General features: G+C 66.7%; 50 protein-coding genes, 2 tRNA genes and 1 pseudogene (1 of these 53 cut by a window edge). 7 read left to right on the plus strand and 46 right to left on the minus strand.

Annotated elements, in window-relative coordinates:
* Window positions 1–410: pseudogene (locus tag HHL15_RS21325) on the minus strand (formyltetrahydrofolate deformylase); the annotation flags it as partial.
* A gap of 147 nt (window positions 411–557) precedes the next feature.
* On the opposite strand from HHL15_RS21325, the gene HHL15_RS21330 reads away from it, so the two are divergent.
* Window positions 558–1,160 (plus strand): helix-turn-helix domain-containing protein, encoded by a 603-nt coding sequence (locus HHL15_RS21330; RefSeq protein ID WP_169147840.1) that lies wholly within the window; start codon window positions 558–560, stop codon window positions 1,158–1,160.
* Window positions 1,161–1,178: 18 nt separating this feature from the next.
* Here HHL15_RS21330 and HHL15_RS21335 read toward each other — a convergent pair whose 3' ends face one another.
* Genes HHL15_RS21335 through HHL15_RS21345 form a run of 3 tightly spaced genes read right to left on the minus strand, consistent with a single transcriptional unit; the run spans window position 1,179 to window position 4,805 of the window.
* A complete protein-coding gene (locus tag HHL15_RS21335) occupies window positions 1,179–2,978 on the minus strand; it encodes a methyl-accepting chemotaxis protein (RefSeq protein ID WP_169147841.1) in 1,800 nt (599 codons plus the stop codon).
* Window positions 2,979–2,992: 14 nt separating this feature from the next.
* Window positions 2,993–4,456 carry an ammonium transporter gene (locus HHL15_RS21340; protein ID WP_169147842.1) on the minus strand — a complete coding sequence of 488 codons (1,464 nt, stop codon included), beginning with the start codon at window positions 4,454–4,456 and terminating at the stop codon, window positions 2,993–2,995.
* 10 nt (window positions 4,457–4,466) lie between these two features.
* Entirely contained in the window at window positions 4,467–4,805 is a 339-nt protein-coding gene (locus HHL15_RS21345; protein WP_169147843.1) for a P-II family nitrogen regulator, read from the minus strand.
* A 432-nt stretch (window positions 4,806–5,237) separates the two neighbouring features.
* Between HHL15_RS21345 and HHL15_RS21350 the strand changes: the two genes are divergently transcribed.
* Both HHL15_RS21350 and HHL15_RS21355 read left to right on the plus strand, forming a co-directional pair.
* Window positions 5,238–5,313: transfer RNA gene (locus HHL15_RS21350), tRNA-Gly, on the plus strand.
* A 48-nt stretch (window positions 5,314–5,361) separates the two neighbouring features.
* Window positions 5,362–5,436: transfer RNA gene (locus tag HHL15_RS21355), tRNA-Thr, on the plus strand.
* A gap of 85 nt (window positions 5,437–5,521) precedes the next feature.
* Here the strand turns inward: HHL15_RS21355 and HHL15_RS26815 are convergent.
* The 4 genes from HHL15_RS26815 to HHL15_RS21375 are packed head-to-tail and all read right to left on the minus strand — an operon-like array spanning window position 5,522 to window position 9,707.
* Window positions 5,522–6,763 (minus strand): hypothetical protein, encoded by a 1,242-nt coding sequence (locus tag HHL15_RS26815; RefSeq protein WP_169147844.1) that lies wholly within the window; start codon window positions 6,761–6,763, stop codon window positions 5,522–5,524.
* Window positions 6,764–6,789: 26 nt separating this feature from the next.
* The gene (locus tag HHL15_RS21365; protein ID WP_206198903.1) at window positions 6,790–7,578 is read right to left on the minus strand and encodes an outer membrane lipoprotein-sorting protein; all 789 of its coding nucleotides are present in this window, start codon (window positions 7,576–7,578) and stop codon (window positions 6,790–6,792) included.
* Window positions 7,579–7,581: 3 nt separating this feature from the next.
* The gene (locus HHL15_RS21370) at window positions 7,582–8,967 is read right to left on the minus strand and encodes an ABC transporter permease (RefSeq protein ID WP_169147845.1); all 1,386 of its coding nucleotides are present in this window, start codon (window positions 8,965–8,967) and stop codon (window positions 7,582–7,584) included.
* Window positions 8,964–9,707 (minus strand): ABC transporter ATP-binding protein, encoded by a 744-nt coding sequence (locus tag HHL15_RS21375; protein ID WP_169147846.1) that lies wholly within the window; start codon window positions 9,705–9,707, stop codon window positions 8,964–8,966. Before HHL15_RS21375 ends, HHL15_RS21370 begins: the two co-directional genes overlap by 4 nt.
* A gap of 140 nt (window positions 9,708–9,847) precedes the next feature.
* Between HHL15_RS21375 and HHL15_RS21380 the strand changes: the two genes are divergently transcribed.
* The gene (locus HHL15_RS21380; protein ID WP_169147847.1) at window positions 9,848–10,777 is read left to right on the plus strand and encodes a helix-turn-helix domain-containing protein; all 930 of its coding nucleotides are present in this window, start codon (window positions 9,848–9,850) and stop codon (window positions 10,775–10,777) included.
* 77 nt (window positions 10,778–10,854) lie between these two features.
* Here HHL15_RS21380 and HHL15_RS21385 read toward each other — a convergent pair whose 3' ends face one another.
* From HHL15_RS21385 to HHL15_RS21415, 7 genes are all read right to left on the minus strand, one after another.
* Window positions 10,855–13,176: an acetate/propionate family kinase gene (locus tag HHL15_RS21385; RefSeq protein ID WP_169147848.1), complete on the minus strand. Its 2,322-nt coding sequence runs from the start codon at window positions 13,174–13,176 to the stop codon at window positions 10,855–10,857.
* Window positions 13,177–13,376: 200 nt separating this feature from the next.
* Window positions 13,377–13,568: a zf-HC2 domain-containing protein gene (locus HHL15_RS21390; RefSeq protein ID WP_169147849.1), complete on the minus strand. Its 192-nt coding sequence runs from the start codon at window positions 13,566–13,568 to the stop codon at window positions 13,377–13,379.
* The gene (locus tag HHL15_RS21395; protein WP_169147850.1) at window positions 13,562–14,149 is read right to left on the minus strand and encodes a sigma-70 family RNA polymerase sigma factor; all 588 of its coding nucleotides are present in this window, start codon (window positions 14,147–14,149) and stop codon (window positions 13,562–13,564) included. Before HHL15_RS21395 ends, HHL15_RS21390 begins: the two co-directional genes overlap by 7 nt.
* Window positions 14,146–14,691: an HvfX family Cu-binding RiPP maturation protein gene (locus HHL15_RS21400; protein ID WP_169147851.1), complete on the minus strand. Its 546-nt coding sequence runs from the start codon at window positions 14,689–14,691 to the stop codon at window positions 14,146–14,148. Before HHL15_RS21400 ends, HHL15_RS21395 begins: the two co-directional genes overlap by 4 nt.
* Window positions 14,688–15,428, minus strand: coding sequence for an HvfC family RiPP maturation protein (locus HHL15_RS21405; protein WP_169147852.1), 741 nt, complete (start codon window positions 15,426–15,428; stop codon window positions 14,688–14,690). Before HHL15_RS21405 ends, HHL15_RS21400 begins: the two co-directional genes overlap by 4 nt.
* Window positions 15,425–16,270, minus strand: coding sequence for an HvfB family MNIO-type RiPP peptide maturase (locus HHL15_RS21410; RefSeq protein WP_169147853.1), 846 nt, complete (start codon window positions 16,268–16,270; stop codon window positions 15,425–15,427). Before HHL15_RS21410 ends, HHL15_RS21405 begins: the two co-directional genes overlap by 4 nt.
* Window positions 16,267–16,587 carry an HvfA family oxazolone/thioamide-modified RiPP metallophore gene (locus tag HHL15_RS21415; RefSeq protein ID WP_169147854.1) on the minus strand — a complete coding sequence of 107 codons (321 nt, stop codon included), beginning with the start codon at window positions 16,585–16,587 and terminating at the stop codon, window positions 16,267–16,269. Before HHL15_RS21415 ends, HHL15_RS21410 begins: the two co-directional genes overlap by 4 nt.
* Window positions 16,588–16,732: 145 nt before the next feature.
* On the opposite strand from HHL15_RS21415, the gene HHL15_RS21420 reads away from it, so the two are divergent.
* On the plus strand, window positions 16,733–17,374 hold the full coding sequence (locus HHL15_RS21420) for a YitT family protein (protein ID WP_235943571.1): 642 nt from the start codon (window positions 16,733–16,735) through the stop codon (window positions 17,372–17,374).
* A gap of 15 nt (window positions 17,375–17,389) precedes the next feature.
* Here HHL15_RS21420 and HHL15_RS21425 read toward each other — a convergent pair whose 3' ends face one another.
* The 26 genes from HHL15_RS21425 to HHL15_RS21550 form a co-directional block, all read right to left on the minus strand.
* The gene (locus HHL15_RS21425) at window positions 17,390–17,863 is read right to left on the minus strand and encodes a MarR family winged helix-turn-helix transcriptional regulator (RefSeq protein WP_169147855.1); all 474 of its coding nucleotides are present in this window, start codon (window positions 17,861–17,863) and stop codon (window positions 17,390–17,392) included.
* 103 nt (window positions 17,864–17,966) lie between these two features.
* Window positions 17,967–18,566, minus strand: coding sequence for a hemerythrin domain-containing protein (locus HHL15_RS21430; protein WP_169147856.1), 600 nt, complete (start codon window positions 18,564–18,566; stop codon window positions 17,967–17,969).
* 22 nt (window positions 18,567–18,588) lie between these two features.
* The gene (locus HHL15_RS21435; RefSeq protein ID WP_169147857.1) at window positions 18,589–19,347 is read right to left on the minus strand and encodes an ABC transporter ATP-binding protein; all 759 of its coding nucleotides are present in this window, start codon (window positions 19,345–19,347) and stop codon (window positions 18,589–18,591) included.
* On the minus strand, window positions 19,347–21,149 hold the full coding sequence (locus tag HHL15_RS21440; RefSeq protein ID WP_169147858.1) for a branched-chain amino acid ABC transporter ATP-binding protein/permease: 1,803 nt from the start codon (window positions 21,147–21,149) through the stop codon (window positions 19,347–19,349). Before HHL15_RS21440 ends, HHL15_RS21435 begins: the two co-directional genes overlap by 1 nt.
* On the minus strand, window positions 21,146–22,183 hold the full coding sequence (locus HHL15_RS21445; protein ID WP_169147859.1) for a branched-chain amino acid ABC transporter permease: 1,038 nt from the start codon (window positions 22,181–22,183) through the stop codon (window positions 21,146–21,148). The genes HHL15_RS21440 and HHL15_RS21445 overlap by 4 nt, the downstream gene beginning before the upstream one ends.
* A 106-nt stretch (window positions 22,184–22,289) precedes the next feature.
* Entirely contained in the window at window positions 22,290–23,435 is a 1,146-nt protein-coding gene (locus HHL15_RS21450; protein ID WP_169147860.1) for an ABC transporter substrate-binding protein, read from the minus strand.
* Between the two features lie 363 nt (window positions 23,436–23,798).
* Window positions 23,799–24,203 carry a tautomerase family protein gene (locus HHL15_RS21455; protein ID WP_169147861.1) on the minus strand — a complete coding sequence of 135 codons (405 nt, stop codon included), beginning with the start codon at window positions 24,201–24,203 and terminating at the stop codon, window positions 23,799–23,801.
* Between the two features lie 60 nt (window positions 24,204–24,263).
* Complete coding sequence (locus HHL15_RS21460; protein ID WP_206198905.1) at window positions 24,264–24,767, minus strand: flavin reductase; 504 nt, start codon at window positions 24,765–24,767, stop codon at window positions 24,264–24,266.
* 23 nt (window positions 24,768–24,790) lie between these two features.
* Window positions 24,791–25,753 carry a PDR/VanB family oxidoreductase gene (locus HHL15_RS21465; RefSeq protein WP_169147862.1) on the minus strand — a complete coding sequence of 321 codons (963 nt, stop codon included), beginning with the start codon at window positions 25,751–25,753 and terminating at the stop codon, window positions 24,791–24,793.
* A gap of 37 nt (window positions 25,754–25,790) precedes the next feature.
* Entirely contained in the window at window positions 25,791–26,531 is a 741-nt protein-coding gene (locus HHL15_RS21470) for an SDR family NAD(P)-dependent oxidoreductase (protein WP_169147863.1), read from the minus strand.
* A gap of 10 nt (window positions 26,532–26,541) precedes the next feature.
* A complete protein-coding gene (locus HHL15_RS21475; protein ID WP_169147864.1) occupies window positions 26,542–27,018 on the minus strand; it encodes an aromatic-ring-hydroxylating dioxygenase subunit beta in 477 nt (158 codons plus the stop codon).
* A gap of 16 nt (window positions 27,019–27,034) precedes the next feature.
* The gene (locus tag HHL15_RS21480) at window positions 27,035–28,300 is read right to left on the minus strand and encodes an aromatic ring-hydroxylating oxygenase subunit alpha (protein WP_169147865.1); all 1,266 of its coding nucleotides are present in this window, start codon (window positions 28,298–28,300) and stop codon (window positions 27,035–27,037) included.
* A gap of 62 nt (window positions 28,301–28,362) precedes the next feature.
* The gene (locus HHL15_RS21485; RefSeq protein WP_169147866.1) at window positions 28,363–28,884 is read right to left on the minus strand and encodes a nuclear transport factor 2 family protein; all 522 of its coding nucleotides are present in this window, start codon (window positions 28,882–28,884) and stop codon (window positions 28,363–28,365) included.
* Between the two features lie 18 nt (window positions 28,885–28,902).
* The gene (locus tag HHL15_RS21490; protein ID WP_169147867.1) at window positions 28,903–29,262 is read right to left on the minus strand and encodes an IacB protein; all 360 of its coding nucleotides are present in this window, start codon (window positions 29,260–29,262) and stop codon (window positions 28,903–28,905) included.
* A 26-nt stretch (window positions 29,263–29,288) separates the two neighbouring features.
* Entirely contained in the window at window positions 29,289–30,452 is a 1,164-nt protein-coding gene (locus tag HHL15_RS21495; RefSeq protein WP_169147868.1) for an acyl-CoA dehydrogenase family protein, read from the minus strand.
* A 25-nt stretch (window positions 30,453–30,477) separates the two neighbouring features.
* Complete coding sequence (locus HHL15_RS21500) at window positions 30,478–31,587, minus strand: amidase (RefSeq protein WP_169147869.1); 1,110 nt, start codon at window positions 31,585–31,587, stop codon at window positions 30,478–30,480.
* A gap of 436 nt (window positions 31,588–32,023) precedes the next feature.
* Window positions 32,024–33,334, minus strand: coding sequence for a DUF1329 domain-containing protein (locus HHL15_RS21505; RefSeq protein WP_169147870.1), 1,311 nt, complete (start codon window positions 33,332–33,334; stop codon window positions 32,024–32,026).
* 22 nt (window positions 33,335–33,356) lie between these two features.
* Window positions 33,357–34,907 (minus strand): DUF1302 family protein, encoded by a 1,551-nt coding sequence (locus tag HHL15_RS21510; RefSeq protein WP_169147871.1) that lies wholly within the window; start codon window positions 34,905–34,907, stop codon window positions 33,357–33,359.
* Between the two features lie 90 nt (window positions 34,908–34,997).
* Complete coding sequence (locus tag HHL15_RS21515; protein WP_169147872.1) at window positions 34,998–37,382, minus strand: efflux RND transporter permease subunit; 2,385 nt, start codon at window positions 37,380–37,382, stop codon at window positions 34,998–35,000.
* Between the two features lie 63 nt (window positions 37,383–37,445).
* Window positions 37,446–38,462, minus strand: coding sequence for a WD40/YVTN/BNR-like repeat-containing protein (locus HHL15_RS21520; RefSeq protein WP_169147873.1), 1,017 nt, complete (start codon window positions 38,460–38,462; stop codon window positions 37,446–37,448).
* A gap of 1,520 nt (window positions 38,463–39,982) precedes the next feature.
* Complete coding sequence (locus HHL15_RS21525) at window positions 39,983–40,756, minus strand: ZIP family metal transporter (protein WP_235943573.1); 774 nt, start codon at window positions 40,754–40,756, stop codon at window positions 39,983–39,985.
* 99 nt (window positions 40,757–40,855) lie between these two features.
* Window positions 40,856–41,719 (minus strand): hypothetical protein, encoded by an 864-nt coding sequence (locus tag HHL15_RS21530; RefSeq protein WP_169147874.1) that lies wholly within the window; start codon window positions 41,717–41,719, stop codon window positions 40,856–40,858.
* Complete coding sequence (locus HHL15_RS21535; RefSeq protein ID WP_169147875.1) at window positions 41,716–43,992, minus strand: hydantoinase B/oxoprolinase family protein; 2,277 nt, start codon at window positions 43,990–43,992, stop codon at window positions 41,716–41,718. Before HHL15_RS21535 ends, HHL15_RS21530 begins: the two co-directional genes overlap by 4 nt.
* A gap of 46 nt (window positions 43,993–44,038) precedes the next feature.
* Entirely contained in the window at window positions 44,039–46,174 is a 2,136-nt protein-coding gene (locus tag HHL15_RS21540) for a hydantoinase/oxoprolinase family protein (RefSeq protein ID WP_169147876.1), read from the minus strand.
* Between the two features lie 97 nt (window positions 46,175–46,271).
* Window positions 46,272–46,670: an acetone carboxylase subunit gamma gene (locus HHL15_RS21545; RefSeq protein WP_206198906.1), complete on the minus strand. Its 399-nt coding sequence runs from the start codon at window positions 46,668–46,670 to the stop codon at window positions 46,272–46,274.
* Window positions 46,671–46,675: 5 nt separating this feature from the next.
* Window positions 46,676–48,613 (minus strand): hydantoinase/oxoprolinase family protein, encoded by a 1,938-nt coding sequence (locus tag HHL15_RS21550; protein ID WP_169147877.1) that lies wholly within the window; start codon window positions 48,611–48,613, stop codon window positions 46,676–46,678.
* Here HHL15_RS21550 and HHL15_RS21555 point away from each other — a divergent pair.
* Entirely contained in the window at window positions 48,612–48,794 is a 183-nt protein-coding gene (locus tag HHL15_RS21555) for a hypothetical protein (protein WP_169147878.1), read from the plus strand. The genes HHL15_RS21550 and HHL15_RS21555 overlap by 2 nt on opposite strands.
* A 221-nt stretch (window positions 48,795–49,015) precedes the next feature.
* Here the strand turns inward: HHL15_RS21555 and HHL15_RS21560 are convergent, their stop codons facing one another.
* From HHL15_RS21560 to HHL15_RS21580, 5 genes are all read right to left on the minus strand, one after another.
* On the minus strand, window positions 49,016–51,040 hold the full coding sequence (locus HHL15_RS21560; RefSeq protein WP_206198907.1) for a sigma-54-dependent Fis family transcriptional regulator: 2,025 nt from the start codon (window positions 51,038–51,040) through the stop codon (window positions 49,016–49,018).
* 586 nt (window positions 51,041–51,626) lie between these two features.
* Window positions 51,627–52,262: a CoA transferase subunit B gene (locus HHL15_RS21565; protein WP_169147879.1), complete on the minus strand. Its 636-nt coding sequence runs from the start codon at window positions 52,260–52,262 to the stop codon at window positions 51,627–51,629.
* A 3-nt stretch (window positions 52,263–52,265) separates the two neighbouring features.
* Window positions 52,266–52,988, minus strand: coding sequence for a CoA transferase subunit A (locus HHL15_RS21570; RefSeq protein WP_456243186.1), 723 nt, complete (start codon window positions 52,986–52,988; stop codon window positions 52,266–52,268).
* Window positions 52,989–53,243: 255 nt separating this feature from the next.
* The gene (locus HHL15_RS21575) at window positions 53,244–54,773 is read right to left on the minus strand and encodes a class I adenylate-forming enzyme family protein (protein ID WP_169147880.1); all 1,530 of its coding nucleotides are present in this window, start codon (window positions 54,771–54,773) and stop codon (window positions 53,244–53,246) included.
* Complete coding sequence (locus HHL15_RS21580; RefSeq protein WP_169147881.1) at window positions 54,770–55,936, minus strand: acetyl-CoA acetyltransferase; 1,167 nt, start codon at window positions 55,934–55,936, stop codon at window positions 54,770–54,772. The genes HHL15_RS21575 and HHL15_RS21580 overlap by 4 nt, the downstream gene beginning before the upstream one ends.
* Before the next feature lie 349 nt (window positions 55,937–56,285).
* Here HHL15_RS21580 and HHL15_RS21585 point away from each other — a divergent pair, with 349 nt between their 5' ends.
* Window positions 56,286–56,383, plus strand: partial view of a CobW family GTP-binding protein gene (locus HHL15_RS21585; protein WP_169147882.1) — the 5' end (the start) only. 1,177 nt of this gene lie beyond the right edge of the window; only the first 98 of its 1,275 coding nucleotides appear in the window; the start codon lies at window positions 56,286–56,288; the stop codon falls past the right edge of the window.

A 56,383-nucleotide genomic window follows, 5' to 3' on the forward strand; every position in this document is an offset into this window, starting at 1 on the left:
CCGTGCCACTCCACCAGGCCCCGGAAGGTCTCGTGATTCGAGATCACGCACGGAATCTCGATGTTCAGCTCGTCCGCCTGCCAGCGCGCCAGCAGGTCGTACAGGCAGTGCTCCTGCTTGGACACCAGGATCACCACCCGCTTCTTGCGCGCGCTGTCCGAGATCCGCCAGTCCATCTGGAACTCCGCCGCAATCGGCGCGAACTTGTCGCGCAGCGTCTCGATACCGAAGGGCAGCGAGTCCGCCAGGATCTCCTGGCGCATGAAGAAGCGCTCCGCCTGCGCGTCGGCGTGGTGGTTCGCCTCGGTGATCCAGCCCTGGTGGCTGGCCAGGAAGCCGCTCACCGCGGCGACGATGCCGACCCGGTCCGGACAGGACAGTGAGAGGGTGTAACGACGGCTCGATGACATGTTCTCAACTCCGCTGGAAGTTCATATAACGAATCATTTTTTCGTATAGTGCATTTCTGATTTCCCCATGTCAACTATTTTTTCCTTGAGTGAAACATTCGGCGGTATGCAATAATTCCTCTGGAATTGATTGAGGGAGGACGACCGATGAGCGAGCACGAAGGCAGCGGCAGCCTGGAGCGATATCTGGGCAACACCATCCGCGACCTGCGCCAGAAGCACGGCCTGACCATCGCCGACGTGGCGAATCTGGCCGGGATCAGCCGGGGCATGCTGTCGAAGATCGAGAACGCCCAGACGGCTACCAGCCTCGACACCCTGTCGCGGCTCGCCGCGGCGCTGGGGGTTTCCATCGCGACCCTGTTCCGGGGCTACGACGTCCGGGACGGCAGCGCCCAGCTGGTGAAGAGCGGAGAAGGCATGGAGGTGGTGCGGCGTGGCACCAAGAAAGGCCACACCTATCACCTGCTGGCCTATGACCAGGGGCCGACCAAGGTCTTCGAACCCTTCCTGATCACCATCGATCACGAGTCCGAGACCTTCCCGATCTTCGAGCACCCGGGCACCGAGTTCATCTACATGCTGGAGGGGGAGATCGAGTACCGGCACGGCCAGAACACCTATGTGCTGACTCCGGGGGATGCGCTGACCTTCCGCGCCGACATTCCCCACGGCCCCGAGAAGCTGACGAAATGCCCGATCCGCTTCCTCAGCGTGCTGATGTACCCCAGCGGCGGCGAAGCCAGCTGAGGCCCTCCCAGCCGTGCCTCAGGCCGAGGCACGGGCCGCTCCGGTGCGGGCGGCGTCGGCCGCCAGCGCCTCCTCACCACGCAGGCGGCCGGGCTCGCTGCGGAAGCTGCCGCTGCCCTTGATCACCTCGAACTGCCAAGTGCGCTCGATATCTTCCCGCTCGCGGCTGCGGGCGAAGGTCGTGATGAAGCGGTTGATCGCCTGCAGGAGCCCGAGGGACGACGGGTCGTCGGCCACCCCCACTGCGTAGAACCAGGGCTGCGGCGACAGCGCCTGCGGCAGGATCTCGATGCGCCCACGCCAGGGGCTGTCCTTGCCGTAGCAGGCCCAGGCGAAGATCGGGTGATCCACCGCAAAGGCGTCCACCGTGCCGTCGGCCAGGGCATCGTGGATCACGCCCTGGTCCGAGTAGCCGATCAGGTTGGCCAGGCGCACCGTGCCCGGGCCACCCCGGGCATGTTTGCTCCAGCGCAGCCCGGCGGCTTCCAGCGCCGCGAAGGCCGCCGGATCGTTGATGCAGCCCAGCACCTTCCCTTCGAGGCTGGCCAGGCCGCTGATGCGTTCGTCGCCCTGGCGCCGGGCCAGGACGTAGTTGAGATAGGTATAGCTTTCCGAGAAGGCCACGCCCTTGTAGGCCGCGTTGGGCGGCAGGGCGCTCCACACCAGGTCGGCCTCGGCCTCGCCGGGACGCCGGCCGGCCTGCAGCAGCTCGGTGCATTGGTCCCAGGGGTGTTCGACGAACTCCACCTTGACCCCGATGGACCTGGCAAAGGCACGGGCGTAATCCACATCGAGGCCGCGCAGAGGCTCGCCCGGCTTCATGCGGAAGGACAAGCCCTTGAAGGCCGGCTCGATGGCCACCCGCAGGCAGCCCCGGGCACGGATGGCCGCCAGCCGGTCGAAGGCGCAGTCGGCCTGCAGCCCCTCCCGCTCCAGCAGCGGCGCCAGGGCCGGCAGGATGCCGTCCCGCGGCAGCCTCTCCAGGCGCCCCAGCTCACGGGCGAGGCGCTCGGCCCATTCCAGCTTGAGGCTCTGGCGTTCAAAGGTGCTCTGGTTGAGGGCGTGCATGGCCGCGATCACCCGACCATGCTCCTCCAGCGCGGCAAGTGCGCCACGCAGGCCATCAAAAGTCTCGCCGATGCGGGCGAAGGCCTCGCCGGTCTCCCGGTTGGCCGCCTCCACGCTGGCTGAACTGGCATTGCGGAAGCCTTCCAGACGAGTCTGGAAGTCACTGAAATCGAGCAGCCGGGAGGCGCTCTTGGCATTTGCCACGGTATCGCCGGCAAGGGCCCGGATACTGTCGGCGACCACCGCGAAGGCCCGCCCCTGCTCTCCCGCGCTGGCCGCCTGGATGGCGGCATTGAGGGCCAGCAGATCCAGGTCGCGGCCGATCTTCTCGAGCACCCGCACCACCTGCCCGATGCGCCCGACCTTGTCGGCCAGAGCAGCCTCAAGCTCCGCCAGCCCCATGCCGACCCCCTGCCCGGCTTCCGACAGGGTGGCCACGGCCCGGTCGCGCAGCGCCAGGGCCTGTTCGCTGCCCTGGTTCATGGCAGCCTGGCCGCGGGCGGTTTCACCGGTCATGGCCTGGATGCGGGCGGCCACTTCACCCTGATGGGCGGCGTGGGCCGACTCGGCATTGAGGCCATGGCGGACCAGGTGGCCGATGCGGCGCCCCCAGGCCGCCAGGGCATGCCCTGGCGAAGGCGCTTCCTGCACGGTCGGCACAGAACCGGCCAGGTCATCCCCGACCGCATCTCCGGCGGCCACGAAGTCACCCCCGCGGGGGCCCAGGATTCCCTTCATCCAGAGCATCATGGCCGCCGCTCCGCTCAGTGGTGGTAGGCCGTTTCGCCGTGGGCGGCGAGATCCAGCCCTTCGCGCTCGTCTTCCTCATTGACGCGCAGGCCGATGGTCAGGTCGATCAGCTTGAAGGCCACGTAGGACACCACGCCCGACCACACCACGGCGGTGCCGACACCCCAGGCCTGAGCGACCATCTGGGCGCTCATGTCGAAGGCGCCCGGCGCGTTGGCGACGTAGTCCCAGATGCCGGCGCCGCCCAGCTCGGGCGAGGCGAAGACACCGGTGAGCAGCGCACCAAGGATGCCGCCGACGCCATGCACGCCGAACACGTCGAGGCTGTCATCCACCCCCAGCATGCGCTTCAGGCCATTGACGCCCCAGTAGCAGACGATGCCGCCGAGCAGACCCATGATGATGGCGCCCATCGGCCCCACCAGGCCGCAGGCCGGGGTGATCACCACCAGGCCGGCGATGGCACCGGACACCGCGCCCAGCATCGAGGGCTTACCCTTGAACAGGGCTTCGATGATGGTCCAGGAGACGGTTGCGGCGCAGGTCGCCACCAGGGTGTTGAAGAAGGCCAGGCTGGCCGTGGCACCGGCCTCGAGGGCGGACCCCACGTTGAAGCCGAACCAGCCCACGAACAACAGCGAGGCGCCAACCAGGGTCATCACCAGGCTGTGGGGGGCCATGGATTCACGGCGGTAGCCGATGCGCGGGCCAACCATGTAGGCACCCACCAGGGCGGCGACACCCGCATTGATGTGCACAACGGTGCCACCGGCAAAGTCGAGGGCGCCCTTGTTGAACAGGAAGCCGGCGAACTCGCCCGCCTTGGCCGCCGCCTCGGCAGAGGTGAAGGCATCCGGACCCGCCCAGTACCACACCATGTGGGCCATCGGGATATAGGAGAAGGTGAACCACAGCACCATGAAGATCAGCACTGCCGAGAACTTGATGCGCTCCGCGAAGCCGCCGATGATCAGCGCCGGCGTGATGGCGGCGAAGGTCAGCTCGAAGGACGCAAAGAGGTACTCGGGGAGCACGACGCCCTTGCTGAAGGTGGCCACCACGGTCTCGGGCGTCACGCCCTTCATGAACAGCTTGTCGAAGCCGCCGATGAAGGCATTGCCGTCGGTGAAAGCCAGGCTGTAGCCATACACCGCCCACAGCACGCCGAGCAGACAGAAGATCACCAGGGTCTGCATCAGCACCGACAGCATGTTCTTGGAGCGCACCATGCCGCCGTAGAACAGGCCGAGGCCCGGCGTTGCCATCATCACCACCAGCAGGGTCGCGGTGATCAGCCAGGCGGTATCGCCCTTGTTGGGCACCGGCGCGGCGGCGGGGGCCGCTGCCGGGGCGGCAGCGCTGGCCGCATCGGCCACCGCCGAGACCGCGGCCGCGGCGGCCGGCGCATCCTCAGCCCACGCCGGGGCGGTCATGAACAGGGCAAACAGCAGGCTTGCAAAGACCATCAGACGTTTCATGGGATTCTCCTCAAAGGGCTTCGCTACCGGACTCGCCGGTGCGGATACGGATGGCGCGTTCCAGTTCGAAGACGAAGATCTTCCCGTCACCGATCTTGCCGGTTCCGGCGGCCTGCTCGATGGCGGCGATGGCCGCATCCAGCGCATCGTCCGGCACCGCCGCCTCCACCTTCACCTTGGGCAGGAAATCCACCACGTACTCGGCCCCCCGGTACAGCTCGGTGTGCCCCTTCTGGCGGCCGAAGCCCTTCACGTCGGTTACCGTCAGCCCGGGTACCCCTGCAGCGCTGAGGGCCATGCGGACCTCATCGAGCTTGAAGGGTTTGATGATTGCGCTGATCCATTTCATGGCCGGCTCCCGTGTGACTGGCAGGCCTGCGTCCTTTGCGGAAACTTCATGGCTCTACTCCCCTATTGCACAGTATGAAAAAAAGTTTCCCAACAAGAAGCATGAGCTGTGCCAGAATCAAGCGCGCCTTAAGAATCAAGCGCTTGGAAAATCTGACGGGAAATCCATGCACAAAAACCCGGCATGCCTCCGGCGCGCCGCACCAAACGGGCACATCGCGCAGCGGGGCCTACGGCTTTGATCTCAATGGAGATTCACGGAAAGAACCAAGCCAGGTACGCAGCGTGCCCCCTGCTGGAACATCACTGCCCGGCCACCCGACGATGAAAATTTTCAATCGCGAGGTGTACAAATCGAAAGATTCCGGTATAGTGCCGGCCTTCGACAGACGCAGCGCAAGCAGTCAAAACGCTGCTTCAAATCGTTGAAAATGCGGCAGTAGCTCAGTTGGTAGAGCGCAACCTTGCCAAGGTTGAGGTCGAGAGTTCGAGACTCTTCTGCCGCTCCAGTTTCCCGTTCCCCGGGTTGTCACCCGGCGCGGACACTACGGGATACCGCTCATGTAGCTCAGTGGCAGAGCACTCCCTTGGTAAGGGAGAGGTCGGCAGTTCAATCCTGCCCATGAGCACCACCCGATAGGCAGAAAGGCCGGTTCCCCTGGGAACCGGCCTTTTTGTTTCATCTGGCCCGGGACGAACAGCGTGCCCCCGCCCCGCCTAGAAGTAATACCGTGCCAGCAGCTGCCAGCCGCGGGACTCCGGCACCGCCCCATACACGCTGCCCGCCTCGCCGCCATGGCGGACCCACTGGAGTGCGTACTCCACGCTGTCCACGTGGTAGCGCGCCTCCGCCCACAGTCGATGGCTCCGGTCCGCCAGATCGAGGTTGTGCATCACACCGAGATCCAGGCGCGGCACCAGGGCGTCCTGCCACAGCGCCTGCAGGAACACCGCCCGGCGGGTGGGCATCTCCTGGGTAACCCGCAGGGCGCTGCGGTACTGGCCGTAAAGGGCGGCCGGCCCCTGGCGCAGGGCATTCCATGCCGACGCCTCGAGGCCCCCACCGTTATGCTGGTACTCGGCGGTGAGCGAGAGTTTGTCGGGCGTGGTGTAGGTCAGGCCGCTGGAGACACGGTTGCGCCAGGTGGTGCAGTCACATGCCGGCATGAAGGCTTGCAGGGCGTCGGCCAGCTGCGTGGCGCTGCGCCCGCCCGACCACTCCAGGTAGGCCACGGTGGCATCGTTGAGCAGGCCGGTCAGGTTGAAACCGAAGCGGGTGGAGCGTGCCTCCTCGTGAAAGACCAGCAACTGCGGCGTCAGCCCTCCGACCCGCTGGCTGAGGGCCAGCAAGCCCCGATGCCGTGCGTTGGTGGCTCCCACGTCCAGGGCCAGGCCCTCCGGATTGGACTCCCGCGCCAGGGCCGGCGCGTAAAGGGCGGTCAGCGAGCCGCCGTCCCACAGGTGCTGGGCCCGCAGCATGACACTGCCCTGGCGGTTCTCGCGGAGACTCGCCGGGTTGATGGAGATCGGCGCACGGACGGCGCCTTCACGAAAGTAGTCGGTAGGGTTGTAGCCTGTCGCCACCCCGTTGCGCACATTGATCCGCCCCAGGTCGAACATGGCATCGGCAGCGAGCTGCCAGCTGACATAGGCTTCCTTGAGGGTGTTGACGGCATGCTCGCCCCTCCCGGGGGCAGGTTGGCCCAGGTCCAGACGGTCGGCCACGAAGACACGCGTGCCGGGCGCCAGGGAATGCTCGTAGCGGATATCCACCGACAGGCGCCGGCTGCCCTGTACGGCGCCGTCACCGCGCCGGACCGAGGCGCCGGCGCCGGCCTCGATGAAACTCCGCCAGTCGCTGGCCTGTGCGACTTCCGCGGGTTGCAGGTCAGCCAGACTGAGGGCGGCATCATCGGCATCCGTCGCCCGGGCCGGACCGGCCAGGACGAAAAGCGCCAAGGCGCCCAAGCAGACGCCGGCCCGACTCATTCCGGCTTGAAGCGCGGCAGGTAATCGCGCTGCAGCCAGGCCTCCGGCACCTCGCGCCGGGTCCAGTCGGAGTAGCGCATGACGGTGACCCAGTCGCTCTCCAGACCGTCGATGATGACCATCTCGGTGGGCCGCTGCACACCGAAGATGGGCTGGTAGCGGCGGTAATAGGCGGTCTTCAGCAGCTTGCCGCTCTCCGAGTAGAAGCGCGCCTTGAGCGGACGGGCGTTGGCCACATCCACCCACATCTCGATGCGATGGTAGGTGGCATCCGGGTTGGCGGCGGAGAGACTGAGGCGGTGGCAGCGCCGCGTCTGGCGGTCACCGTCCTGGGTGTCTTCCTCCACCGCCGCCACGGCCTGGTAGTCCCGCGCGAAATTGACGGTCACCACGTCGCCGTTGGAGGCCTGGCCGAGCAGGCGTTGCTGGGGCGACAGGCGGATGCTGGCCTTGCTGGACGGATCGTAAAACCACATGTCCTTGCCGTTGAAGAGGATCAGCTTGTTGGCATCACGGGCCGGCGCGGTATAGCGCACCAGGCTGCGGAACTGGCCGCCCGCAGGATCGGCCTTGGAATAGATGGCCAGCGTGCTGCTCTCGGTCTGCCGGCCCTGGCGGTACTCCACCAGGGTGTTGGTGAGCCCGAAGGGGAAGTCCGGATTGCGGACCGCATCGCTGGCCACCAGGATCTCCTGCGGGCTGGGCGCCGCGCGGCCGGGCAGCGCCACCAGGATCAGGGCGAGCGCCAGCAGGCGGATCATCAGGCGGAAAGACGTCATATTCATGGCTCAGGCGTGGCGCAGGGCATCGACGATCACCCACCTCGCCGCACGGCGGGCGGGCCACCAGGCGGACAGCAGGGTCACCGCGATGATGCCGGTCACGCTGCCGGCGAGCAACGGGAGGTCCTCCCCCACCCGCACCAGGATCAGGTAGGCGTAGGCATAGCCCGGCGGGGTCCACGACCAGCCACTGTGATTGATCGCATAGGCCACAGCCAGGGCCGTGAGCACCCCGATGGCGGCACCGATCAACCCGAGCTGCAGGGCCTCGCACAGGAACAGGCGGCGGATGCCCGAACGGCGCAGCCCCATGGCCCGCAGGGTGCCGATCTCGGCGGTACGCTCGACCACCGCGGTGCTCATGGTGTTGCCGATGGTGAACAACACGATCACCCCGATCAGCAAGGCAATGAAGCCGAACATGGAGTCCATGAACTCGTTGGTCTGCCGGTAGGTCGGATTGAGCGTATCGAAGTCCAGCACCTCCAGCCCCTCCTGCCCGGACTCCGCCAGCAACTCCGCCAGGCGCTGGCGGGCGGCGGGGATCTGTTCCGTATGGCGCAACTGGATCAGGATGGCCGTCACCTGCGGCGTGGCTGTGCCGTAGATCAGGCGCTGGGCCTGAGCCAGGTGCATCGCCATGTACACATCGTCGAGGGCCTTGATGCCCATGTTGCTGGCCTTGATCACGTTGAGGCTGGCCACATTGGGGGCGCCCCGCGCCGTCGCGGCGAGCATCTCGATGCGGTTTTCGGCGGATGTCGCCCGGGCGCTGCCCTCGAGGGCCGACAGGGCCGCGACGTCGTCGGGCACCCCTGCCCCCTCGCCCGCAGCCGGCTGCCCAACGGGCACGCAGTCGGCCGACTCGAGCAGCGCGCACAGCTTCAGCTTGCGCGCCACGCCCATGCCGACGAGCACCGCGTCGCCAGGCGCCCCCACCAACGGCAGGGGCTGGGCATAGCTGATCACCCCGTAGTCGTTCCACTCGAGCATCCGGTTGCGGTCCTCCGGGATCAGGCCGGTGGCCATCACCGAGCGTGACACTCCGCCCGAGAAATTGCCGGCGATGCCGCCCAGCTGCAGGGTCGGCGTGGCGATCACCAGCATCGGCGCCAGTTGCGGGTCCTGCCGGAGGCGCGCCAGGAGGCCTTCGTAGCCGGCGATCCCGTAGGCGGTCGGGTTGTCGCCGCCATCCAGGAAATAGCCCTTGCGCTGGATCTGCAGATGGCCGGTCTGCTGCACGAAGCCGGTCTGAGTGCCGTAGAGGATGTTCGAGCGGTAGCCACCGAAGATCAGGATGGCGACCAGGCCGATGACCATCGCCAGCAGGGTGGTGAGGGAGCGACGGCGGTTGCGCAGCAGGTTGCGCCAGGCCAGGAACCAGGTGTTCATGAGCGCTCTCCCTGCACTTCCAGCGCCCCTTCACGCACCACCTCCCGGGCCACCTCCCGCTTCAGCTCGACGCCGACGATGCGGCCGTCGCGGATGAAGATCACATCGTCGGCCTCGGCATGGACCTGCGGATCGTGGGACGAGAAGACGAAGGAGACATCCTGCTCGCGCTGCATGCGGCGCATCAGGGCGATGATCTCCGCCCCGGTCTGGCTGTCCAGGTTGGCGGTCGGCTCATCGGCCAGCACCAGGCCCGGCGCGGTGGCCAGGGCCCGGGCGATCGCCACCCGCTGGCGCTGGCCGCCGGAAAGCTGGGCCGGCAGGTTGTTGCGGCGGCTCTCCAACCCGACGGCCTCGAGCAGGGCCTGGACCCGCCGCCGCCGTTCCGCGGCCCCGACCTTGGCGAGGTGCAGCGGATACTCGATGTTCTCGTAGGCGCTGAGCACCGGGATCAGGTTGAAGCTCTGGAAAATGAAGCCGATGTGACGGGCCCGGAAATCCGACAACTCGTCGTCGGGCATGGACTGCACCGCCCGGCCGGCCACCCGGATCTCGCCCTGGTCGGGCGTATCGATGCAGCCGATGAGGTTGAGCAGCGTTGTCTTGCCACTGCCGGAGGGCCCCGAGATGACGGTGAAGACTCCCCGCCGGATGTCGAGGGTGATATCGCTGAGGGCCGGCACCTCCACCGCCCCCAGGCGATAGACCTTCCCCACATTGCACAAGCTGACCGGATGCATCGTATTCCCCGAAAACTGAAGCGCAGCCGCCCGGAACGAACGGCCGGAGCGGATCCTATCCGGCCTGCGGGGAGAGGGTATTGAACGATTACGACATGGCCGGGGCATGCCGGAACTGTAGGCTTTTCTTATACTAGGGCATGCTCAAGATCGCCCCGCCCCCGCCCGCTTCGGGCGCCGCCCCGCTGTCGGCCACCTCGTCCCAGCTGTGGCTGCCCCGCCCCGCCCTGTCGTCCTGCGTCCGTGCCGTGATGAGCCGGGACACCCGTGGCGTGGCGCTGCGCGCAGAGGAGCGCTACAACCACTTCCCGGCCACGCCGGCCTGCTCCCTGGTCTGGTATTTCAGCGGCCAGGCCGAGGTGCTGCGCTCCCACCAGCCAGCCCGGGAGGACAGCCCCGGCAGCCCGCTGCCGGACCGGATCACCTTCTGCGGACCGTTCAACCGCCCGGTGATCAGCCGGAATCCGGGCCCCATGCACGCCATGATGCTGATGCTGATGCCCGATGCCCTGGCGCTGATGACCGGCATCGACCCCGGCGCCTACATCAACCGCGTCGTCCCCGCCGCAGAGGTGCTGGATCCCGCATGGATGGCCATGTGCAGGGAGGTGGACAAGGCCGCCGACGATGATGCAAGGGTCCGGATCATGGCCACCTTCCTGGACCCCCGCTGGCAGCAGGCCAGGCCGGATGCCGACTCGCCCACCCGCTTCTTCCTGGACTGGTCCCACAACCTCGCGCTGCGGGCCGGCACCTCCGGCCTGGGACGCAGCCTGCGCCAGGTCGAACGCCGGATCAAGCAATGGACCGGCCAGCCCCTGCGCGAACTGCGCGGCCTCGGGCGCTCCGAGCAGGCCTTCTTCGACGCGGTGGTGGCCGGCCGTTCGGGGAATGTGAACTGGAGCGACGTGGCCAGCAACACCGGCTTCGCCGACCAGTCGCACCTGTGCCGCCAGACCCGGCGCCTCACCGGCTTTCCACCGGAAGAACTGCGCCGCCGGATCTTTGCCGACGAGAGCTTCTGGGCCTACCGGCTGTGGGGCTTCACCGAGAGCGAGCTGCCGGACTGAAGCCGGCAGCCCCGGCAGCAAAAAGGGCGGCCTAAGCCGCCCTTGCCGGGACACGGGATGAGGGCACAGCCCCCGCCTCAGACCCGGCTCTGGATCTCCTCGATGTAGCCCTGCATGCCGGTGCGGATGTTGGCGGCGTTGCCCTCGTCCGTGTCGATGTGCATGGCCAGCCGGTAGGCCGGATTCACCCGCACCACCACGTCACCGAAGATCAGCTCACGCTCGCCCTCGACGCGCACCCGCACCACGTACTTGTCACGCACCCGGAAGCGCCGCGCGTCCTCGGGTGTCATGTGGATGTGGCGCTGGGCGCAGATCACGCCACGCTCGATGACGGTGCTGCCGGCCGGGCCTTCCAGGGTGATGCCCGGGGTGTTGGTCAGGTCGCCGGATTCGCGGATGGGAGGCTGGATGCCGACCTTGAACTGCTCGGTCATGGCGATCTCCACCTGGGTCTCCTTGCGCGTCGGGCCCAGCACCCGGACGTTGGCGATGCGCCCCTTGGGGCCGACCAGGTGCACCTTCTCGGCACAGGCAAACTGACCCGGCTGGGACAGCTCGTGCTCGGGCGTGAGCTGGTGGCCCTCACCGAAGAGCTTGTCCACGTCGGCCTGGCAGAGGTGCACGTGGTGGGCCGAGATCTCGATGGGGATGGCCGGCGCCTCCTCGGCACGCGCTTCCAGCAGCAGCTGGTTGCGCTCGATGGAGCGCAGGGTCTCCCAGGCCACCAGACGCTCGTCATCGTTGTTGATGACCAGGATGGTGACCGGCGAGTCGTCGGCCGAGATGACGGCGTGGGAGCCGAAGTTGCCCAGGTTGCGGTTCTTTTCCTCGTCCAGCTTGATGCCCATGTAGCCGAGGCCCTGACAGGCCAGGCTGCGCACGGTGGCGCTGGATTCGCCCACTTCGCCGGTGAAGGCCAGCACGTCGATGCCGCCCATGGCCGCCACGTAGGCGCCGATGTTCTTGCGCACCTGGTAGCAGAAGGCCTTGTGGGCCAGCAGGGCGCGGTGATGGCCGTTGCTGGCAGCGGTCTCGATGTCGTGGATGTTGCTGGAGATGCCCGAGATACCCTTCAGGCCGCTACCGGTATTGATGAGCCGGGACAGCTCCTCCGGCGACATGTGGTGATGCTCCATCAGGTGGATCATCACCGCCGGGTCGATGCTGCCGGAGCGGCTGGGCATGATCAGGCCGTCGGCGGGGGTCATGCCCATCGAGGTGTCCACCGAGCGGCCATGGTCGATGGCGCACACGGAGGCGCCGATGCCCAGGTGGCAGGAGATGATCTCCAGCTCGCCCAGGGGGCGCTTCACCACTTCCGCCGACTTGAGGGACACATAGCGGTGGGAGGTGCCGTGGAAGCCGTAACGGCGGATCCCTTCCTGCTTGTACAGGTCGTAGGGCAGGCCGTAGAGGTAGGCGTAGGGCGGCAGGGTCTGGTGGAAGGCGGTATCGAACACCGCCACATGGGGCACGCCAGGCAGCTGCTGCATGGCCATGCGGATCCCTTCCACGTTCACCGGGTTGTGCAGCGGCGCGAAGATGGACAAGGCCTCGATGTCGGCGATCACGTTGGGGGAGATCACCACCGCGCTGGAGAACTTGCTGCCGCCATGGACCACCCGGTGGCCGACCGCCACCACATCCTCAGGATGGAAGGCAAAGACGTCACCGAGCAGCCGCGTCGCCTCACTCATCACCCGGAACAGCTCGGTGAGGGCGAAAGGCTCGCGCACCTGGGTCTTGGTCTGGGTGCCGACATTCACCGTCACGCAGGACACGGCTGGATCGGAGTTGTCGATGATGCCGTGGACGTCGGAGCCGAGATCCTTGGTGTCGTAGACCCCGAAGTGGATCTGGCTGATGCCGACGTTGAGCGCCAGCACCTTGCCCGGCGTGCCGTTGATCAGGGACAGGGCGTAGGGGTCGTCGGACTTGGCGGCGCCGGCGGGTTGGCCGGCCACGATGTCCAGGGACATGCTGCGCATGCGGTCGAGCAGCAGGCGCGACAGGTAAGCCACCGCCCTGGGGTTGGTCAGGATGTGGCTGTTGAAGATCGCCTGGGGAATCAGCAGCACATAGCAGCGGTTGCCGGCGATCACGTCGGCAGCCAGCTTGTCGCCGGTCAGGATCGACATCACGCCGAACACATCACCCGGGGCCAGTTGGGACAGCACCGAGCGGGTGCCGATATTGTCGGTGACGGAAATCTCCGCATGGCCGGTGATCAGCACGCCGATGTACTTGCTGTCGTCGCCGGTTTCCAGGATGGCCTCGTTGCCCTCGTAGGTGGCGAGTTGCCCCTGGCTGACGATCTCCTCGACCTTGTCGGCCGGGAAATGCTCGAAAAGGCGTACCTGTTCGAGGAAGAACCGTTTCAGATCGATTTCACTCACGCTGATTCTCGCTTCAGATTGGTGTGCCAACAGGCCACAGGATAGTCCTGCTGTTGCAATGCAGCAAAGCACATTTGCCACACTGGCGCCACGCTTGACGGGCCTGCCAGGCCCCCCTATGGCGGCGGCATGGCCCGTGCATAAGCCTAATGCGCTGTTGTGACGGTCATTCGCGGGAAATCTGAAGGGTCAGCTGCAGTTCAGGGCGTGTCGTCGTCGGAAAGGCGGATAAAGGCACGGCTGGCGCGGCGCAGAAAGGCGGTCTGGCGCCGGAAGGCGCGGCAGCCCCGGCAGAAGGCCAGGTGGAAGCGCAGCTGGAGCCGCTCGCCCAGGCTGAGGGGCCGGTCCATGCCCTCGGACATGATTCGGGTGGCGTGACGACAAGTCAGCATGGCGCGCCCTCCCCGGCAAACCAGCCGGTGCTGAGGCACTGGCGCAGACCCGCCCGCGCCCGGTGCAGGATCACGTTGCAGTTACTGATGCTGAGCTGCAAGGTGGTGCAGATCTCGTCGGTTTCCAGGCCCAGGAACTCCCGCATCATGAACACCCTGGCGGTGCGCGCCGGCAGCACCTCGAGACAGGTCTCGAAGACCTGCCAGAACTGGCGCTGTGCCAGGGCTTCTTCCGGATCACCCCAGGCCCGCGGCCGGCCGGCCGGGCTCCAGTGGCCGTTTTCGCGGAACAAGGCCTCGAAGGCTTCGTCCATGTCAGCCTCGTCCCGCTCGAGGCTGGACACCTGCACGCTGCGGCCACGTTCCCGCAGGGCGTCGATGACCTTGTGGCGGACGATGGTGAACAACCAGGTCTTGAGGGCCGAACGGCCGCCAAAGCGATCAACCCCCCGCAGGGCGGACTCCATGGCCTCCTGCACCACATCCTCGGCGGCCGCGTCATCCTGCAGCTGCAGGCGGGCGAACTTGAGCATCTGGGGGCGGAAGCTGGAAATGAGTTCGGCCTGGGGGGTATCCGTCATGGCTGGCGGGCGGCTCCTGACAAAAGGACGCGGTGGCGGATCCATGCATCCACGCTGAGGCGCCCGGGACCGAGCAGGATCAGCGGCAGCAGCATAGCAAGAAAGATCACCGGCAACTTGAAGTTGCCGAAACCCTCATCGCTGATCGCATAGCCCTGCGCCAGTTCGGCCAGGCTGCCCCATGCCTCGGGCCAATGCACGGCGGCGGTGGCCACCACCGTCAGGACGGCCAGCGAGACACCAAAGAAGCGGGTCCCCAGGCCGAGCAGCAGAGCGATGCCACCGGCCAGCTCGAAGGTGGTGGCGAGCTGCCAGCTGATGTCGGTCGGCACCTGGTCGAAGGGAAACGGGAAGCGCTCCCGGATGTCGTCGAACCAGTTGCTGCCATGGAGCTTTTCGAGGCCGGACTCGAAGAACTCCCAGGCCAGCACCAGGCGCAGGCCGAGCAACGCTGCCCACTGGCCCGCGCCGTCGAGACCGCGGAGGCCGGCACGCAGCAAGTCAAGGGATGCGGAAAGCAGCGGGGCAGAGGCGGTATTCATGCTTGAACTCCCAGAATGATGCCGAGGCGACACAGGTCGGCCAAGGCGTGACGACCGAATTCGAGAAAGGCGGCATCCGCCTCCCGCCCCATCTGCCCGGCCAGGCTGGCCAGCACATCCCGCCCCCGCCGGGCCGCCGGCTCCAGGAGGGCCAGCAAGGCCGCGGTGGCGGGGCTGAGCTCGACGAAGCACACCGTATCGGCGGCATCGCGATACACCAGCAGGCGGACAGGCTGCGGCCGGCGTGGCCGGTAGTCGGGGCCGATGTGCTGCACCGGCCAGTCGAAGGCCAGCGACAGCAGGGCCGGGTTGAGCACCGGGATGCCGTCGAGCAGGTCCCCGCCGGGGTCGGCCGGGGCACCCTCACCGTCCATCAGCTCCACCGCCAGCTCGGCCCATTCATAGTGCGCCAGGGCGGCAAACCAGCGCGGCAGCGGCGGGGTCTCGCCAGCTTCCAGATAGGCCACGAAGGCCCGGGGGATGTCGCGGAACCAGGGAGACTCACAGGCCCCGTCGCGGAAGAAGGCGCGGCACAGGCGGGCCCAGCGCGCCTCGCCGAGGCAGGCCCGGCCGACCGGGAAGCAGCGATCCAGGAAGCCGCGCAGGTTGGCGAAGAGCAGGCCCTCGTAGCGCGCCATGGCCGCAGCCGGCACACCGGCGGGCCACGGCGTGCGGCCGCCGCCGCGGATGCGCGCGCCGAAGCTGCGCTGGAAGTCATGCAGGCCAGGCGCGCTCATGCCACACGCTCCGGTAAACGGGCCGCCGCACGCTGCAAGGTGGCGATGCGGGCCACCTCGCGGCCGAGTTCATCCAGGGTGGGAAACTCGGTGTCCCGCTCCAGGCAGGTGGGCACCGGCCCGCAGTGGCGATAGGCCTCGGCCAGCAGGTCCCACACCGGGTCGATGACCGGCGCGCCATGGGTGTCGAGCCGCCAGCCGTCCTCTTCCACGTGATGCCCCGCCACGTGGATGTAGCAGGTCCGCTCCAGGGGCAGGGCGCGCAGGAAGGCCAGCGCGTCGAAGCCGAAATTGGCGCTGTTCACCACGATGTTGTTGACGTCCAGGTGGAGCAGGCAGTCGGCTTCCTCGATCACCGCGCGGATGAAGCCGGCCTCGTCCATCTCGGCCCCCGGCGGCACCAGGTAGCAGGAGGCGTTCTCGATGCCGATGCGCATGCCTAGCACGTCCTGGGCCTGGCGGATGCGGGCGGCGGTCCACCGCACCGCCTCCCAGGTCCACGGTAGCGGCAGCAGATCGTAGAGCGGCCGGCCGTCGTCGGCCCAGGCGAGGTGCTCGGTGTAGAGGGCGATGCCGTGGCTGTCCATGAAGCGGCGGATGCGCTGCAGCAGGTCGGTGTCCAGCGGACGCATGCCACCCAGCGACAGGGACAGGCCGTGGCAGACGAAGGGATAGCGCTCGGTGCAGGCCCGCAGCTGGCGGGCCTGCCGCCCGCCGGTACCGGCCCAGTTCTCCGGGGCCAGCTCAAAGAAGGCTACGCTGTCGGGCACCCCGGCCTCCATCGCGGGCAGCAGCTCGCGGCGGAAGCCGAGGCCGGCGCCGGCCGGCAGGCGGGTGCTCACTTCTTGTCGGCCGCGCACTTGCCGTCGGCCTTCTTGTCGCTGGCGCAGCTGGCTTCCTTCATCTTGTCACCGCTGCATTTGCCATGGCCTGCCTTGTCGGCGGCGCAACTGCCGTCGGCCTTCTTGGACATCTTCTTCTTGGCGGCGGAACACTTGCCTTCACCGCACTTGCCATCCTTGGCCTTGGTGTCGGCCTGGGCGAGCTGGTAGCCGCCGTCCAGCGCTTTGGCGGCAAACGGATTGTCGGCCGCATGGGCGAGGCCGGCGAGCAGCAGGGTGGAGGCCAGGGCAGCGGTCAGGGTGGCGGTCTTCTTCATGATGGAACTCCTTGCAGTTGGGGGGGATCAGCCCTGGCGGCCCCGGGAGAGGTGCCGCAAATCGCAGGTGCTGATTCTTAGTCGGGGCCGGCGGCGGGTTCTTACACGGCCGGATCAAAAAAAACCGGGGGAGCGACGGTTATCATTGCGCACTCCGGCTCCTGCCCTGATCCCGATGGCCTCCGACGCTCCGCCTCCCCACCACAGCCCCCTGGAAGACGTCCAGGGTGTCCTCACCGGCTGCCTGTTCATGGCCCTGGCCATCCTGATGTTCCGGGAAAGCCGCCTGCTGCTGGGCGGCACGGCGGGGCTGGCCTTCCTGCTCCACTACCTGGCCGGCTGGCGGCTGGGCCCCGTGCTGTTCCTGATCAACCTGCCCTTCTATGTGTTTGCCTACCGGGCCCTGGGGCGCGCGTTCACGGTGAAGACCTTCTGTGCGGTGGCGGTGTTGGCGGTGTATACGGAGATGTTGCCGGGGCTGATCGCCTTCGAGCGGATCGACCCGCTCTTTGCCGCGGTGATGGCCGGCCTGCTGGCGGGCATCGGCATCCTGATCCTGATCCGCCACGGCGCCAGCCTGGGCGGGCTGGGGGTGCTGGCGATCTACCTGCAGAAGGTGAAGGGATGGCGCGCCGGCACGGTGCAGATGCTGGGGGATTGCGTGGTGCTGGCGATCGGCCTGCTGGCCGTGTCACCGGGCCAGGTGGCCCTGTCGGTGCTGGCGGCCGCAGCCCTGAACCTGGTGATCGCCATCAACCACCGGCCGGACCGCTATTTCGGTGCCTGAGCGGCCCCGCGGGGCTCAGTGGTCGGCCAGGTTGTTGAAGATCTGCTCGAGATCCTGGCTGATGCGCATCAGGCGGGCTTCGCTCAGGCCCGCATAGCCACGCAGGAAGATCTTGCCGGTGGCCTGCTGGATGTCGGTGAGCAGGCTCTCGCCCTTGGGCGTCATGGACACGTCGGTGATCCGCGCGTCATCCGGATTGGTGGCCGTCTGCACCAGCCCCTCGTCGCGCATGCGCTGCACGATGCGGGTGATGGTGGACAGCTTGATGATGGCGTGGGTGGAGATCTCGGACACGCTGAGCGTGCCGTGATTCTTCAGGAGCAGCAGCACGCGCCGAGTCGGTACGTCGGTGCCCAGCTTCTTGAGGACCTGCTCCATCTGCTGGGTGTAGATGGCATGGGCCCGCGCCAGCCAGTAGAAGGGGAACTCCTCGTAACGGAAGTTCTCGCTGGTCGGCAGGAAGCGGTTGTTCTTTTTTGCGCTCGACATATCGGGGGGTTCTTGAAAGCCCTGAAGACTCGGCTCGGCCGGTTGCTCCGCCGGCGGCCCCGGGCATGATACCTGCACAAGGGGCCATCCGGCAGCGCGGGGCTCAGCCCTCCTTGTAAGGACCCGCCCCCAGCCCGATGGGCTCCGGCGCAGCGGCCACCAGGCGTGAGAAGATCCGCGCGAAATCCTCGGGCTCCGCCGGGGTGCGGGTCCCGCTCATGGGGTCCACCGAACCGGCAAAGCCGGCGTTGGCGATCGCCCAGTCCTCGGCGGTGAAATGCTTGTGCACCAGCGGCAGGATCTCCCGCTCCTCGCGCATCATGTGGTCCCGGTAGAAGGCCGCGAAGGCCTCGAAGGCCTCCACGAAGCCCTGGAATCCGCCCGGGGCGCCGTCGGCATAGTTCTGCACGGCCACTTCCAGGGCCTTGATGCGGTCGTTGCCGTGGGTGTGCTCTTCCTCCAGGCGGGCCACGGCCTCGGCCCCTTCGGCGGTGCGCTGCTTGAGCAGGGCGAAGATGAACTGGTCTTCCTTGGGGTGGTGGCGCTTCTCGGGGTAGGCGTCCAGGTAGTGGACCATGGCGCGCAGCAGGCCCATGTCGGGCTGCAGGGTGCCGGAACCGATGTCCCGGAGCATCAGCCGGATGGCGTGCAGGATGGCCGCCAGGGACTGATGTTCGTCGATCATGATGCGCAGGGCTTCCATTCTTGTGTCTCCTTGGGTGCGCTCAGGTGGCCAGCATGGCTTGATGCTTGCCGCCGAGGCCGAGATAGGCTTCGATCACGCGGGGGTCGTCGGCCAGCTGGTGGGCGGGGCCGTGCATGGCGATCTGGCCGGTTTCCAGCACGTAGGCGTAGTCGGCCACCTGCAGGGCGGCGCGGGCGTTCTGCTCGACCAGCAGGATGGACACGCCGCGACGGCGTAGCTCGGCGATGATGCGGAAGATCTCCCGCACGATCAGCGGCGCCAGGCCCAGGCTCGGCTCGTCCAGCATCAGCAGCTTGGGCTTGGCCATCAGGGCGCGGCCCACCGCCAGCATCTGCCGCTCGCCACCCGACAGGGTGCCGGCCAGCTGGCTGCGCCGCTCCTTGAGGCGTGGGAACAGGGTGTAGATCTCTTCCATGGTATTGGCATGGTCGCGCAGGCCGCTGCGGTAGCGCTGGAAGGCGCCGAGCAGGAGGTTGTCCTCCACGCTCATCTCGCTGAACAGCTCGCGCTTCTCGGGCACCAGGTTCATGCCGCGGGCGACCATGCGCTCCACCTCGGGCACCACCTCGATGCTGCCGTCGAAGGCCACCTGGCCCTTCGACTCGAGCACCCCCATGATGGCCGACAGCATGGTGGTCTTGCCGGCGCCGTTGGGGCCGATCACGGTGACGATCTGGCCCTCGCCCACCGTCAGGCTGGCATTGCTGAGGGCCTCGACCTTGCCATAGGAGACGCTGAGGTCGCGGATCTCCAGCACGGTGTTGTTCGGATTTGCCATCACTCCACCCCTCCCAGATAGGCTTCGAGCACTGCCGGGTCCTTCTGGATCTCGTCGGGCAGGCCTTCGGCGATCTTCTGGCCGAATTCCATCACCACCACCCGGTCCACCAGGTTCATCACAAAGTCCATGTCGTGCTCGACGATCAACGTGGCCAGACCTTCACCGCGCAGCTTGCGCAGCAGGTCGCCGAGGGCCTGCTTTTCCTTGTGGCGCAGGCCGGCGGCAGGCTCGTCGAGGAGCAGCAGGCAGGGATCGGCACACAGGGCGCGGGCGATCTCGAGGATGCGCTGCTGGCCGAGGGCCAGGCTGCCCGCCTCGGCGTGCATGAACTCGCCCAGCCCGACCCGCTCGATCTGCCGGGCGGCCTCCTTGAGCAGGCGTGCCTCTTCGGCCCGGTCCAGGCGCCAGGCCGACGACAGCACGCCCTTGTCGCCGCGCAGGTGGGCGCCGATGGCCACGTTCTCGAGCACGCTCATGGTGGGCAGCAGCTTGACGTGCTGGAAGGTGCGGCTCATGCCCATCCGGGCGATGTCGCGGGAATCCTTGCCGGCCACCGGCTGGCCCATGAACAGCACCTCGCCGGAGGTCGGCGTATCCACGCCGGAAAGCTGGTTGAACATGGTGCTCTTGCCGGCGCCGTTGGGGCCGATCAGGGCCAGGATCTCGCCGGCCTTCACCTCCAGGCTCATGTTGTTGTTGGCCACCAGGCCGCCGAACTTGCGGGTCACCTTGCGCGCTTCGAGGATCAGCTCGCCGGCCTTCGGCGGCGTGCGTCGCGGCAGCGCCTCGGCAGACTCCTCGATGTGCTTGTTGTCGACCCGCACCGGCACCAGCCGGCGCAGCAGCGGCCACAGGCCACCACGGGCGCGCTGCAGCACCAGGATCATCATCAGGCCGAAGACGATCACTTCGAAGTTGCCGGCCTGGCCCAGCAGCTTGGGCAGGATGTCCTGCAGCCACTGCTTGAGCAGGGTGATCACCCCGGCGCCCACCAGCGCGCCCCAGACGTGGCCGGCACCGCCGATCACCGCCATGAAGAGGTACTCGATACCGATGTTGAGGCCGAAGGGCGTCGGATTGACGAAGCGCTGCATGTGGGCATACAGCCAGCCCGAGGCACAGGCGTGCAGGGCCGCGATCAGAAAGATCACCATGCGCGAGCGGGAGGTGTTCACGCCCATCGCCTCGGCCATCACGATGCCGCCCTTGAGGGCGCGGATGGCCCGGCCTTCGCGGGAGTCGAGCAGGTTCTGGGTGGTCAGCACGGCCGCCAGCAGGAAGGCCCAGATCAGGTAGAAGATCTTCTCGCCGGTGTCGAGGACGATGCCGAACAGGCTGATCGGCGGAATGCCGGTGAGGCCGGAATGGCCGCCCAGGCTTTCCGAGGTGCCGAACAGGAAGTACAGGCTGATCCCCCAGGCCATCGTCCCGAGCGGCAGGAAGTGGCCGGACAGGCGCAGGGTCAGGGAACCCAGCAGCAGCGCCACCACGGCGGTCAGCAGCAGGCCGGCCAGCAGGGTCAGCCACGGCGAGGCGCCGATCCAGGCCAGCCAGCCCGGCAGGGAGGTCATGGTGGTCAGGGTGGCGGTGGTGTAGGCCCCCAGGCCGACGAAGGCCGCCTGGCCGAAGCTGGTCAGGCCGCCGACACCAGTCAGCAGCACCAGCCCCAGGGACACCATGGCGTACAGGCCGATGTAGTTGAGCAGGGTCACCGAGAAGGGCGACAGGAACAGGGGCGCCGCGGCCAGCAGGGCCAGGAAGGCCCCGAGGACCAGGCGCGGAGACAGCTTGGCGTTCATTCTTCTTCCTCCACATGGCGGCTGTTGAGGGAACGCCACAGCAGCACGGGGATGATCAGGGTGAAGACAATGACTTCCTTGTAGGCACTGGCCCAGAAGGAGGAGAAGGACTCCAGCTGGCCGACCAGCAGCGCACCCAGGGCGGCCAGGGGGTAGCTGCCCAGCCCGCCGATGATGGCGGCCACGAAGCCCTTGAGGGCGATCAGGAAGCCGGTGTCGTAATACACGGTGGTGATGGGCGCGATCAGCACACCCGACAGGGCCCCGATGAAGGCGGCCAGGAAGAAGGTGAGCTTGCCGGCCAGCGACGGGGAGATCCCCATCAGCCGCGCGCCCACCCGGTTCATGGCGGTGGCCCGCAGGGCCTTGCCGTAGAGGGTGCGCTCAAAGAACTGGAACAGGGCGACGATCAGGGTCAGCGACACGGCGACGATGACCAGGGTTTGACCGGGCACCATCAGCGGGCCCAGATCGAGCACGGCCTCCGAGAACGCCGGGGTACGCTGGCCTTCGGCACCGAAGAACAGCAGGCCCATGCCGACCATGGTCAGGTGAGCGGCGACGGACACGATCAGCAGGATCAGGATCGGCGCGGAGGCGATCGGCTGATACACCAGCCGGTACATCTGCGGGCCCATCGGCACGACGATGGCCAGGGCCAGGGCCACCTGGGCCAGCTGGGGCAGGCTCTGCAGGGGCACTACGCTCAACAGTGCGGCCAGGCCCAGGGGATAGGCCAGGTTCCAGCCCGCCACGCCAAGCAGCCTGCCCGGCCGCCCGGCACGCAGGGCGGGGACACCGTCCACCACGGTCACGGCGACACCCAGGCCAACCAGCAGCCACAGGGTGGTCGGCACCACGCCGGCCTGCAGCATGGCCAGGGTCAGGGCACCGTAGGCGACAAACTCGCCCTGGGGGATGAAGATGACCCGGGTGACGGCAAAGACCAGCACCAGGGCCAGGGCCAACAGCGCATAGATCGCACCGTTGGTGATGCCGTCCTGCACGAGCATCAACGCAATCGGAAATTCCATGGACAAACCCTCGTACAAGACACCGCCCCATGGCGGTTGAACCGGGCGCTCCCCACTGGAACGCCCGCGCCAGCCGGACCGGAGACCCGGCCGGCGCACACGACGCTTACTGGATCAGGGTCCACTTGCCGTCCTTGACGGCGATGAGTTCGCGGCCCCGCTCGTCAAAGCCGCTGTGGTCGGCCGCCGTCATGTTGTAAACACCCTGGGTGGCGGGCATGTCCTTGGTCTGCTCGAGGGCGTCACGCAGGGCGGCACGGAAGGCCGGGGTGCCCGGCTTGCCCTTGGCAGCGGCGTGGGGGATCGCGTTCTTGAGCAGCAGGCCGGCATCGAAGACGTTGCCGCCGAAGGTGGCCGGCTTGGATCCGTTCAGCTTCTCGTAGGCGTTCACGTAGTCGATGGCGATCTTCTTGGACGGGTGGCTGTCGGAGATCTGGTCCAGCACCAGCATCAGGCTGGCGGCCAGCACCGTGCCCTCGACCTTCTTGCCGCCGAGCTTCAGGAACTCGGGCAGCGCGGCGCCATGGGTCTGGTAGACCTTGCCCCGGTAGCCCTGATCGTAGAGGGTGATCTGCGGCAGCACGGCCGGCGTGCCGGGTGCAGCGATCAGCACGGCGTCGGGTTTGGACATCAGCACCTTGAGGCCCTGGGCGGTCACCGAGCTGTCGCTGCGCTGGAAGCGCTCGCTGGACACCACCTTGATGCCCTTGCGGCCGGCGCTCTCGGTGAAGACCTTGGCCCAGTTTTCACCGTAGGGGTCGGAGGTGCCGATGAAACCCACGGTCTTGATCCCGCTCTTGGCCATGTGGCCGACCAGCGCATCGGCGATCAGCTGGTCGTTCTGGGTGGTCTTGAAGACCCACTTCTTCTGCTCGTTCATCGGCAGCACCACCGCGGCGGTGCCCACCGGCGCCAGCAGCGGCACGCCGGCTTCGGCGGCGAACTGGATGACGCCCATGGCGTTCGGAGAGCCGGACGGTCCGATGATGGCATCCACGTTCTCTTCGCTGATCAGCTTCTTGATCGCCACCACCGAGGCGGTGGGATCGCTGCCGTCATCCAACGGAATGTACTGCACCGTGAGGTTGCCGACCTTGGTCGGCATCAGTGGCACGGAGTTCTTCTGGGGAATGCCCACCATCGCCACCGGGCCGGTGGAGGACGATACGACGCCCACCTTCACCTGAGCCCACGCCGCCCCGGAAAACAGGGCACCCATCACTACCGACGCTACCAGACGCTTGCATTTCATGATGTTCGATCTCCGTTCAAAGGTTGGAACTGCCTGCTTCGATCTGCCTGCCGCCCAGCGCAGGGAAAACATGATTCACACATCAGCCAAAGCGAATCAATTCACGTGATTTTTCACGTTTATATAGAAAAATAAAGCCGTTTGCACTGCCCCTTTTTGAAGAAACTCCTGCCCTTCATCCAGTTTCCGCAGCGCATCACGGACAATATTGAAGAGCATTCTTCATGCCATTTCCGCAAAATTGGCGGAACTCAGGCTTTCCGGGGCCTTCGGGAGCACTTCGAATTGGCATCCTTTACGTCCTGCCATATTGCAGTGCAGCGCCCCGATTTATTGCACCAATTACGTGCCCATTCCGGCGGATCAGCGGCCGAGGGACTTGGCGGTCACGCCCTGCATGCCGAAGTCGGTATTGGCCACATCGAAGATCATGACCCGGACCGGCGCCGGAGGAATCGCCAGGACTTCATCCACCACCCCCGTCAGGGCACCGATCAGCGCTTCCTTCTGGGCATCCGTGCGACCACTGATGAGAAAGGCATGAATCGTCGGACCGCCCGGTGAGAGCGGCCCGCCGGCCCGCGCCTCGGCGGCCAGCACGACGCCGCCGGCACAGATGTGGGCACGCGGCAGCTCGATCAGGAAGATCCGCACCGACGCTTTGGGGGCGGCAATGCTGTCGACCACCGCATCGGTCATGCGGACCAACAGGGTTTCCTTCTGCGCCTCGGAATAACCCTCGACCAGATAGACATTCAGATTTGGCATGGCCTCAGCCTTTCCGGATATTCATTTCGGCAATATGCAAGAAAATGGTCACGACGAAACTCAACCCGCCGCGCGCATTTCCTCGCCGACCCGGTGGTAATTGCGATTGAAATAGACCAGCCCCGGACGCGGATCGCTCCGGCGCACCTGGACCACTTCGCAATAGAAGATGCTGTGGGAGCCGACGTCGTGAATCTGGGCAATGCGGCAATCGAAATTCACCAGGGCATCGTCGAGGGCCGGGCTGCCGGTTTCCAGGGCCTGCCAGGCGCTCCGCTGGAAACGCTCTTCCATGCTCACGTTGCGGTCTGCAAACAGGCCGGACAGACCTTGCTGGTCGGCCCCCAGCAGATTGACGCAGAGCACTCCGTTGGCGGTGAAGAAGCGATGGGCGTAGGACGAACGGTTCATGCACACCAGCAGGGTCGGCGGCTGGTCGGTGACACTGCAGACGGCGGTGGCGGTAAAGCCGGCGAGGCCTTCCTGGCCACCCGTGGTGATCACGTTGACGGCGCCACTGAGCATGGCCATGCCGTTACGGAATTCATTGGTATCGATCATCATGGCTCTCCTTGGGGATGATCAGGCTAGAGGTCCAGCACCAGGGTGTCGCTGAGGGAACGGGAACAGCACAGCAGGATCTGGTCGTTGTCGGCCTTCTCCTCGTCGGTCAGGAAGACATCCCGGTGGTCGGGCGTGCCCTCGAGCACGTTGCACAGGCAGGTGCCGCAGACGCCCTGCTCGCAGGACACCTTGATCTTGATGCCGACACCGGCCAGGGCGTCGACGATGGTCTGGCCTTCGGCCACATGCACCGTCTTGCCGGATTTCTTCAGGGCCACGTCGAAGGCCTTGCCGCCCGCGCTGGGCGCCTCGACCTGGAAGTACTCCTTGTGGATCTGCCCGGCGGACAGCCCCAGGCGGCCCGCTTCGGCGATGACCCAGTCCATGAAGCCGGAGGGGCCGCAGACGTACAGGTGGGTTCCCGCATCGGCACCGGTCAGCACTTCAACCAGGTTCAGGCGCTGCTCCACCGCACCGTCGTCGAAGTGGGTGTGCACCTGGGCGCGGAAGGGCGCAGCCGCCAACTCGTCGAGGAAGGCACAGGACGAACGGGTGCGCCCGCTGTAATGCAGCTCGAAAGGCTTGTCCTGGGCCGACAGGGTGTGCGCCATGGCGATCATGGGCGTCACGCCGATACCGCCGCCCACCAGGATGCTGCGGCGTGCGCCGGCCTCCAGCGGGAAGAGGTTGCGCGGCACCCCGATCTCGACCACGGTGCCTTCGCGGAGGCGCTCGTGGGCGGCGATGGAGCCACCGCGGGAATTCGGATCCTTGAGGATGCCAAGGCGGTAAACCTGGCGATCGGCGGGATTGCCGCACAGGGAATACTGGCGCACCAGCCCCTCGCCCAGATGCAGGTCCACGTGGGCCCCCGCCTCGAAGGGGGGCAGTTCGCCACCGTCTGCGGGTGCCAGGTCGAGGACGAGAACGCCCTGGCCCTGGGACTCGCTGCGGCGTACGACAACCCGGAGCGTTTCTTCAGACATTTTTGTGTTTTCCCTTCTGTTGGTTTCGCGTCGCCGCTCAGCGCATGAAGATGCCGCCGTTCACATCCCAGGCGGCGCCGGTGGCGAAGTCGGCTTCGACGGAGGCCAGTTGCACGACCAGGCTGGCGACGAACTCGGGGTTGCCGAGACGCTTCACCGGAATCATTTCGATGAGCTTCTCGAGGCGCTCGGGTGGCACGGCAGCCCGCACCGAGGGCAGCTCCATGGGGCCGGGGGCGATGGCGTTGACGGTGACACCGGAGGCCGCCAGCTCGCGGGCGAAGATCTTGGTGAGGGTCAGGATGCCCCCCTTCGACGCGGCGTAATGGGCGCCGGATGCGGTGCCGCCGTTCTGCCCGGCCAGGGAGGCGACGTTGATGAGGCGGCCGTAACCGGCCTGCCCCATCGCCGCACCGAACACCTGGCAGCCGAGGAAGGTGCCGCGCAGGTTGATCGCCAGCACCTTGTCGAACTCTTCCGGGGTGATCTGCATCACCGGCGTGGTGGGCGTGATGGCGGCGTTGTTGACCACCACGTGCAGCCCGCCCCAGCGTTGCTGGACGGCGGCCAGGGCGGCCTCGAAGGCCGCCTTCTGCATCACGTCCAGGGCCAGCGGCAGAACCGTGTCGCCGCTCGCGTCCAGCTGCCCGGCCGCGGCACGGGCCATGTCTTCGGACACGTCGGTGAGGACCAGCTTGTAGCCGGCCGCATGCAGGCGCCGGGCGATGATGTTGCCGAGGCCTTGGGCGGCACCGGTCACGAGTGCGACTTGGCTCATGCAGCGCTCCTTACGGGATGTAGCCGATGCACTGCAGCGCATCGGAGGAGTTGAGCAGGCGCACCACCTTCTGCTGGATGCGGAAGCTGTCACCGTCGCGGACCAGGGTGTAGGTCAGGTTGGCGGTGTAGTGCTTCTGGATCTCCTTGCGGAACTCCCGCAGGTTCTGGGCACAGCGCACGGTGACGGTCTTGCCGTCGTCGGCGAGGATGCGGAAGCGCGACACGCTGCGGATGGTGCGCGGCGCCGGGGAGGTGGAGATGGACTCGCCGCTGCCCAGACGGGCCACACGCAGATTGCGCATCTTGGCGTCGTCGCAGGCGTAGTTGAGGGTGTTGGCGAAGTCGGTCTCGTCCGGGTTGATCGGCACGATGTACAGGCCCTTCTCTTCCCACAGGGCGAGCCACTCGGGGTACTCGCCGTGGTCGAGCATGTCGGCTTCCTGGCTGATAAAGGCGCTGGCTTGGTTGAGCAGTTCAATGTTCATGGCTTCGTCCTCCGCCTCAGGCGGTCATCAGTTTTTTCCATTGGCGGTAGGCGGCACGCATGCCGGTTTCCGCACTCACGTCGCTGCGGCGGCCATCGGCCGTTTCCTGTTCCTTGGCAAGGCCGCGGTTGAGCAGGATCCACTGGTCGGTGCCGGCGTTGGAGCCCTTCTGCACGCGCTCCCAGGCTTCCGAGTCATCGGGGGTGCCGAAGCCCATCGGCCCCTGGAAGTGTTCGTGCATGCGCAGGCGGGCGCGATTGCCGGCCTCGGGGCCGCCGTCCATGGTGATCACCGCGTGGTGGATCTCGGTCTCGGTCACCGACACCGGGCGCAGCACCCGGAAGAAGGCCATGGAGCAGGCGATGTTCGGGAAGATGTTGAGGTTGAAGCCGGAACCACCCACCGCACGCACGATGCGGCGCACCTGGTCTTCGGGGTAGTCGGCGCGCAGCTCCTCGGCCAGCGCGGCGAAGCGCTCGGGGATGGGGGCATCGAGGTTGGCCTCCAGGTCCACCAGGTCGGGGATCATGACCATCACGCTGTGGCCGTTGCCCAGGTCTTCCACAAAGCCCGGCCCTTCGACAAAGTCGAGCATCTCTTCGGTCTGCTTGTCCACCGAGGACAGGAAGGACTTGTGCACCAGCGGGAAGTGATAGGCGTCGGTGGTGTTCTCGAGCTGGATCTTCCAGTTGCCGGGGAAGCGGAAGCGATGCTCGCCGCCCACCTTGACCGGGAAGCCGCCGCCCTGCTTCATGAACAGGTCCATCCACTTCTTGGCCGGGCCGAGGAAATCGACGAGGGGCTCGATATCGTCCTTGAAAGTGGCGAAGATCATGCCGGCGTATTCCTCGACGCGCAGCTTGACCAGCGGGTAGTCGGCCTTGTCGAGCAGGTCACCATAGCTCTCCGGGCTGGGCACGCCGCGCAGGGCGCCGTCCAGGGAGTAGCTCCAGCCGTGGTAGGGGCACACGAAGCTGTTGGTCTTGCCCTTGTGGCCTTCGCAGACGGTGGCGGCGCGGTGGCGGCAGCGGTTGAGCAGCACATGCACCTGCTGCTTGCGGTCGCGCACGGTCACCACCGGCTGGCGGCCGATGTAGCCGGTCTTGTAGCTGCCGGCTTCGGGGATCTCGCTGGTGTGGGCAACCCACACCCAGGTGTTGGCGAAGACCTTGTCCATCTCCGTCTCGAAGATGGCGGGGTCGGTGTACAGGGAGGTATGCACCCGGTCGTGCTGGACCAGGTCGGCCAGGGTGTGGCCCTTGCTAGTGGCTTGGCTTGTCATGGTGTGTCTTCCTTGTTTCTCAATCTCTAGGGTTCGCTAAACGGAGCCTGGCTGAACGGCAATCAGCGGGGCACCGGCAGGGCGGCGCTGGCATTCCAGTGCTCCACCGGACGGCTGAACAGGTTCTCGGTGCGGAAATGGGCCATCCGCCAGATGCCGTCCTGACGGGCGAAGTCGATGCTCAGACGCGCCGCGTTGAGGTGGGAGGCGCCGCTGGCGAAGGTCGATGTCTGCAGCATGACCCACGCGCCGGTGGCCGCGTCCGGGGCATGCACGCGGATAGTCTCGCTGGTCAGGAAATGCACGTTGAGGGCAAAGTGCGCCGGCTCGACCATGTACTTGGCCATCATCGCGCCGATCGCCTCGCGCCCCTCGATACGCCCGAAGGTGCCCTTGTACTTCTCGCCGATGCCTTCCCACACCGCATCGGTGGTGAACAACCCGGCCAGTTCATCCAGCGGCGTACGGGCATCCAGGTAGTCGCACAGGAACATGTAGCGGTTGATGCAGGCGCGGATTGCGCCTTCGCTTTCCAGGCGGTCCAGGCGCTCCTCGAGCTGGCGGACGTGGGCGAGGTCGGTCATGGTCGGCTCCGCAGGGGGTTACTCGGGAATCACCAGCTCGCGGCCGATGCGGGCCTCGACGCGGATGTACTTCCACAGCTTGTAGGTGCCGTCGCCCACCGGGGTGGCACGGAACAGGTTGCAGGCGGCGGTGACCGTCTCGAGGTCGGGCACGTCGGCCAGCACGTAGGTGGTCCAGGGGAAGGCGACGGACGGGCCGACCATGATCTGGTCGTCGTCCATGTTGCCCAGCACGCGCACGCCGGGCAGGCGCGCGATGCCCTGCATCATCGAGACGAAGGCGCCCCACACGTCCTTCATCTCGTCGGCCGTGCCGTCCATGAAGTTCTGGTTCACGCCCATGCAGAACAGCACGCGCAGCGGTTTCTTGTCGCTCATCTCTATCTCCGTTGGATCGATCGGTTTTACAGGTAGCCCGGCAGCGGCTTGAGGCCGAAGAGCATGGCGCCGGCGTTCTGGTAGGTGATGTCGCCCATGAAGGCGTGCTGGGTGATCATCTGGGCGTCGCGGACCTGGGCGGCCAGCGGGCTCGACTCATACACGCCAGTGCCGCCGGACAGCATCTGGGCACGGCGGGCCACGTCGGCACCGACGCGGGAGGCGTGGGTGGTGGACAGGCGCAGCATGCTCACCAGGTGATCGCTCGGCTTGTCGCCGGCCAGCAGCACCTGCCAGACGTCGTCGATGGCCTCGTAGAACCACGCCCGTGCGGCGCGCAGTTCGGCCTCGATCTTGGCGATCTCGAGCTGTACATAGACACGCTCGCCCAGGTTCGGGGCGCCGGTCACCGAGGCACGCCCGGCGGCCATGCCCAGCACTTCGTCGATGGCGGCGCGGCCGATGCCGAGGCCGACCACGGTCAGCACCTGGGCCGCGAAGGAGAGGGTCGGGTAGCGGTACAGCGGCGTGTCGAGGGACGCCGGGCCACCGCGTACGAAGGTCCACTCCTCCGGCACCACCACATCCTTGACCACGATGTCGTGGCTGCCGGTCCCGAGCAGGCCCATGACCTCCCAGTTAGGGGATATCTGCACCTTCTCGCGGGGCATCACGGCCATGCGCGGCAGGCCGGAGCCATCGCCGTTCTTCGGCAGGATGCCGGCGCCGACCACTTCGGCGCCCATGCTGCCGCTGCCCCAGCTCCAGCGGCCATTCACCTTGAAGCCGCCATCCACGATCTCGGCCGGCTGCGGCGGGAAGATGCCACCGGCAAAGACCACGTCGGGCCCGTTGGCGTAGAGCTTCTCCAGGGTCGCCAGGGGCAGCGCGGCCAGGTAGATGCCGCCGATGCCGAAGCTCGCCACCCAGCCGGCGGAACCGTCGGCCTGGGAGATGCGCTCGATCAGCTTGCAGAACTCGGCGGGGGACTTTTCGTCACCGCCGAAGCGCTTGGCCACGAGGGCACGGTAAACGCCGGCCTTCTTGAAGCCCTGGATGATGTCCGGGGAGATGAAGCGCTGGGCTTCGAATTCCTTCCGGCGCTTCCGGATGTCCTGCAGGAGGTCGTCCAGGCCGGCCGCCGCATTGGCGGCATCGCAGTCCCGGGTCTCTTTGATAGCCACTAACATGGGTGTCTCCGCTTGAGAATTGATGTCACTGCAACCGGCTGGCCACGTGCCGGGCCACGGCACACAGCAGTTCGTCGCGCCCCTTGGCGGCGACCAGTTGCAGGCTGACGGGGAAACCGCTCCGGGCTGGCAGCGGGATGGCGATGGCCGGATGGCCGGACAGGTTGAAGGGGCGGACCAGGGAGGTCATGTTGACCAGCCTGGAGGTATCGGCAGCCTGGTCGAGGCTGGGCGGTGCGTCTGCCATGGTCGGCAGGGCCAGTACGGAAAAACGTTCCAGGGCGGCATCCACTTCCGCACTGAAGGCGGCGCGCACCTGGTTGGCAGCATCCACGTCGGCCTGGGTGGTGCGGGAGGCATTGATCAGACGCTGGGCCACGTCGGGGCCCACCTTGCCGGTCTCCACGAGCGGCCCGCAGGCGGCCCAGGTCTCGGCATTGATCACCGCCAGGCCGGCTTGGTAGGCCGCCTCGAAGTGTTCGAATTTCACCGACGCGGCCGGCAAGCCGCTGGCCGCCACGGCTTCCGCCACCGCCTCGCGGATCTCGGCCAGGGCGGGCACGTCCACCAGTCCGATGGAGGCAGTCTCCACCGCCGGCAGATCACCGAAGCTCGGATCGATGGCCCGCATGCAGGCGATCAGGCTGTCCATGTCGGCAGCAAAGGGGCCGACGCAGTCCAGGGTGGTAGCGGCAGGCAGCGCCCCCTTGCGGCTGACCCGGCCGAAGGTCGGCTTGAGACCGAAGACCCCACAACAGGCCGCCGGAATGCGGATCGAACCGCCGGTGTCGGTACCGATGGCGACATCGACCTCCTTGCCCGCCACCGCGGCAGCTGATCCGCTGGAGGAACCACCCGGCACGCGATCCGGGAACAACGGATTGAGCGGCGTACCGGCCCAGGCATTGATGCCGGTGGTGCCGAAGGCCAGCTCATGCATGGTCACCTTGCCGGTGATGCGGTAGCCGGCGGCGAGCAGGCGCTCGACCACCTCGGCATGCGCCGCGGCCGGCGGCGCATCGGCCAGGGCCCGACTGCCGGCCTGGGTCGGCACACCCGCCACGTCGATCGAATCCTTGATCGCCACGGACGGCCCCTGGCCTCCCAGATTCAGCGCTCTCACGAAGATGCTCATGCTGCGACTCCTGAAAATCCGGTCTCTGACGACCGGCCTCTGCTCGCCCTGCGGGCTGATTTATAAACATCACTGATGTTAAGATTAGTTTTAATGATTTCCGATGTCAACCGAAAAATCACGTGAACATTCAACTATTTTTCGCAAAAAGTTCTGACTTGAAGAGCGAACGGAGCTCGGTCACTGGAAGACAAAAACCCCTTTTATTTCAACACCACGAACTCATCAATGCACGGAACGTGCCAGGCAAAACTGCTTGAATAATCAATCAATTTGCACATGGCAATCCAAGTTTTTGCACCGCAATAATGCACGACGCCTCTTATCGGTGCGCCCAGCCGTCAACGCACGAAGGCCCCCTCACCTCGCGGTGAAGGGGCCTCCACATGCACGGCCGGGGTGCATCGCGTGATGCGGTCTCCCCGGTGCGCCTTGCCTACTTGCCGCCGGTGGCGACTTCCTCGAGCTTGCTCAGGGACACGTCGCCTTCCTTGACGCCCTTGGGGTTGGCCTTCATGTTGGCCGACCAGGTGGTGGAGTGATTGCGCTTCACATCGATGACGTGGCCGACCACCGGCATCACCGCCTTGTAGCCGTCGTCGCCGACGTCCGGACGGTTCTGGAAGATCATGTATTTCCAGAATTCGCCCTTCTGGTCATACATCTCGCCCAGGTAGGGGCGCGGGAAGTTCACCTCCATGTACACCACCTTCTTGCTGTAGGGGTGCTCCGCAGGCGGGGTGCCCTCTACCACGTAGACTTCGCGTGGCTCCCACTCGATGTGCTTGGCCGGGAAGTAGTACGGTGCCTCGGTCAGACCCACCGACGGAAACTCGGCCGGCGTATCGCGCTTGCTGTTGTCCACGCTGACCAGCGGGCTGTGGGCCACGGCGAGCACCCAGCGCTTGCCGATGAGCTTGTTGGCCCGGTACTTGGTGGGGAAGGCATCCCAGATATCCCAGTCGTCATACAGCTGATCGGTGCCGCCGATCGGGTCCATCCAGGCGCCGCCGGACAGCCGGCGGGTGCGCCGCACGGACTTGAGATAGGCCCAGGTGTCGTCCGGCTTGGCCGAGGTGGCGTCGTTGTAGCGGATCGAGAAGGTGCCGAGGCCGCGGATGTCCTGCGGGCTGGTGGCAAACAGGTAGGTCTTCTGGGCGATGCTGCCGTCACCCTCGCTCACCGGCCCGCCGTCCAGGCGGCCTTCCATGTAGTAGCGGCGGGACTGCCAGCGCTGCACCCGCTCGACACCGGTGCCGCCGCCGATGAACACGAAGGAGATGTCGCGCAGGTCCATGGTGGCGCCATAGGTGGCGGCCCGCAGGTTCCAGATGACCTTGTCGCCGGCGTTCGGGTCGTCCAGCTTGATGCTCTCCGGCGGGAAGGGCATGCCCGCCTTCCAGCCGCTCATGGTGCGGGTGGCCGGGTCGAACTTGACGTTCTTGGCGTACTCCTTGGTGGCGTTGACGTACTTCGGGTCCATCTCGATCTTCTTCGAGTTGGCCAGCTTGATGGTCAGGCCGAACTTCTTGATCATCATCTCGAGCTTCTCGGGAACCATGCTGGCGATGGTCTTGCCCTCGAAGGTCTCGGTCTTGATCTTGTCGTAGTTGTCCTTGGTGATGACGAAGCCGGCCTGCAGCTCGGCGGCCTGGACCTGGCCGGCGAGGCACGCGCCGACGCCCAGCAGCAGCGCGCCGCGGGCAAAGCGGCGTCGCGACGGATTGATCTTCGTGGTGGTCTTCATGGGTGGGTCTCCTCTCTAGTGCTTAGAACTGACGGGTCAAACGGAAGGTGAGCTGGCTGTTGTTGGCGAAGTAGCCGAACAGCTGCACGCCGGGGTTGGGGTCGAACAAGGCCTTGCCGGAATGGGAGGCCCAGAAGATGTCGGCCTCGGCCTTGGCCCGCCACTTGTCGCCCAGCACGATGTCGACGCTGGGGATCAGGAAGCCGCCGCCGTGGTTGAGATCGACGCCCACGGCGATGCCCGGGTTGATGGTGTCGCCCTTGTAGTTGAGCACCGTGAAGGCGGTCAGGATGGTGCTGTGCTCGGTGAGCGGCGAGCCATAGGCGAACAGGCGGACCAGGTCTTCGGAATCCTTGTGGCTCTGGATCCAGGTGTCGAAGATCTGCACCGACGAGAAGGACGGCCGGTTGGTGCCCAGCAGGTTCTCGAAGTGCAGGTTCTTGTCGGCCCGCAGCATGGTGGTCACCGTGTCCTTGAGCTTGATCCCGCCCAGGCCGAGGCCCGCCGCCGCGCCGAGGGTCGGCGTGGTCAGGCCGCCGGTGCCGACGTTGTAGGGCTGGTCCTTGGTGTAGGCGATCTCGGCGCTGAAGACGGTGTCGAGGGCGGCCGAATAGCCGCTCACGGTGGCCCCGAAGACGTCGATCATGGGATGGATCAGGTCGAACAGCGGGCCGGCCGGCGCCTTCTTGTACGGCGCGAAGACCGAGTTGGCCACCGGATCGGCGGCGAAGGTGCGCACATAGGCCAGGGAGTAGTTGAGCGAGCCGGCCTCGCCCGACCAGCGGATGCCGCCCGTCCAGTCGTCCTTGTTGCCCTCGGGGTGCTTGCAGTCGTAGCTGGTCACCGCCGACAGGTCATAGCCCCGGTAGGGCTGGAAGAACCAGCGCCCGCCGCGGATATCGTAGGTGTTGCCGATGTCCTTGCAGCGGTCGAGGCCCGGACGCACATAGGCGTGGATCTGGCCGGCCGCCTCGGGCACGTCGAACTTCACGCTGGCCAGCCACAGGGGCTTGCGCCACTCCTCGTTCTCCCCCTCGAAGAACAGGCGCCAGCTCATGTCATAGCCATGCACCACGTCCATGGCATGGAAGAAGTCCGACTCGCCCCACACGATCTGCTGCTTGCCGATGCGGAAGGTGGCCCGCTCGCCGGCCTTGAACTCGCCCCAGAACTCGCGCAGGTCGCCGCCGTTGTAGTTGTCCATGATGCTGGAGTGATCACCGCCGGTGGTGCCGTTGGTCTTGCGCAGCTCCTCCAGGTCGCGCAGATAAGGGGTCTTGGCCTCGCGGTCGAGGCGCGCCACCGCCTTCCACTTGATCGGGCCGGTGGCCGCATCCGCGTCGAGCAGCATCGAGCCGCGCAGCATCGACAGCTTGCCCTTGTCATTGCCCCGGGTTTCCGGGATGTCCTGCAGGTTGAACGCCGCCCAGCCGCGCACATAGCCGCCGATCCGGAAATAGTTGCCGTCCTGGTCGGCCTCGCCGGATGCTTCCTGGGCGAGCGCCGGCGCGCACGCCAGCCCCAGGCCCAGAACCGCGCCGACAGCGCGCGCCCGCCTTGTATTTGCCTTCATGTGTCACCTCCGCTTCTGTTTTGTTGTGGACAAGACTTGCCCTACCCTCCGGTGCCGCAGCACCGGAGGTCGGACGGGTGGAACGGGAAATCAGACAGCCTGGGCGGGCTCGACCTGGATGGCCTGCTCGACGGGATGGCGCTTGGAGCCGACGATGAACTCCGGCCGGAAGACATAGACCATGGCCGGCATCAGGAACAGGGCCGAAGCCGCCGAGATGAACAGCCAGATGGCGATCAGCACGCCCATGTCGGCCTGCAGGCGCAGGGACGAGAAGCTCCACAGCACCACGCTGGTGACCAGGGTCAGGGCAGTGATCAGCACCCCCTTGCCGGAGGTGGCGATGGACTTGGCGATGGCGCGGCCCACGTCCTTGTGGTGGTGCAGTTCCTCGCGGATGCCATCGACGATGTAGAAGCTGTAATCCACCCCCAGGCCGATGCCCAGGGCCACCACCGGCAGGGTGTTGATGTTCATGCCGATGCCCTTCCAGGCCATGTAGCTGAAGGTCAGGGTGTTGGAGAGCAGCACCGGCACCATGAAGAACATGCCGGCCACCGTAGAGCGGTAGGTGAACATGCAGCAGGCCACCAGCACCAGCAGGGCAAAGGCGATCGACTCGATCTGGCCGGCCAGGATCACCTCGTTCACCGCCGCCAGCACCCCCACCAGCCCCCCGGCAAGCAGGAACTCCGCATCCTCGAGCTTGTTGTTGGCCACGTAGTCCTTGACCCGCGCGATGGCGGTACGGATGGTCTCGCCCTGGTGGTCACGGAAGAACAAAGTCACCGCGCCGTTCTTGGCCTGGGGGTCGGCGAAGCGGTCCATGTCGCCCGGGTCGGCGCCGGAGACGAACATGTACACCAGCTCGCCGTTCTCGTCGGCGCTGCCGCCCAGCTCCTGGTAGCGCGCATTGCCCTCGCGCACCACCCGCTTCACCGCCGGCAGGATGTCGGCCAGGGAGATGCTGCCACCCACTTCCGGCTGGGCCTCCATGTACTTCTGGAAGCGCTCCATGCCTTCGAGCACCGCCGGCTCCTTGAGGGCGCCCTCCTTCTTGCCCGACACCACCACGAACATCCGGTCCGAGCCCTGGAACTTGTGGTTGATCGCCGTGGCGTCCTGGTTATAGGTGGAGTCCGGCCACAGGATGGGCGAGCCCGGGTTGGCATCGCCGACCTTCAGCTTGAAGGCGTAGATGCCCGACACCACGAAGGCCACCCCGGCAACGGCCACCACCGCGAAGCGCAGCTTCGAGGTGACCAGCGCCGCGCACAGGCCGAGCACCTTGTGCAGCAGCGGCTGCACATTGATCGGGTGGGCGTAACGCTTCTTCACCCCGCACCACGACAACAGCACCGGGGTCAGCACCATGGCGCTGAGCATGATCGACAGGATCCACACCGTGCCGATGTAGGAGATCTTCTCCAGCATCGGGATCGGCGTCAGGGCCACCACCAGCACACAGCCCGCGTCCGCCACGATGGCCAGCATGCCGGGCTTGAACAGGTTGAGCAGGCTGGCCCGCGCCGCCGCCGCCGCCGAGCTCGCCCCGGCGGCCACCTCGTCATCGAAGCGCGAGACCAGCTGCACCGAATTGGAGATGGCCTGGGCGGTGATCAGGAAGGCCACCACGATGACCAGCGGGTCCAGGTGGAAGTGCATCAGCTTGGCCGCGCCCAGCGCCCAGATCGCACTGACCACGCCGGTCACCAGCGGCAGCACGGTGCCGTGCCAGGTGCGGGTGATGAGCAGCAGCAGGACCACCAGCGCCCCCACCGTGATCATGAAGATCTGCAGGGTCTCGCCCAGGTAGTGGTTGACCAGCCCGTACAGGATCGGCTCGCCGACCACCCGCACCAGCACCCCGTCACCCTTGGCCCGCTCGGCGATCTCCTCGATCTGGCGGTAGGCCTTGACGTAGTCCACCGCCCCGTCGATGAAGTCGGCGGTGATCAGGGTGGCGCGCATGTCGATCGACACATAGGGCCCGTACACCAGCGGATTGTTGAGCACCGCCTCGCGCAGGGTGGCGATCTCCGCCGCATCCTTCGGCAGGCCGGGCCACATCAGCGGCCGCGACTCGATGCCTTCGGTGGAGGCCCGCACCTCCTTCATCTTCTTCGAAGCCAGGGAGGCGATCTGGTAGGTGTCCACCCCCTCCACCTTCTGCAGCTCCTGGGTGATCTGCCGCACCTTGGACAGCACGGTCATGTTGAACACATCGCCCTGCTCCACCTCCAGCATGATGCTGACCATGTTGGAGCCGCCGAAGGTCTGCTTGAACTGGTTGTTCACCTCCACGTAGGGGTGGTTGCGGGGCAGCAGGTCGCTGAACACCGTCTTCACTTCGATCTGCGCGGCCAGGTAGCCCATCACCGCGGTAAAGCCGACGATGGCCGCCAGCACCGGCACCCGGTGGCGCAGGATCCAGTCGATCACCTGGGCCAGCGCCTTGAATGTCGCATTCTTCATTGCTGTTCCTTGTCTGAAATTGAGGGGGCGCTCAAGAAAGCCCGGCCCGGCCGTGGAGGCCGCTCACTCACGGCCGAGGATGCGCAGTTCGTCCTGGTGCAGCACGGCCAGGTTGGCCCCCGCCAGCACGAAGTCGTCCGCCGTCTTGACGATCTGGGTGCGCCACGACAGGTCCTTGTCGGAGATCCGCGCCGCCTTCCAGTCCTTGCCCGCCTCGTCCGAGGTGACCCGGATGCCCTTGTCGCCCACGGCGACCCAGTGGCTGCCATCCCAGATCACGCAGTTGAGATGCTCGCGGGTCAGCGGCGGCGCCTCCTTCCAGCTCGCCCCGCCGTCGCTGCTCACCAGCACGGTGCCGGCCAGGCCGACCGCCACGCCGTTGTCCGCGTCACGGAAGTACACCGACATCAGGCTGTTCTTCACCGGGCTGGCCACGCTCACCCAGGTCTGCCCCGCATCGGTCGAACGCTGGATCTGGCCGAACTCACCGACCATCCAGCCATTGCGCCCGACGAAGAAGATGTCGTTCCAGGCCTGATCCTTCTCGGCCTGGACCCGCTCCCAGGTGGCGCCGTAGTCGGTGCTCTTCAGCACCGCCCCCACCTCGCCCACCGCCCAGGCCACGCCGTCCGGATAGGTGCGAACCTGCAGCAGCTTGTTGGCCACTTCCGAGCGCGGCACCTTCACTTCCTTCCAGCTCTTGCCGCCGTCGTCGGTCACCACCGCCACACCGCGGTTGCCCACCGCCACGGCGCGCCGTGCATCCCACGCGGAGATGGACTGCAGGTGCGCCACCACCGGCGTGTCCTGCACCCCCCAGCTCTTGCCGCCATCCTCGCTGCGCACGATCTTGCCGTAGGAGCCCGCGGCCCACAGCACCGCCCCGCCCGGCGCCGCCACGCTGTAGAAGGCATCGCGCCGCTCCAGGGGGCGCGATGCGAGGTTGCCGATGCTCGGCTCGGCCTTGACGAAGAAGGCCGCGTACAGCAGCCCGCCGATGATCAGCACCGGCAGGGACGAAGTCCCCGTGGCGCTCAGCCCCCGGGCCACCGGCCCGAGCTTGTTGATGGCCTTAAGCATGTCCCACCTCCCCCGCCCCCTGCCCCGCCCGCGGCTGCGGATCGATGCGCTGCGGCCTGTTGAATACAGTCTCCATACCCACTCCCTTGCCTGTTGCTGTTTTGGCCTATTGGTCTCCAGAGCGCGTCGTCCATTGCCGTATTGATTCCGGACGGTCAGACGGTATTTCCCTCCACCGCCTGCCTATTTGCCCGAATTCAGCGCCGGACGCCTCCTTCAGGCTGAATTAGCAACTTGAATGCCAATATAAGAAACGTTTTTATATTCATCGAAATCAATGATTTAAATGATTTTTATGAACGGATTCCAATTGCGGCGTAGCAGCATTCCGATTGAGGGCGTCCGGTAATGCTTCGGTCGATTGAACGGCTACCGGACGGACGGTGGGGGCGTCTTCAAGCGCACCGGGTTCTGCATTAAAGGCAGGGTGTGGCTCTTTATTATTTGGAATGGATTTGTTTGGGGGAGGGCTTGGTTTCTTTGGGGGAGAGGGGGGCTGCTTGTGAGGTTGGTGGGGCTTTACTGGGGGGCTTTCCGTTGTTTTGGGTTGGATTGGCCGGGATTTCGCCCCGGCGGGCGACTCACTTCTTTGCTTCGCCAAAGAAGTAAGCAAGAAAGGCGACCCGCCTCCCCGGTCGTTCGCTGCGCGAACGACTGCCCTGCGCTGCTCACGGCAGGCGGCCGGCGCGGAACTCGCCCTGCGGGCTCAAACAGCCGCGCCGGACTTCCCCGCCTGCCGTTCCGCTGCTCGGCGGGTCGGAACGGGCTTTGGCCAAGCACCGAGCCTTTACGGAAAAGTCGGTGGGTGCGAGACGCTGGGTTTTGCTTTTCTCGTTGGAAGCCAGCCTCGGCTTCAGCAAACGCGCGGTGTTTGCGAAAAGCCCGTTCTGACCCGCCGAGCAGCGGAGTATCGGGCGGGGCCTTCCGGCGCGGCTGTCTGAGGAGGCGCAGCCGACGAGTTCCGCGCCGGCCGCACGATGCGAGCAGCGCAGGGGAGTCGTTCGCGAAGCGGACGACCGGGGAAGCCCGGTCGCCTTTCTTTCCCCCTTTCTTTGGCGACGCAAAGAAAGGGGTCGCCCGCCGGGGCGAAATCCCGGCCAATCCAACGCAAAACAACGGAACGCCGACCAGCCAAGGCACAAACGAGCACGCCACCTCCAGCCCTGGACAGCCCCCGTCCAGCCCTGGACGCCCCCCCTCCAGGCACTGACAAAATCCATCCAACGCTGAACAAAATCCCCCCAGCCCTGGACCCCGCCCATCCACCCCTAGACAAATTCCATCCACCGCTACACAAAATTCATCCAGCCCTGGACCAAAATCACCCAGCCCCTGACCTCCCCCATCCACCCCTGCACAAAAATCACCCAACCGTGGACACCCCGCGTCCACGCCTGGGTGATTTTCGTCAGCACCTGGACCTCCGCCATGCATTCATTCAGCGACGCAAGGCAAGGGCCCACCCGCCGGGCCGAGGCGGGGTTTCGCGGAGCACTGCTCCGCAAAGGCTCAACGCACACTCACATCAGCACGTGCTCCGCCAGGTGGTGCGCCACGCCGATCGACACCACCCCCGCCCCGATCAACACCACCTGCTCGGCCGTTGCGGCCAGGTGGGTGCGTTGGCGGAGGCCGGGCATCAGGTCGGCGGCGGCCACGTAGAGCATGCTGGCGCAGGCCAGGGCCAGCAGCACCGGCACCGCCCCATCCACCGCCGGCAGGGCCCAGTGGGCCAGCAGTGCGCCGGCGCCCATGGCCAGGCTGGAGAACAGGTTGAAGACCAGCGCGCGGCCGCGGCTGAGGCCGGAGTGGATCAGCACGGCGAAGTCGCCCAGCTCCTGGGGGATCTCGTGGGCGATGATGGCGGCGGCGGTGATCAGGCCGAGGGACAGATCCTGGCTGAAGGCGGTGGCGATCAGCACCCCGTCCACGAAGTTGTGGAAGGTATCGCCGAGCATCACCAGCATGCCGCTGCGGCCGCCATCGCCGTGGCCGTGGTGGGCATGCCCATGCCCGAAGCGCCACAGCAGCAGCTTCTCGAGCAGGAAGAACAGCAGCACGCCGCCGAGGATCAGCGCGCAGGTGAGTTCGGCATCGCCGGAGGCTTCGACAGCGTGGGGCAGGAGCTCGAGGAAGGCCGCGCCGAGCAGCGCCCCCACCGCGTAGCTGAGCAGGCGCGGCACGGCGCGCGGGCCCGCGGCGACGGCCAGGCTGGCGGCAGCCAGCACCGACAGCAGGCCGCCCGCCAGGCTCGCCAGCATGCTGAGGGTGAAGGGCGAGAGCGTGGAGAACATGGGCGGCGGATCCTCGCTGCGGGGCGCCACGCAGCACCTGCGGAAATCGAAAAAAGACGGATGCCGGGGCGCGAAGGATCGCCCCGGCATCCGCCAGGCCTAGGCTCTCAGACGAGCCAGGCTTTCCAGGACAAACTCGGGCCGCTGGTTGGCCGGCACTTCGGCGAAGTAGAACTGCCCTTGCGCCAGGGCCGGCAGCGCCTCGCCGGCCCACAGGGGCAGGCTCACATCCACCCCTGTGGAGACCGGCGGGGCCGCCGTCACATCACGGCTCAGCACCGCATCGAACTCGCCCAGCACGGGCGATTCGAGCACCCCGCTGCTGCGCGGGCGCAGCGCCAGGGACCAGCGGTAGTGGTGGGCCACGTTGATCAGCGGACGGTAGCGCTCCAGGTCGGTCTCGCCCATCTGCGCATCGTCCGGGTGCTCTTCCAGCAGCACCCCGCCCACCGGGCTGGCCGACACCGAGCGGAGCAGGTCGGCCATGTACATGGCGGCGTCCTCGATCCCGTCCGGGTCCAGCTCCACGTCGCTGCGCCCGGCCAGCTGGTTGGCATGCAGCAGCCAGTGCTTGGGCGAGGGCATGGCCAGCACCAGCGGGGTCTGGCCGCGCAGGTTGGCGATCACCGCCTCCACCACTTCGGCCAGCAGCTGGCGCGGGCCTTCCAGCTCCAGCAGGCGGCGCAGCGGGTAGGACAGGCGCCGCTTGGCGCCCAGCTCGGCACGCAGCTCCGGATGGCGGGCGAGCCAGGCATCGAAGAGCTCGCCGACTTCCACCACGGCCACGTCGGGACGCAGCAGCCCCTGGGCCTGGGAGAACCAGGCCAGGAACTGGGCGGCGCCCAGCCACGGGTCGCCCCCCTCCCCCAACAGCAGGCGGCGGGTATAGGCCGAGGACTTCAGCCACACCCGGAGCCCGCTGCCGCCCTTGCCGGGCAGGCTGTCGGCGAGGCTCTGGCTCATTGCTTTTCACCTCCCATGGCGCCCATGGCCAGCAGACGGCTTTCCAGCTCGGCGATGCGCACGTCCTTCGGATGGGGCATGTAGTTGGGGCGCGGCGCGTTGGCGTCGCGGAACTTGTCGGGGCTGCCCATGTAGAGCTTGGCCACGTCGTCGCCCCAGCAGCCGAAGTACTGCAGGTGGGTCGGCGGGGTCGGCTTGTTCCAGCCCTTGATGAACTCGGCATAGGGCACGCCACGGGCGATACGGGCCTTGCGCTCGGCATCGCGGGCCGCCGCGGTGGCCTCGTGGTTGACCGCCAGGGTGTCCGGATCGAACTTGACCTTGTAGAGGCGCTCGGCCACGCCCGGCGACATCAGGCCTTCCTCGATGTCGCGGATCACGCCGGCCGGGTCGCGCTCCAGCAGGTCGCCGTAACCGGCGCCCGCGCCCTGGGAGATCATGAACAGCTCGCCGCGCTTGGAGATCTCGAAGCCCATGCCCATGTGGTGGGTGGTGTAGGTGGCCTCCTCGAAGGGCCGCTCGTTCATGATCTCCTCGATGGAGTGCTTGAACTTGTGCGGTTCGTTGAGGAGCACGTCATACACATCCACGCCCTGCACCTTGCACAGGGGGTAGGAGCCGCAGGCGTAGCCGCCGAAGAGGCCTTGCAGGGGCGGGAACTTGGCGCCCTGGCAGACCGTCATGAAGCCCCACTGCTCGCTGTCCTTGGTGGCCACCATCATGGTGTAGCCCTGGCCGCCACGGTACTTGCCCGGGGCGATGGCGTCGCGGGTCATCTTCTTGGAGACGAGCTGCAGGAAGGGCACCTCCTCCTCGTTGAGCTCCTGCTCGCCGATGTCGGCCATGGTGGCGAAGATCGGCGCCAGGGCGTGCTCGCCGTCGCGGTCGACAGTGGCGCCGGCGCCCATGCCGTTGAGGTCGGCGCACAGGTTGCCCAGCGTCTCGCCGTGCTGGCTGACCCCACCCCAGATGAAGGTGTTGATCATGTTGAAGGTGGGCGCATGCACCTTGGTGTACTTCTCCGGGCAGCTGTACAGGAACTTGGCGACAGCGTGCTGGCCGGCGGTGAAGCCGGTGAAGATGGACATCAGGCTCTGGGAGTTGGGCGCGTCGTAGGAGCAATTGACGATCGAGTGAGGATCGGTGATCACCTCGATCGGCGCGAAGGCGGCCTGGCCGCGCGGCAGGTCGGGCCACACGTAGCACAGGAAGACCTGGGCCAGCATGCCCTTGAGGCCGGCCACGATGGTGTTGGTGGCGCGGTTGGTGAATTCCGGGCTGGAGCCGCGGAAGTCGAAGATCAGCCGGTCGCCCGTCTTGGTGAGCTTGCAGTTGATCTTCACCACGCAGTTCTCGCGCAGGGTCGAGTCCTGGATGATGTAGGTGCGCACCGTCATGTCGGGCCATTCGCTGACCCGCCGCTTGACCTCGGCACGCACGTTTTCCATGGTGGTGCGCAGGGTCGAGATGAGCGCCTCGGGGCCGTCGGTGTTGAGCGTTTCCTCGATGCGCTGCTTGATGCGCAGGCAGGCGAACAGCTTGACCTTCATGTCTTCGTACTGGAGCTTGGGCTCGCGCACGGAGTTCTGCAGGAAGGTCAGGATGTCGCGCTTGATCTGGTAGTTCTCGACCACCTTGAACGGGCACATCTTGAGGCCTTCGTCGCAGGGGCTCTCGGCCATCGACGGCATGCCGCCCGGCTCGATGGCGCCGTTCTCGCCCTCATGCACCGTGGAGGCCACCCAGCACACCAGCTTGCCCTTGTGGAAGATGGGCAGGATCATCGACTGGTCGGTGTTGTGCACGTTACCGTAGCGGGAGTCGTTGTGGATGAAGCCGTCGCCTTCATTCACGCCCACGGTGGGGTCGTTCACCCAGTTCTTGATGATGAACTTGATCGGGTGGTGCACCAGGGCCGAGAAGATCAGCACCCCGCCGGCGCTGGCGATGGCCAGATCGCCCGAGGCGGAGTACACCCCGGTGATCACGTCGCCCCACTTGGCGCCGGGGGCGGCGCCCATCTGTTCGACCATCTCGTAGCCTTCGTCGCAGCCCGCCTGGATGCGGTCGCGGATCTTGGCGATGGTGTGGGCGTCGCCCACCTTGCGCATGCATTCGTCCTCGACCTCGCTGCGCGGCATCAGGTCGTGGTTCTGCATGATCTCCGGGTCGGGCCCGAGGAACAGGGTGGTGTCGTTGAGGAACTTCTTGATCAGCGCCACTTCCTCGGGGCTCGGCAGCTTGGCCGCTACCGGCGTATTCATTTCGCTCATTTTCAATCCTGTCGTCTATGTGGGTTGAATCGGTCCGCCGCGGCGCTCAGGCACGCAGGAACCAGGACGCGCCCTGCTTGGCCGCCACGAAGTTCCAGCCCGGGTTAACCAGGAAGGTGGTGACTTCGGAGGCGATGATCGCGGGCCCCGGGATCTGCACGCCCGGCTCGATGGCGGCGCGGCTCCACACCGGCGTCTCGAAGGAGCCCTCGTGGCCGACGAACCAGCACTTGCGGGTGCTGCTGGGCGCCGGCGGGTTCTTGCGCTGCTCGACGGGCACCGGCTTGATGTCCTCGAACTGCACGGTCTCGTGGCGCACGTAGGCGGCCACCCGGATGGTGTTGATGCGGATGCCTGCCTCCGGTGCCTGGGAGCCCTCGCCGAAGCGCTTGCCGTAGTCGTTGGAGAACTGGGAGATCATCGCCAGCACATCGGTGGGGCCATGCAGCTCGTGCTTGGGGATCACCGCGGTGGTCTGCACCAGCTGGTTGCCATAGCGCATGTCCAGCTCGAGGTTGTGGCAGATGTCTTCCTTGGCGATGCCCTGGCGCAGCAGATCCTGGGTGCCCTGCTCCTTGAGCTCGGCGACGATGCTGTTGAAGCGGGTGTAGTCGTCGAAGATGTGCCGGGTGTTGGAGTCGTACAGCACCATGTACAGCGACTGCTCGTGGATGTGCAGCTGGTGCATGTTGCCGGCCCCCACCGCGGAGAACACCGAGCTGAGCGGCGGCGCCAGGATCTTGTCGATGGACAGGTTCTGGGCGATGCCGCAGCAGTGCAGCGGGCCGTTGCCGCCATAGGCCAGCATGGTGAAGTCCTTGGGGTCGTAGCCGCGCGCCCGCAGTTCGGTGAACAGGCCGTTGGCCATGTTGTCATCCACCTTCTCGCGGATCAGCAGGGCGGCTTCGATCACCGAGCAGTCCAGGTCGTCGCACAGGGCGTCCTCGATGGCCGCCGAGGCGCGCCGCGGGTTGAGGGGGATCGAACCGCCGGCGTAGTTCTTGGCGTCCAGGTAGCCCAGCAGCAGGTCGGCGTCGGTCACCGTCGGCTTCATGCCGCCGCGGTCGTAGCAGGCCGGGCCGGGGTCGGAGCCGGCGGATTCGGGGCCGCACTTGACGGTGTCGTACATGCGGTCGTAGCTCGCCACCGAGCCGCCACCCGCGCCCAGGGTGACCAGGTGCACCATCGGCACCGACACCAGCCAGCGGTCGATCACCGGGTTGAAGTCGTAGTGCTTGATGCCGCCATCCACCACGATGCCGATGTCGTAGCTGGTGCCGCCCATGTCGGTGGCGACCACGTTGCCGAGGCCGGCCTGCATGGCCAGGTGCTCGGAGGCGCCGATGCCGGACACCGGGCCGGAGTGGATGGTCTGCAGCGCATCGGTGGAGTTGAGCTGGGCCATGCCGCCGGAGTTGTGGATGACCAGCATCGGCTTCTCGTAGCGGTGGGCGCGCAGGTTCTGCTCGAGGGCCGACAGGGCGTGGTACATGGTGCTGTGCAGGTAGCCGTCGACGATGGCCGAGGTGGCCCGCACGTACTCGCCCTTGCGGCCGGCCACCTGGTGGGACAGGATCACCGGGATCGCGCCGAGCAGGTGGGAGGGATATTCCTCCAGCAGGATCTCCTCGATGCGCTGCTCATGGTCCGGATTGACCACCGCATTCACCAGGGCCACCACGATGATCTCGGCGCCCCGGTCCACCAGCTCGCGGATCTGGCTGCGCACGTCGTCCTCGTCCAGGGGCATCACCAGCTTGCCCTGGAAGTCCACCCGCTCGCGCACGCCGCGGATCATGTGGGGCAGCACCAGGGGGTCGGGACGCTGGGCGTTGGGCATGTCCTGCTGGCCCAGGTTGTCAAGGCCTTCGCCGTAGCCGCGGGCCCGGGACAGGGGCACGGTGGCTTCGAAACCGGCCGTCACCAGCATGCCGATCTTGGGGCCCTTGTGCTCGATCAGGGCGTTGGTGCCCAGGGTGGTGGCGTAGCGCACCGAATCCACTTCGGACAGGATCTTCTCCAGATCCAGGTCCAGCACATGGCAGGCCTTGCCGAGGGCCTCGTTGAAGCCGAGGGCCAGGTTGTGATGGGTGGTCAGGGCCTTGGCTTCGATGTATTTGCCATCCCAGACCACGAAACAATCGGTGAAGGTCCCACCGATATCGACGGATACACGCCTCATGCTAACTCCTCAATTCGTTCGTTCGGGCGTCCGGCCACAGCGGGCGGACGCCGGCGATTCACGGGGGGCCCGCCGCGTCGCGGCGAGCCGGGGGGCATCAGTGCCCGTGGCCCTTGTCGGCGGTCACCGCGGGGCCGACCACCGCTTCCTTGACCTCTTCGCGCCGGGCCCACTGGGCGCGCAGCGCCGGCAGGTCGGGCTCCATGTCATGGAGGGGCGGGTGGCCGGGGACGGCGTATTCGGTTTCCACCTGGGTGCCGCAATGGGGGCAGTAGTACTCGAGGATGCGCACCCATTCCGGATCGGGGCTGAAGGTGAACCGGTACTTCTCCGGATCGATGATGGGCGGGTGGATCTCCCGCGGATCCCGGTTGTGCACCAGCATCCCTTCCTTGTAGCTCTTGCCCGCCGAGCCGATGACGTGGTCGCAGACGCGGCATTCCCACTGTTCCGCATCCAGGTCGATGCGCAGGTATTCGGTCATCAGTACTTTCATTTTTCTCAGGCCTTTCTGTTGAGCAGGATGTCGCCCGCGTCGCTGATGACGAAACTCCAGCCATCCAGCACCCGGCAGGTGAAATAGTCTTCTTCGAGGATTGCCGGCCCGGCGGCGTGGTCGCCCGGATTGAGCTGGGCGAGGCGATAGACCGGCACGTCGATGCGGCCCTGACCGCGGGTCAGCACGTTGCGGGTGCCGTCGGCCTGGGCCGGCTGGCCCTGGACGAAGCTCGCCTTCTTGTCGCCGGCCCGGCGCAGGGACTTGACCGCGCGCAGCTCCAGCTCGACGGACTTGACGCTGGCCAGCTCGGCCGGGAAGGCGGTGCTGTCGCCGAGGGGCAGCACGCGGTCTGCGGCGCCATCGACTTCACCGACCAGCCAGGCCTCGACCTCGTATTCGCCCGGCCCGAAGCCTTCGGCGAACATGTCGCGGGAGGCCTTGACCTTGAGGTTCTCCAGCGCAGCCGCCAGGGCTGCATCGCTGCGCTCTTCGAGGACCAGCGCATAGCGCTGCGAGATGTCGCAGGCGCCGATGCCGAAGGCGCTGAACACCGCCGCCAGCTTGGGCACCGCCACCCGGTCGATGCCGGCCTTCTCGGCCACGCCGCAGGCGTTGAGGGGGCCGGCGCCGCCGAAGGCGAGCATCACGGTGTCCTTGGAGAGCTTGGTGAAGCGGTGCAGCTCGACCGCGATCTTGTCCTCGTAGGCGTGTTCCATCTGCAGCAGCGCATCGTCGAGGCTGATGCCCAGGGGCTGGGCGATGGCCAGGGACACGGCGGTGGCCGCCCGGTCCAGGTCGAGGCCCATGCCGCCGCCGAAGAAGGACTTGGGATCGAAGAGGCCGGACAGCAGGCTGGCGTCGGTGATGGTGGCTTCCTTGCCGCCACGGCCGAAGCAGGCGGGGCCGGGCACCGCGCCCACGCTCTCGGGGCCGATCACGATGCGCTTGTTCACCACCTTGAAGATGGAGCTGCCGCCGGCACCCGCGCTCATGATCTCGCACAGGGGGAAGGACACGCTGATGCCTTCCACGTGGCCGCGCTGCACCTCGGCGACCTTGCCGTCCAGGCACTGGCCGATGTCGGTGGTGGTGCCGCCCACGTCGATGGCCACCACGTCGGGCATGTTGTACAGGCGGGCGAAGGTCTTCATGCCCTCCATGCCGCCGCGCGGGCCGGAGCTGTAGGTCTTGATCGCCACGGTCTTGGCCACCCGGGAGGCGTCGCCATCGTTGCGGAAGATCAGCAGCGGGTTCTTGGTGCGGTAGTCGCGCAGGCGGTTTTCCGCATTGAACAGGAAGGCCTCCATGGCCGGGTGCAGGAAGGAGTTGATCAGCGCCGTCCAGGTGCGGCGGACCACGTCCCGGTCGGTGGTCAGGTCGCTGCCGTAGAGCACCGGCACGGCGCCCAGCAGGTGGCGCGGGTACTTGCGCAGCACGACCTTCTTGAAACGGGTCTCCAGGTCGAGGAACTCCCCGCCGCCGAAACTCACCACCAGGCGGTTGGCACCGGCCGCGGTGAGCTGGTTGATGGCCTTGACCACCTCGATGTCGGCCTCTGCGCCGGTCACCGCCGCGGTGTCGAGGAAGACCACCCGGTCACCGACCAGGGCCTCGAAGACCTCCGGATCATGCTCGGCCAGGCGCACCGGCAGGTCACGGGCCTTGGCGTCGATGATCAGGCCCAGGCGCGGCCCCTTGCGCTCACAGATGGCGTTGGTGCCCTGGGTGGTGGAATAGCGGATCAGGTCCACCTCCTCCAGCAGGCGCGCCACGTTCTGCTCGCCGTAGATCACCCCCGACGCTTTTTGCAGCCCTTCGAAAAAGCATTTGCTCAAGTCGTAGGGCGTGGTCAACACCTTCGTCTTCTTGACGGTGTCGTCCATGATGATGCAGATATCGGTGAGCGTCCCACCGTTATCGATGTTGATTTGCAATGCCATGCCGCATTACCTCCTGCCATCCATTTGTGGATTGAAAGCGTTTCCAGTTCTTGGTCTGGAAACCGTGCTCTTCGGGATTCCGGGAATGAAGGCTCCCGGACTGTCCGTACAGGGATATGGCAAGCAGCGTGCCAGCGGAAAGAGAGAATTGATAAACAGCCAACCAATTGATTTTATTTGATTAAAAATAAAATCAACAAACCCGTGAATTAATCTCCCGTTTTCCTTCCGGATACCCGTCCGGATTCCGGTTGAAATAATGCAACGCAACATCGAACGCCCGGACCGTCCGGAGGACGGACGCTCTGCATTTCGGGATGAAATAAGGCGGAAAGGGCTTTCAGAAATGGACAGGGGCGGCTTCCGCCGCCCCTGCATCCCCCAGAAAAGCCGTCCGGGCAATCAGACCCGGTAATTGCGCAGATCGTCCACGTAGCTCTCGAGCCCGAAGCGTTTCAGCTTCACGTACACCGTGCTCTTGGCGATGCCCAGCTCCCGCGCCACCGCCGTCATGTTACCGCGGCAGCCCTTGATGGCCCGCAGGATGGCATCCCGCTCGGCGTTCTCGAGACAGGTCAGGTCGCTGCCCTCACCGACCGGCAGCACCTCTTCCGGTGCGCGATCGCCCAGCGCGCCCCATAGATCGGCCGGGACGTCGGCCTCGGTCAGGACCTGCCCCTGGGCGGTGAGCAGCATGCTCTCCATCACATTGCGGAACTCCCGGATATTCCCCGGCCAGGCGTACTGGCGCAGCAGCTCGACCACCCCCGGAGCGAGCACCCTGGGCTCCAGGCCATGCTGGCGCGACAGGCGCTCCAGGTAATAGGCGCCGAGCAGGGGGATGTCGGCAGCCCGCTCGCGCAGGGACGGGATGTTGATGCTGGTCACCGCAACCCGGTAGAACAGGTCCATGCGGAAGCGGCCGGCCTGGATCTCCTTGCGCAGATCCCGGTTGGTGGCGGCGATCAGGCGGAAATTGACCTTGCGCGGCTTGTTCTCGCCCAGGCGATAGACCTCGCCCTCTTCCAGCACCCGCAGGAAATGCGGCTGCAGGTCGATGGGCATCTCGCCGATCTCGTCGAGGAACAGGGTGCCGCCGTCGGCCGCCTCGATCTTGCCCATCATGCCGCCCCGGCGGGCCCCGGTGAAGGAGCCTTCGGTGTAGCCGAAGAGTTCGCTGGTCAGCTGCTCGCGGGAGAAGCCGCCGCAGTTGAGGGCCACGAAGGGCGCGTCGCGGGTGGCCCCGGACTCGTGGATGCAGCGGGCAAACACGTCCTTGCCGACGCCGGTCTCGCCGAGCAGCAGCACCGGCACACGGGACCTGGCCAGTTGCTGGGCCCGCCCCACCGCCTGCAGCAGGGCTGGCGATTCGCCGACCACCCGCTCGAAGGCGCCCTTCTCGGCCGCATCGCAGCTGTACACCGGCGCGGGGAAGCGGCCTCCGGCCGTCGCGCCCTTGCGGCTCGGCACGGTCAGTACGGCACCGATGTGCTCGCCGTCCTGGATCACCGGCTCCAGCCACTCCCGGCGCATCCATTCGGGCAGTTCGTCCGGCACCTCATGCCCTTTCTTCCAGGACAGGCTGAGGGAGGCCAGGCCATCCGGCGCCGCCTGCGCTTCGCCGATCCCCAGATCGGCCAGCACGACCGACGCCCGGCCGTTGGCCTTGATGGCCCGGCCGCGCCGGTCGAAGACGATGATGCCGTCAGCCGAACTGCCCGACAGGCGATCGACACAGCCTTCCAGCAAACGGTAGCGGATGCCCATCTCGATCTTGGCCAGGCGGTTCTCGATACGCCCGGCGGTGGCCACCACCAGGGCCAGGCTGTGACGGCTGTAGGACGCACTCAGGCCGGACACATCCACCACCCCGAGGATGGTGCCGTCGTAGGGATCGCGGATCACCGTGGCCGAACAGGACCAGCGCTTGATGCCGGCGCAGTAGTGCTCCGCCGAGTGGATCTGCACCGGCTGACCAACCTCCAGGGCGGTCCCGATGGCATTGGTGCCACAGGCCAGCTCGCTCCAGTTGGCGCCGGAGAGGAGGTGCACATTCTCCGCCGCGCCGCGGGTGGTCATGTCGCCCTCGAGATTGAGGATGGTGCCGCACTGATCGGTGAGGACCATCACCGTGCCGGTCTCGGACAGGAAGTCGCGGGCCGAAGCCATCACCGGCGCACTGGCGGTGAGCAGCTCGCCGCATTCGTCGCGCAGGGAATGCAGGAAGTGCTCGCCGATCGGCGGTGGCGCCTGGTCGCGCCCCGGATCGACGCTGGCCCCCTGGCAACGCCGCCAGGAATCGTCGATGAGACGCCGGAGTGCATCCGAAGCGGTTTCATCGCCGCTCAGGAAGCGCTCCCAGGACGTCATGATGTGACCGTCGTTCTCCGGTACGGAAAACAACTGGCCGGATGCTGTGGCAGCCATGTCCACCCTCCTTTGGTTGTAGGCCCGACCAGGTCATCGCGGCATACCCTGCCGCCCGCCCGGTTCTGTCTTTCTGCGGAGCCCCGGCGGACGGCTCAAAGGCCGTTTACCCCCGGGGCTTCATTCCTTGCGCCGCCATTCCGGCGACGCGGGCAATCCCGTGTCTCGGCGGGATTACCCTTGCCACGGCCGGGTGCCAGACAAGGGCACCGCGCACCGGTCGGCCTGCCCCGGGATGCAGGGCAGGCACGCAACATCTTCATTTTGGACCATCCCTCCCGGGAACGCGCGACGTAAATGGAACTGCAAAGCCGGCAGGGTGATTTAGCACTCTTTGTGCCAGTGCGCTGCCACACATGCTCATGCGCCCTGGCACGGGCGATCCGGTGACAGGGCGCGGGGAGAAACAAGCGAAAAAGGCGGGTTCCGTTCGATTTCCGGACGCAGCGACCGTCCGGAAATCGAACGACAGGAATAAAAAAAACGGGGGCTTCCAGAAACAGAGGTTTCCGAGGAGAGAGAGGGATTCCTCACTGGATGATGCCCTGCCCCCAAAAAGCCGGTGCCCGAAGGAGGGGCTCACCGGTTATTGCAGCGCCACGAGAAACTCCGCTTCAGTGTTGTTGCGCACCTCGTCGAGGGTGACGTCCGGCGCCAGGTCCACCAGGGCCAGCCCTTCCGGACGCAGCTCGAAGACACACAGGTCGGTCACGATCATGTTCACCACGCCGGCGCCGGTGAGGGGCAGGGAGCACTCGCGGACGATCTTCGCCTCGCCCTTGGCGGTGTGCTCCATGATCACCACGACGCGGCCGACGCCGGCCACTAGGTCCATCGCGCCACCAATGCCCTTGACCATCTTGCCGGGCACCGCCCAGTTGGCCAGATCGCCCTTTTCCGACACCTGCAGCGCCCCCAGCATGGACAGCTGGATGTGGCCGCCGCGGATCATGCCGAAGGAGGCGGCGCTGTCGAAGAAGCTGGTGGTCGGCAGGGTGGTGATGGTCTGCTTGCCGGCATTGATGAGGTCGGCGTCCTCCTCGCCCTCCCACGGGAAGGGGCCCATGCCGAGCATGCCGTTCTCGCTCTGCAACTGGATCGACATGCCCGGCGGCACATGGTTGGCGACCAGGGTCGGAATGCCGATCCCGAGGTTCACGTAATAGCCGTCGCGCAGCTCGCGGGCGGCGCGGGCCGCCATCTGGTCACGGGTCCAGGCCATCTCTCATTCCTCCACGGTGGCGGCGCGACGACGGACGGTGCGCTGCTCGATGCGTTTATCGACGACATCCAGGCGGACGATGCGGTCCACGAAGATGCCCGGGGTGATGATGTGGTCCGGATCGATCTGCCCCGGCTCGAGCAAGTGCTCGACTTCGGCGACGGTCAGGTCGGCAGCGGAGGCCATCATCGGATTGAAGTTGCGGGCGGTCATGCGATAGACCAGGTTGCCCTCGCTGTCGCCCTGCCAGGCATGGACCAGGGCCAGGTCGGCACGCAGGCCGCGCTCCATCAGGTAGGTCTTGCCGTCGAACTCGGCCAGCGGCTTGCCTTCGGCGATCACGGTGCCCACCCCGGTGCGCGTGTAGAAGGCCGGAATGCCGGCGCCCCCGGCGCGGATGCGTTCGGCCAGGGTCCCCTGGGGGTTGAACTCCACCTCCACCTCACCGGCCAGGAACTGGCGGGCAAATTGGGCGTTCTCGCCGGCATAGGAGCAGATCAGCTTGCGCACCTGACGGGTCGCGAACAGCTTGCCCAGGCCCAGGCCCTCCGCCCCCGGATTGTTGGAGATGAGGGTCAGCCCCTTCACGCCGGATTCGAGCACCACGTCGATCAGCGCCGAAGGAATGCCGCAGACCCCGAAACCACCCGACATGATGGTCATGTCGTCACGCAATACGCCGGCCAGCGCCGCGGCCGCCGTCGAATGGATCTTTCTCACAGACACCTTGCGTCCTCTCTATTCCAGAAATAGCCCCATGTGGCGGGAATACCGTGATCCCGCCTGCGGGCAAACGGCCATTCCACGGCAGGCTATTCAGCAAGAGGGGTGCCAGCAAAAACAAGACGCTGATTTAAAAGGAATACATTCCCAAAAGAGTGTATTGCTGACGGAATACCGTCCGGATGACGGCCATAGGCTGGCCCCCGTCGTCCGGAATCCGGGCGGCGCAACCCGGACTCCCGAACAAGGGCCGGCAGCCTATTCCCGCAACAGCGCCCGCAATTCCGTCTTGAGGACCTTGCCGTAATTGTTCTTCGGCAGGGCGGCCACGAAACGGTATTCCTTGGGACGCTTGAAGCGGGCGATATGGGCCAGACAATGCTGGTCCAGCGCCTCGGCACCCAGAGCTCCGTGACCGTCCTCGAGCACCACGAAGGCCACCACGGACTCCCCCCATTCCGCGTCGCGACGCCCGATCACCGACACCTCGCGCACCGCCGGGTGGGCGATCAGCGCCTCCTCCACCTCCCGCGGGTAGATGTTGGAGCCACCGGAGATGATGACGTCCTTGGAGCGGTCGCGCAGGGTCACGAAACCATGGGAATCCATCGAGCCCAGGTCGCCGGTCCACAGCCAGCCATCGCGCAGGGCGCTGGCCGTGGCCGCCGGATTGCGCCAGTAGCCGGCCATCACCGTGTCGCCGCGCACCACCACCTCGCCCACCTCGTCGTTGGCCAGGGGCTGGCCTTCGGGGTCGACGATGCGCACCTCCACCAGGGCCTGGGCCACCCCCACCGACCCGACCCATGCCGCCCAGGCCGCCTCGCTGCGGTCGGCCAGCACGCTGCGGGACAGGGCCGTGATGGTCATCGGCGATTCGCCCTGGCCGTAGATCTGCACGAAGCGCGGCCCCATGCTGTCGAGGGCGGCACGGATGTCGTCGGCGTACATCGGGCCGCCGCCGTAGATGATGGTCTGGAAGCCGGAGGGATCGGCCTTCTCCGCCCTCACCCGGTCCACCAGCCGGCGCACCATGGTGGGCGCCGCAAACAGGCACAGACGCCCGACCCGGCGGGACAGGTGGAGCAGCTCCTCGGGCTCGAAACCGCCCGACGCGGGGATCACGTGGCGACAGCCCCGCAGCACGTAGGGGAAGCTGTACAGGCCGGCGCCGTGGGACATGGGTGCCGCGTAGACCACCGCGTCGTCCGCGTGCACCGGATCCACATCCATGAAGAAGCAGGCCGTCATGGCCTGCAGGTTGCGATGGCTGAGCATCACGCCCTTGGGCTGGCCGGTGGTGCCCGAGGTGTAGAACAGCCAAGCCAGGTCGTCCGGGGCGCGGTCCTGCACCGGGATCGCCAGGGCCGACACGGCGCGCAGGTAATGGCCGTCGCCGGGCACCAGCAGGGGCACGGGCGCCGCGCCTTCGGTGAGGGCCGGGGCCAGCCCGCCGGCGAGTTCCGCCGACACGCAGACCAGCCGGGCCTCGGCGTTGCCGATGATCCAGGCCGCCTCGCGGGGGTGCAGCTTGGCGTTGATGGGCACCACCACCAACCCCGCCCACAGCACGCCATACAGGCACTCCATGTACTCCGGCGTATTGCCCATGAAGATCGCCACCCGCGCCCCGGGCTCGAGGCCCAGGTTGTGGCGCAGGTAGCCGGCCAGCCGCGCGGACCGGGCGGCCAGGGCCGCGTAGGTGTGCATGCAGCGCTCGCCGACCAGCAGCGCCGGACGCTCCGGGAAGCTGCGGGCGGAACGGGCGAGGATGTGGGCCAGATTCATTTCGCTCTCTCCAGGATGCTCACGTAGTTGGCCACGGCAGCGCCCCCCATGTTGAAGACGCCGCCGAGGCGGGGGCTGTCCACCTGCATGTCGCCGGCCTCCCCGGCCAGTTGCATCGCCGCCAGCACGTGCATCGACACCCCGGTGGCACCGATGGGATGGCCCTTGGCCTTGAGGCCGCCGGACAGATTGACCGGCAGGGCTCCGCCAGGCAGCACCGTGCCGTCGGCCAGGCGGTCGGCGCCCCGCCCCGGCCGGGCCAGGCCCATCGCCTCGTAGGTCAGCAGCTCGGCAATGGTGAAGCAATCATGCACTTCGGCAAAGGACAGGTCGGTGACGCGGCAGCCGGCATCGGTCAGGGCCGTCCCCCAGGCCCGCCGCGGCCCCTCGAAGCTCAGCACGTCGCGCCGGGAGATCGGCAGAAAGTCATTCACCTGGGCCCGCGCCCGGAAACGGATGGCCCGCACCGCCCGGGCCAGCAGGGACTCGTCGGCCAGCACCAGGGCAGCCGCCCCGTCGGAGACCAGGGAGCAGTCGGTCTTGCGCAGGGGCCCGGCGATGCGCGGATTGCGCTCGGAGACCGTATTGCAGAACTCAAAGCCCAGGTCGCGGCGCATCTGGGCCCAGGGGTTGCGGGTGCCGTTGGCGTGGTTCTTGGCGGCGATCCGGGCCAGGGTGGAGGCGTGATCGCCGTAGGCATCGAAGTAGGCCTGGGCCAGATCGCCGAACAGGCCCGGGAAGCTCATGCCGCAGGCGGCTTCTTCCTTCACATAGGACGCCGACCCCAGGATACGGGTCACCTCGGGCCCGGAGACTCCGGTCATCTTCTCGGCCCCCACCACCAGGGCCAGACCGGCACGGCCCGACTCGATGGCGTCGCAGGCCGCGAACACCGCCGCCGCCCCCGAGGCGCAGGCGTTCTCGACCCGGGTGGCCGGGCACCAGCGCAGCCGCTGATCGGCCTGCAGGACCAGTGAAGAACAGAAGATCTCCGGCACGAAGCCACCGTTGAGCTGACCCAGCCAGATCCCGTCCACCTCGGCCCCGTCCACCTGCGCATGGGCCAGGGCGTCGCGGCTCACCTGCACGATCAGGTCTTCCAGCGACAGGCCGTCCAGCCGTCCGAAGGGCGAATGAGCCCAGCCGATGGTGCATACCCCCATGTTGTCTCCTTCTCTTTGCTTGTCGGGTGATGGCCCGCGGCAGCGGGCCCCGCAGGGGACATGGCAAGGGGCATGCCATCAGGCCCGCGGGACGACGACACCGTCAAGCTCCTGAATAGGTGTCGGCCCGACCGGTGGAGCGCGTGCCGCAGATCGGTTTCCGGACACCCGCTCACCCGCCATCGACCGCTTCCCGGACAGGCATGCCGCCACCTCCGACCGCCCATCCCGGCAGACACGCGGCCCGCCGGCCGGCCCACCGCCGTGGCACGACCCTTGCCAGCATCCAGGCCTGCCGGCGGCACGCGGTGCTGCACGCACGGCCCGACAAGAACGACAGGAGACACCCATGAACACACCGCTCCCCGTGGACCGCATTCCGGTCAGCGTACTCACCGGCTTTCTAGGCGCCGGCAAGACCACCCTCCTCAACGCCCTGATGGGCGA

This window comes from Zoogloea dura (assembly GCF_012927165.1).
In the GTDB taxonomy this organism is placed as follows: Bacteria; Pseudomonadota; Gammaproteobacteria; order Burkholderiales; family Rhodocyclaceae; genus Zoogloea; species Zoogloea dura.

Excerpts from the sequence above, each read along its gene's own strand:
- HHL15_RS21330 (WP_169147840.1), top strand. The coding sequence starts at position 558 with ATGAGCGAGCACGAAGGCAGCGGCAGCCTGGAGCGATATCTGGGCAAC.
- HHL15_RS21335 (WP_169147841.1), bottom strand. The coding sequence starts at position 2,978 with ATGATGCTCTGGATGAAGGGAATCCTGGGCCCCCGCGGGGGTGACTTC.
- HHL15_RS21340 (WP_169147842.1), bottom strand. The coding sequence starts at position 4,456 with ATGAAACGTCTGATGGTCTTTGCAAGCCTGCTGTTTGCCCTGTTCATG.
- HHL15_RS21345 (WP_169147843.1), bottom strand. The coding sequence starts at position 4,805 with ATGAAATGGATCAGCGCAATCATCAAACCCTTCAAGCTCGATGAGGTC.
- HHL15_RS21365 (WP_206198903.1), bottom strand. The coding sequence starts at position 7,578 with ATGAATATGACGTCTTTCCGCCTGATGATCCGCCTGCTGGCGCTCGCC.
- HHL15_RS21370 (WP_169147845.1), bottom strand. The coding sequence starts at position 8,967 with ATGAACACCTGGTTCCTGGCCTGGCGCAACCTGCTGCGCAACCGCCGT.
- HHL15_RS21375 (WP_169147846.1), bottom strand. The coding sequence starts at position 9,707 with ATGCATCCGGTCAGCTTGTGCAATGTGGGGAAGGTCTATCGCCTGGGG.
- HHL15_RS21380 (WP_169147847.1), top strand. The coding sequence starts at position 9,848 with ATGCTCAAGATCGCCCCGCCCCCGCCCGCTTCGGGCGCCGCCCCGCTG.
- HHL15_RS21390 (WP_169147849.1), bottom strand. The coding sequence starts at position 13,568 with ATGCTGACTTGTCGTCACGCCACCCGAATCATGTCCGAGGGCATGGAC.
- HHL15_RS21395 (WP_169147850.1), bottom strand. The coding sequence starts at position 14,149 with ATGACGGATACCCCCCAGGCCGAACTCATTTCCAGCTTCCGCCCCCAG.
- HHL15_RS21400 (WP_169147851.1), bottom strand. The coding sequence starts at position 14,691 with ATGAATACCGCCTCTGCCCCGCTGCTTTCCGCATCCCTTGACTTGCTG.
- HHL15_RS21405 (WP_169147852.1), bottom strand. The coding sequence starts at position 15,428 with ATGAGCGCGCCTGGCCTGCATGACTTCCAGCGCAGCTTCGGCGCGCGC.
- HHL15_RS21415 (WP_169147854.1), bottom strand. The coding sequence starts at position 16,587 with ATGAAGAAGACCGCCACCCTGACCGCTGCCCTGGCCTCCACCCTGCTG.
- HHL15_RS21425 (WP_169147855.1), bottom strand. The coding sequence starts at position 17,863 with ATGTCGAGCGCAAAAAAGAACAACCGCTTCCTGCCGACCAGCGAGAAC.
- HHL15_RS21430 (WP_169147856.1), bottom strand. The coding sequence starts at position 18,566 with ATGGAAGCCCTGCGCATCATGATCGACGAACATCAGTCCCTGGCGGCC.
- HHL15_RS21435 (WP_169147857.1), bottom strand. The coding sequence starts at position 19,347 with ATGGCAAATCCGAACAACACCGTGCTGGAGATCCGCGACCTCAGCGTC.
- HHL15_RS21440 (WP_169147858.1), bottom strand. The coding sequence starts at position 21,149 with ATGAACGCCAAGCTGTCTCCGCGCCTGGTCCTCGGGGCCTTCCTGGCC.
- HHL15_RS21445 (WP_169147859.1), bottom strand. The coding sequence starts at position 22,183 with ATGGAATTTCCGATTGCGTTGATGCTCGTGCAGGACGGCATCACCAAC.
- HHL15_RS21450 (WP_169147860.1), bottom strand. The coding sequence starts at position 23,435 with ATGAAATGCAAGCGTCTGGTAGCGTCGGTAGTGATGGGTGCCCTGTTT.
- HHL15_RS21455 (WP_169147861.1), bottom strand. The coding sequence starts at position 24,203 with ATGCCAAATCTGAATGTCTATCTGGTCGAGGGTTATTCCGAGGCGCAG.
- HHL15_RS21460 (WP_206198905.1), bottom strand. The coding sequence starts at position 24,767 with ATGATGATCGATACCAATGAATTCCGTAACGGCATGGCCATGCTCAGT.
- HHL15_RS21465 (WP_169147862.1), bottom strand. The coding sequence starts at position 25,753 with ATGTCTGAAGAAACGCTCCGGGTTGTCGTACGCCGCAGCGAGTCCCAG.
- HHL15_RS21470 (WP_169147863.1), bottom strand. The coding sequence starts at position 26,531 with ATGAGCCAAGTCGCACTCGTGACCGGTGCCGCCCAAGGCCTCGGCAAC.
- HHL15_RS21475 (WP_169147864.1), bottom strand. The coding sequence starts at position 27,018 with ATGAACATTGAACTGCTCAACCAAGCCAGCGCCTTTATCAGCCAGGAA.
- HHL15_RS21480 (WP_169147865.1), bottom strand. The coding sequence starts at position 28,300 with ATGACAAGCCAAGCCACTAGCAAGGGCCACACCCTGGCCGACCTGGTC.
- HHL15_RS21485 (WP_169147866.1), bottom strand. The coding sequence starts at position 28,884 with ATGACCGACCTCGCCCACGTCCGCCAGCTCGAGGAGCGCCTGGACCGC.
- HHL15_RS21490 (WP_169147867.1), bottom strand. The coding sequence starts at position 29,262 with ATGAGCGACAAGAAACCGCTGCGCGTGCTGTTCTGCATGGGCGTGAAC.
- HHL15_RS21495 (WP_169147868.1), bottom strand. The coding sequence starts at position 30,452 with ATGTTAGTGGCTATCAAAGAGACCCGGGACTGCGATGCCGCCAATGCG.
- HHL15_RS21500 (WP_169147869.1), bottom strand. The coding sequence starts at position 31,587 with ATGAGCATCTTCGTGAGAGCGCTGAATCTGGGAGGCCAGGGGCCGTCC.
- HHL15_RS21505 (WP_169147870.1), bottom strand. The coding sequence starts at position 33,334 with ATGAAGACCACCACGAAGATCAATCCGTCGCGACGCCGCTTTGCCCGC.
- HHL15_RS21510 (WP_169147871.1), bottom strand. The coding sequence starts at position 34,907 with ATGAAGGCAAATACAAGGCGGGCGCGCGCTGTCGGCGCGGTTCTGGGC.
- HHL15_RS21515 (WP_169147872.1), bottom strand. The coding sequence starts at position 37,382 with ATGAAGAATGCGACATTCAAGGCGCTGGCCCAGGTGATCGACTGGATC.
- HHL15_RS21520 (WP_169147873.1), bottom strand. The coding sequence starts at position 38,462 with ATGCTTAAGGCCATCAACAAGCTCGGGCCGGTGGCCCGGGGGCTGAGC.
- HHL15_RS21525 (WP_235943573.1), bottom strand. The coding sequence starts at position 40,756 with ATGTTCTCCACGCTCTCGCCCTTCACCCTCAGCATGCTGGCGAGCCTG.
- HHL15_RS21530 (WP_169147874.1), bottom strand. The coding sequence starts at position 41,719 with ATGAGCCAGAGCCTCGCCGACAGCCTGCCCGGCAAGGGCGGCAGCGGG.
- HHL15_RS21535 (WP_169147875.1), bottom strand. The coding sequence starts at position 43,992 with ATGAGCGAAATGAATACGCCGGTAGCGGCCAAGCTGCCGAGCCCCGAG.
- HHL15_RS21540 (WP_169147876.1), bottom strand. The coding sequence starts at position 46,174 with ATGAGGCGTGTATCCGTCGATATCGGTGGGACCTTCACCGATTGTTTC.
- HHL15_RS21545 (WP_206198906.1), bottom strand. The coding sequence starts at position 46,670 with ATGAAAGTACTGATGACCGAATACCTGCGCATCGACCTGGATGCGGAA.
- HHL15_RS21555 (WP_169147878.1), top strand. The coding sequence starts at position 48,612 with ATGCCGCATTACCTCCTGCCATCCATTTGTGGATTGAAAGCGTTTCCA.
- HHL15_RS21550 (WP_169147877.1), bottom strand. The coding sequence starts at position 48,613 with ATGGCATTGCAAATCAACATCGATAACGGTGGGACGCTCACCGATATC.
- HHL15_RS21560 (WP_206198907.1), bottom strand. The coding sequence starts at position 51,040 with ATGGCTGCCACAGCATCCGGCCAGTTGTTTTCCGTACCGGAGAACGAC.
- HHL15_RS21565 (WP_169147879.1), bottom strand. The coding sequence starts at position 52,262 with ATGGCCTGGACCCGTGACCAGATGGCGGCCCGCGCCGCCCGCGAGCTG.
- HHL15_RS21575 (WP_169147880.1), bottom strand. The coding sequence starts at position 54,773 with ATGAATCTGGCCCACATCCTCGCCCGTTCCGCCCGCAGCTTCCCGGAG.
- HHL15_RS21580 (WP_169147881.1), bottom strand. The coding sequence starts at position 55,936 with ATGGGGGTATGCACCATCGGCTGGGCTCATTCGCCCTTCGGACGGCTG.